The organism is Streptomyces mabaensis (genome assembly GCF_053763515.1).
The window spans coordinates 54819-100697 of record NZ_JBSOPZ010000027.1; the positions used below are offsets into that span (position 1 = coordinate 54819).

39 protein-coding genes and 1 pseudogene (1 of these 40 cut by a window edge) are annotated in these 45879 nt (G+C 70.3%); 25 read left to right on the forward strand and 15 right to left on the reverse strand.

From position 1 onward, the window contains the following. The 6 genes from ACWV17_RS23310 to ACWV17_RS23335 form a co-directional block, all read left to right on the forward strand. Positions 1-4, forward strand: the 3' portion of a protein-coding gene (locus ACWV17_RS23310) for a hypothetical protein (RefSeq protein ID WP_455361265.1). It extends 206 nt beyond the left edge of the window; 4 of the gene's 210 nt are visible here — the last part of the coding sequence; its start codon lies beyond the left edge, outside the window; its stop codon occupies positions 2-4. Between the two features lie 22 nt (positions 5-26). Beyond that, positions 27-614: a hypothetical protein gene (locus ACWV17_RS23315; protein ID WP_455361266.1), complete on the forward strand. Its 588-nt coding sequence runs from the start codon at positions 27-29 to the stop codon at positions 612-614. 4 nt (positions 615-618) lie between these two features. Then, positions 619-1251 carry an OmpA family protein gene (locus ACWV17_RS23320; protein ID WP_455361267.1) on the forward strand — a complete coding sequence of 211 codons (633 nt, stop codon included), beginning with the start codon at positions 619-621 and terminating at the stop codon, positions 1249-1251. Positions 1252-1569: 318 nt separating this feature from the next. Beyond that, the gene (locus ACWV17_RS23325; protein WP_455355884.1) at positions 1570-1899 is read left to right on the forward strand and encodes a hypothetical protein; all 330 of its coding nucleotides are present in this window, start codon (positions 1570-1572) and stop codon (positions 1897-1899) included. After that, complete coding sequence (locus ACWV17_RS23330; protein WP_455361268.1) at positions 1896-2180, forward strand: hypothetical protein; 285 nt, start codon at positions 1896-1898, stop codon at positions 2178-2180. Before ACWV17_RS23325 ends, ACWV17_RS23330 begins: the two co-directional genes overlap by 4 nt. A gap of 163 nt (positions 2181-2343) precedes the next feature. Continuing rightward, positions 2344-3021 (forward strand): hypothetical protein, encoded by a 678-nt coding sequence (locus ACWV17_RS23335; RefSeq protein WP_455355882.1) that lies wholly within the window; start codon positions 2344-2346, stop codon positions 3019-3021. A 242-nt stretch (positions 3022-3263) separates the two neighbouring features. Here the strand turns inward: ACWV17_RS23335 and ACWV17_RS23340 are convergent, their stop codons facing one another. After that, positions 3264-16982 (reverse strand): DEAD/DEAH box helicase family protein, encoded by a 13719-nt coding sequence (locus ACWV17_RS23340; RefSeq protein ID WP_455361269.1) that lies wholly within the window; start codon positions 16980-16982, stop codon positions 3264-3266. Positions 16983-17056: 74 nt separating this feature from the next. Continuing rightward, entirely contained in the window at positions 17057-17347 is a 291-nt protein-coding gene (locus ACWV17_RS23345) for a hypothetical protein (RefSeq protein WP_455355880.1), read from the reverse strand. A gap of 301 nt (positions 17348-17648) precedes the next feature. Between ACWV17_RS23345 and ACWV17_RS23350 the strand changes: the two genes are divergently transcribed. The 3 genes from ACWV17_RS23350 to ACWV17_RS23360 all read left to right on the forward strand — a co-directional run bounded on the left by ACWV17_RS23350 (position 17649) and on the right by ACWV17_RS23360 (position 20202). Further along, entirely contained in the window at positions 17649-18359 is a 711-nt protein-coding gene (locus ACWV17_RS23350; RefSeq protein ID WP_455361270.1) for a hypothetical protein, read from the forward strand. Between the two features lie 161 nt (positions 18360-18520). Continuing rightward, positions 18521-19309 carry a ParA family protein gene (locus ACWV17_RS23355; protein ID WP_455355978.1) on the forward strand — a complete coding sequence of 263 codons (789 nt, stop codon included), beginning with the start codon at positions 18521-18523 and terminating at the stop codon, positions 19307-19309. After that, positions 19309-20202: a hypothetical protein gene (locus ACWV17_RS23360; RefSeq protein ID WP_455361271.1), complete on the forward strand. Its 894-nt coding sequence runs from the start codon at positions 19309-19311 to the stop codon at positions 20200-20202. The genes ACWV17_RS23355 and ACWV17_RS23360 overlap by 1 nt, the downstream gene beginning before the upstream one ends. A gap of 58 nt (positions 20203-20260) precedes the next feature. Here the strand turns inward: ACWV17_RS23360 and ACWV17_RS23365 are convergent, their stop codons facing one another. From ACWV17_RS23365 to ACWV17_RS23425, 13 genes are all read right to left on the reverse strand, one after another. Next, positions 20261-20443: a hypothetical protein gene (locus tag ACWV17_RS23365; protein WP_455355976.1), complete on the reverse strand. Its 183-nt coding sequence runs from the start codon at positions 20441-20443 to the stop codon at positions 20261-20263. A gap of 73 nt (positions 20444-20516) precedes the next feature. Continuing rightward, complete coding sequence (locus ACWV17_RS23370) at positions 20517-20744, reverse strand: hypothetical protein (protein WP_455355975.1); 228 nt, start codon at positions 20742-20744, stop codon at positions 20517-20519. Then, the gene (locus tag ACWV17_RS23375) at positions 20741-21085 is read right to left on the reverse strand and encodes a DUF7739 domain-containing protein (RefSeq protein WP_455355974.1); all 345 of its coding nucleotides are present in this window, start codon (positions 21083-21085) and stop codon (positions 20741-20743) included. Before ACWV17_RS23375 ends, ACWV17_RS23370 begins: the two co-directional genes overlap by 4 nt. 18 nt (positions 21086-21103) lie before the next feature. Beyond that, positions 21104-21595: a hypothetical protein gene (locus ACWV17_RS23380; RefSeq protein WP_455355973.1), complete on the reverse strand. Its 492-nt coding sequence runs from the start codon at positions 21593-21595 to the stop codon at positions 21104-21106. 87 nt (positions 21596-21682) lie between these two features. Beyond that, complete coding sequence (locus tag ACWV17_RS23385; protein WP_455355972.1) at positions 21683-24001, reverse strand: hypothetical protein; 2319 nt, start codon at positions 23999-24001, stop codon at positions 21683-21685. Positions 24002-24111: 110 nt separating this feature from the next. After that, the gene (locus ACWV17_RS23390; protein ID WP_455355971.1) at positions 24112-24531 is read right to left on the reverse strand and encodes a conjugal transfer protein TraB; all 420 of its coding nucleotides are present in this window, start codon (positions 24529-24531) and stop codon (positions 24112-24114) included. Positions 24532-24539: 8 nt separating this feature from the next. Then, positions 24540-26735, reverse strand: coding sequence for a hypothetical protein (locus ACWV17_RS23395; protein ID WP_455355970.1), 2196 nt, complete (start codon positions 26733-26735; stop codon positions 24540-24542). A 298-nt stretch (positions 26736-27033) separates the two neighbouring features. Then, complete coding sequence (locus ACWV17_RS23400) at positions 27034-27249, reverse strand: hypothetical protein (protein WP_455355969.1); 216 nt, start codon at positions 27247-27249, stop codon at positions 27034-27036. An 11-nt stretch (positions 27250-27260) separates the two neighbouring features. Continuing rightward, positions 27261-27815, reverse strand: coding sequence for a hypothetical protein (locus ACWV17_RS23405; RefSeq protein WP_455355968.1), 555 nt, complete (start codon positions 27813-27815; stop codon positions 27261-27263). Positions 27816-27902: 87 nt separating this feature from the next. Beyond that, positions 27903-29672, reverse strand: a complete 1770-nt coding sequence (locus tag ACWV17_RS23410; protein ID WP_455361272.1) for a hypothetical protein — start codon at positions 29670-29672, stop codon at positions 27903-27905. Positions 29673-29730: 58 nt separating this feature from the next. Further along, positions 29731-30144 carry a hypothetical protein gene (locus ACWV17_RS23415; RefSeq protein WP_455361273.1) on the reverse strand — a complete coding sequence of 138 codons (414 nt, stop codon included), beginning with the start codon at positions 30142-30144 and terminating at the stop codon, positions 29731-29733. Continuing rightward, positions 30141-30266 carry a hypothetical protein gene (locus ACWV17_RS23420; protein WP_455355965.1) on the reverse strand — a complete coding sequence of 42 codons (126 nt, stop codon included), beginning with the start codon at positions 30264-30266 and terminating at the stop codon, positions 30141-30143. Before ACWV17_RS23420 ends, ACWV17_RS23415 begins: the two co-directional genes overlap by 4 nt. Continuing rightward, complete coding sequence (locus ACWV17_RS23425; protein ID WP_455355964.1) at positions 30263-30649, reverse strand: hypothetical protein; 387 nt, start codon at positions 30647-30649, stop codon at positions 30263-30265. Before ACWV17_RS23425 ends, ACWV17_RS23420 begins: the two co-directional genes overlap by 4 nt. Before the next feature lie 740 nt (positions 30650-31389). On the opposite strand from ACWV17_RS23425, the gene ACWV17_RS23430 reads away from it, so the two are divergent. From ACWV17_RS23430 to ACWV17_RS23505, 16 genes and pseudogenes are all read left to right on the forward strand, one after another. Next, the gene (locus tag ACWV17_RS23430) at positions 31390-32169 is read left to right on the forward strand and encodes a GntR family transcriptional regulator (RefSeq protein WP_455355963.1); all 780 of its coding nucleotides are present in this window, start codon (positions 31390-31392) and stop codon (positions 32167-32169) included. Positions 32170-32172: 3 nt separating this feature from the next. Continuing rightward, entirely contained in the window at positions 32173-32739 is a 567-nt protein-coding gene (locus ACWV17_RS23435; RefSeq protein ID WP_455355962.1) for a GNAT family N-acetyltransferase, read from the forward strand. Between the two features lie 689 nt (positions 32740-33428). Then, the gene (locus tag ACWV17_RS23440) at positions 33429-34721 is read left to right on the forward strand and encodes a hypothetical protein (RefSeq protein ID WP_455355961.1); all 1293 of its coding nucleotides are present in this window, start codon (positions 33429-33431) and stop codon (positions 34719-34721) included. An 87-nt stretch (positions 34722-34808) separates the two neighbouring features. After that, positions 34809-36206, forward strand: a complete 1398-nt coding sequence (gene dnaB, locus ACWV17_RS23445; RefSeq protein WP_455355960.1) for a replicative DNA helicase — start codon at positions 34809-34811, stop codon at positions 36204-36206. Between the two features lie 22 nt (positions 36207-36228). Continuing rightward, on the forward strand, positions 36229-36705 hold the full coding sequence (locus ACWV17_RS23450) for a hypothetical protein (protein ID WP_455355959.1): 477 nt from the start codon (positions 36229-36231) through the stop codon (positions 36703-36705). Then, on the forward strand, positions 36702-36992 hold the full coding sequence (locus ACWV17_RS23455; protein WP_455355958.1) for a hypothetical protein: 291 nt from the start codon (positions 36702-36704) through the stop codon (positions 36990-36992). Before ACWV17_RS23450 ends, ACWV17_RS23455 begins: the two co-directional genes overlap by 4 nt. Next, positions 36985-37281 carry a hypothetical protein gene (locus ACWV17_RS23460; protein WP_455355957.1) on the forward strand — a complete coding sequence of 99 codons (297 nt, stop codon included), beginning with the start codon at positions 36985-36987 and terminating at the stop codon, positions 37279-37281. Before ACWV17_RS23455 ends, ACWV17_RS23460 begins: the two co-directional genes overlap by 8 nt. Positions 37282-37410: 129 nt before the next feature. Continuing rightward, positions 37411-37593, forward strand: a pseudogene (locus ACWV17_RS23465) (IS5/IS1182 family transposase); the annotation flags it as partial. A gap of 584 nt (positions 37594-38177) precedes the next feature. After that, positions 38178-38672, forward strand: coding sequence for a hypothetical protein (locus ACWV17_RS23470; protein WP_455361274.1), 495 nt, complete (start codon positions 38178-38180; stop codon positions 38670-38672). 87 nt (positions 38673-38759) lie between these two features. Further along, on the forward strand, positions 38760-39146 hold the full coding sequence (locus ACWV17_RS23475; RefSeq protein ID WP_455361275.1) for a hypothetical protein: 387 nt from the start codon (positions 38760-38762) through the stop codon (positions 39144-39146). Positions 39147-39232: 86 nt separating this feature from the next. After that, positions 39233-39802: a hypothetical protein gene (locus ACWV17_RS23480; RefSeq protein WP_455355954.1), complete on the forward strand. Its 570-nt coding sequence runs from the start codon at positions 39233-39235 to the stop codon at positions 39800-39802. A 77-nt stretch (positions 39803-39879) separates the two neighbouring features. Beyond that, a complete protein-coding gene (locus tag ACWV17_RS23485; RefSeq protein ID WP_455355953.1) occupies positions 39880-40596 on the forward strand; it encodes a hypothetical protein in 717 nt (238 codons plus the stop codon). A 97-nt stretch (positions 40597-40693) separates the two neighbouring features. Beyond that, a complete protein-coding gene (locus ACWV17_RS23490) occupies positions 40694-41320 on the forward strand; it encodes a DUF6248 family natural product biosynthesis protein (protein ID WP_455361276.1) in 627 nt (208 codons plus the stop codon). A 171-nt stretch (positions 41321-41491) separates the two neighbouring features. Further along, a complete protein-coding gene (locus ACWV17_RS23495; protein ID WP_455355951.1) occupies positions 41492-42124 on the forward strand; it encodes a hypothetical protein in 633 nt (210 codons plus the stop codon). Positions 42125-42458: 334 nt separating this feature from the next. Then, positions 42459-44066 carry a hypothetical protein gene (locus ACWV17_RS23500; RefSeq protein WP_455361277.1) on the forward strand — a complete coding sequence of 536 codons (1608 nt, stop codon included), beginning with the start codon at positions 42459-42461 and terminating at the stop codon, positions 44064-44066. Between the two features lie 166 nt (positions 44067-44232). Continuing rightward, a complete protein-coding gene (locus ACWV17_RS23505; RefSeq protein ID WP_455355949.1) occupies positions 44233-45456 on the forward strand; it encodes a helix-turn-helix domain-containing protein in 1224 nt (407 codons plus the stop codon). The last annotated feature ends 423 nt before the right edge of the window (positions 45457-45879 follow it).

Consider the following 45879-nt stretch of genomic DNA (forward strand, 5'->3'; position numbering starts at 1 on the left):
CTAGCAGAGGAACAACAGTGATGAGAATGCGGCAGATTTCTCAGGTGCGTCGGACGGCTGCGGCCGTCACGGCGGCCGTAGCGTTGACTTTCACCCTGGCAGCCTGCGGCGGAGGCGACGACGAGACAGAAATGGCTTCAACGTCCAAGTCCTCCTCGCCCAAGGCCGACGCGAGAAGCAACGGCAGCGCCAAGCAGCAGCCCAACCAGGTCATTGCCACTCTGAAGGGGAAGAGTCACATCACCCTCGACCTCACCTCTGCGGTTCGTGACTCCGGTGGCTTCGTCACGGTGACCGGCGTGCTCAAGAACAACGGCAGCAAGGACTTCTACGGGACTTCGTTCTGGTCCGGCCCCGATCTGGCGATCCTGAAGGGCGCCGGCGGCAGTTCCATGGGTGGGGCCACCTTGGTCGACTCCAAGGAGAAGAAGCGTTACTACATTCTTCGGGACACCGAGAACCGCCCGCTGGCCACCACCGGCATTCCCGTGACCAAGGGAAACTCCGAGACACCCGTCTACATGCAGTTCCCGGCCCCGCCGCAAGGCACGACCAGGGTCACCTTTGAGCTGCCGACCTTCCAGTCCGTCATCCTTGAGCTGGGGAGTGAGTGACGGAATGCGAACCAAGACCCCACCCCGCTTCCGGCGGGCACCATTCGTGGTCTCCATCAGCCTCGCCCTGACCGGTATCGCAGCTCCCGCTGCTTCCGTCGAGGACCCGACTCCGACCGCCACCTCGGTCTTCGAGGGTGACATCGACGTCAACGACCCCGACCTCAGAATGCCGGTGGAGGGCGTAGCTCTTGCTCCCGGCAAGGTACTGGAGGTCAAGCAAGTGGTCGGTGACGTGAGCGGTGACGAACAGCGCGAGGACTCCAACTCGGAAGTCAAGTTCAATCTGCCGGCCGAGGTCCTGTTCGGCAAGGACAGTGCCAAGCTCAGCAGCGCTGCCCACGCCCGTATCGAGGCCATCGCGGCGGAGATCAAGAAGCAGGACGCCAAGAAGGTCCGCGTCTTCGGCTTCACCGACAACCTCGGCTCCTCCGCGCACGGCGACGTGCTCTCCAAGCAGCGCGCTGATGCCGTACAGAATGTGCTGTCCAGGGAGCTTGCTGCCGCAGGTATCACGTATGAAGTCCGCGGGTACGGCGAGCGGCGCCCGATCGCCTCGAACGACACCGAGGAGAACCGCAGAAAAAATCGTCGGGTGGAGGTCTCCTTCCTTCGCGGCGAAGGCTCCCAGAGCTGATCCGCACGTAACGGGTAGCCGAAGGAGGCGAAGCTGCCCGTCCGCCGGCAGCTCGCCGTCAGCCGCGCCCAGCCGTCCGGGTGAGGTGAGCTCCCGCCGGTCCATGCCCCCGTCGCGGATTGGCAGTGACAGCAGAGCCCGGGGTATCGACGGATACCCCGGGCTCTGCCACGTCGGAGGGCGGCCGCGGTGAGGTCCGCCCCAGCAAGAGTGAGGGGTGCGGCCGCCGCGGGCAGGCTACCGGGATCTGCCAGGACCCTGCCCGACCGGTGGCCCGACCGCGTACCGTGGGACACAGGATTGACGGAGGTCATCAGGATGAGCGCACAGCCGTACGAGACGCCTACCGCGGCATACGCCGACCCGCACCGGCTTGAGGCCGGCGAAGGTCCGCAGACGCTCGCCGAGCTGCGGGCCGCGCTCGCCGTCATCGACCCGGCCGAGCTGACCGCGTTCAACGCGAGGCTCGATGCCGCCCGGTTCGGCGCCGAGCAGGCCGCCATCATCACCGAGGCCCGCCACCTGGTCGCACTCCGGACCCGCCCCGAGGTCCAGGCCGCCATCACCGCGATGATCACCGGCGCGACCGAGGTCGCGCCGGTCGCCGACCTCTACGCCTTCCTGGACGGCAAGGGCTCAGCTGCGTGACCAACTGGACCGTTGACGTACCGCCCCGGCTTTACGAAGAGTTCGCGCGCCTCACTCCCGGCGGCCGCCGCGTCGTCCACAAGGTACTCGATCAGCTCGCCCAGGACCCGCGGGACCCACGGAGCTCCACCGAGCCGATCGTGGGCGCCGAGCTCCGCCGGATCACCACGACGCCGGCGCCGGACACCGGTGACCGCATCACCGTGCTCTACCGCGTCCAGGAGCCGCCCGGTAGCGGCGGGGGCACGGTCTCTGTGATCTTCATCCTGTCTGGCCCCTGACCTGCGGAGTTCTGGAGTCGGTCATGGCTGCGGCCATCTCCTCGGCGCCCGGGGCAGCGGCTCGGGTGGTGTTCGGCGCCCGGGTCCCTGCAGCCCGGGCACCGGCGCGGCACGTCAGGCTGCGCCTGACGACTCTGGAATCGTCAGGTATAGCCTGACGCGCATGGCAGAAGCTGAGTACGCCCCTGACAGCGAGCGGTATGCGTACAGCCGCACCGCCCTGGCCCGCCTCGTCCTCTCTTACGAGCTGCGCGACCTGGCCGCCCGGGCCGCCGCCGGCGTGCCGACGACCATCGACGCATGGTCCGTGCCCGGGGAAGAGGTCGGCGACGCGCTGGCTCTGGTGCACCAGGCACAGGAGGTGCTGGCCCGTGCCGTGATCTATGAGCGGGAGAGGGGCACCAGCTGGGAGGCCATCGCCGCACAGCTGGACATCAAGAAGCAGTCCGCGCACGAGCGGTACCGCGAGGCAGAGCGGGAGTGGAAGCAGGCCCTTCAGGAGCCGTTCTACCCGGCCCGGCCGGGTGCCGCGTCCCGCAGTCGGCGCCTGCATGAGGCCGCTTATGGGCCCACCGCCACCGGGCGGAGCCTCGATGAGTGGGCGCGTGAGCACGTTCCGGCTCACCGTGAGACGGACCATCCCGTCACCGGTCATCTGCCCGTCTTGTCCACGCAGGAGGAGACGGTCCAGGTCCTCGACGCCGTCAACCACTTGTACCGCGACGTGCACACGCCTCCGGACCCGGCAGCTCGTGCGCGCCTGATCGAACGCAAGGCGGCGCTGCTGGACCGCATCGCCGTTGAGGAGGGCCGAACGGAGGCCGCTGAGCAGGGCAACTGAAGCCCCCAGGGCTGCGCGATGGACACGAGCCACCGCCAACTCACCCCCCATGACTCACCTCTTAAGAGGTGAGTCATGGGGGGTGAGGCGTCAACGCCCGTGCCACGCTCCCTGCTGCCGGCCTCACGGCTTTGCCGGGGGACCGCAGGGCCGTGCGGGTTATCTGGCCAGAATGACCAAACAAACGGTGTCCGACCGGGCGCAGGGCGACTGGTCGTCACCGGCGCCCGGCCAGAGCCGGGTCAGCGCTGCTGGTTGGGCTTGGTCGCCTGCTGCTGCTCGCCGCTGCGGCGGAGGTGTTCGGCCTGCTCGCTGCCGTTGGCCGACTTCTTCGCCCCCTTCGCTCCCCGCTTGGCGGTCGTGGTCGACCGGCCCCGGGCGGCCGCCGTGGAGACACGCTTGGTGTCGCCGGGCATGGGCCGGTTCAGGGCCTCCCCCATCCTGCGCATCGCCGGGATGTCGACCGCGTCCGGCGCTCCGCTCGCGGGCGGGGGCGGTGTGCCGCCGCGTCGGGGACCGCTGTACTCGAGGGCCGCATCTCCCAGCCGCAGCAGTGCATCGGTGCTCGGCAGGTCCTCGCGCTGCTCCGTACCGCGTTCGTCGTCCCGCCGGAGCCGGTCCGCACCAGCCTGTGCCCATCCGGCGACCTTCTCGCACGCGCGGAGTGAGACCCGGCGGAAGAAGTCGGCGACGCGGCCGTCGCCCATGAGCTTGTCGAGGTGCTCCCCCGCTCGTTCCTTGATGACGCGCATCAGGTTGCCGAAGGCGCCCCGGACCGTCTGGATGCGCTGCCACTCCGGCAAGTCCTGGAGAGCGGGCGCGTGCTCGTCAGCCTGTCGCAGCGCCGTGTTCACCGCGCCCGCTTCCTTCTGCGGGTCGCGGTCTGCCTTCGGCGCTTCCTGCTCGCCGGAGGGCGGTGCGGTCGCAGGCGCGGGTGCGGACTCCGCGGCCGCAGCGGGCTGCACGGTGGTGACCGGCGGCGCCTCGGGAGCGGGCGCGGTCTCGGCGACGGCGTCGGCGAGCATCTGCTGGAGCTTGAGCAGGTCTGCCTGCACGTCGGCGAACAGGTCCTCGCTCGTGCCCTTGTCGGCGGGAACGTGCTCGTCCCACGCCTCCTGGACGCCGGCGAACTCCGCGACGACGTCGACCGGACGGTCCTCCGTCTGCTCAGAGGTCTCCTCTGGGCCGGTCCACAGCGGCAGTTCCCCGGTCGGCGCCGGGGCGGCGGGCTCCGCAATCTCGGTGAGCTCGGGCTTCTGGTCGCCCGGCTCGGCGGCCGCGCCCGTGTCGGCGGACGTCGGGGCGGCGGGCTCCGAACTCTCGGGTTTCGCGGGACGGGCGGGTGCGGCCATCTCGGGGTCCTCCGGTGCTTCGGGGCTCGGGGCAGGCGGTTCGTTCTCGATCGGAGTCGGGGCCCGCTCCGGGCCAGGAGCGTCCGCAGGTGCGGGCAGGACGCGCAGCTGCTCATACGCGCTCTGTGTGGCCAGGGCCAGCACCTGGATTCGGCGGGCCCCCTCGTCTCCCAGGTAGGTCCATAGCAGGAACTCGGAGCCGCCGGTGTTGGCCACGAGGGCGTCGGCGGCCCGCGCGAACTGTGGCGCGAAGTCCTCAACGGTGGCGGCGGCTTGGGCGGCCTGGAGCAAGCCGTCCTGTTCGGCGGCCGTGGTCACCAGCCAGGCGGCGACCTCGTCCACGCTGGGCGCCATGCCCTCCCGCAGGACGTCGCGCACCACGACGACGAGCGTCGCGCGCACCGCGTCGCTGCTCCAGGCCTGAGCGAGCGGGCCGCCCGGCAGGTGCTCGGCGAGCCATGCCTGCGTCTCTTCGTCAGACACCAGGTGCTCGGCCTGCTGCGCCGTGCGCATCAGCATGGGCACCTCCACCCGGACCGGCATGGGCATCCCCGGCAGGTCTGCGGACGTGACGCCGGGCAGGACCAGGGCCTGCGAGGCGTCCTCGGTGTTGACCATGGCCACGAGTTGTCCCTCGCTGGCCTCCCGCAGCCCGAGCACGACCACCGGGCCGCGTACCGGCTCAGGCGCCGCAGGGGGCGGAGGTGTCTGCTGCACGCTCTCCTCGCGGGCGGGTTCCGCCGGCGCCGCTGCGGCGGCGGCCTCCTGTTCGCGCTGGAGGGCCGTCCGCTCCGCCTGGACCGCGTCCAGGGTGGCCTGGAGGCGGGCGTGCAGACGCGTGGTGTCGTGCAACAGGTGCGCGAGGGGGAACGCCAGGTGCTGACGCTCATCGAGGGCGGGGTCCACGGGCAGCGTGCCGCCCCAGGCGTTGACCGCCTGCTGAACGGCGTCAAGGTTGGCGGCCATCTGCCGGGAGTTGTGGGCGTCGATCTCCGCTGCGGCCAGGTCGTTGAGTCGGGCGCTTAGTTCCTGGAACTGCGGGATCTGCGTGTAGTCCGCGCTCACCCGGGCGACCGCGACGGTGATGGTGTCGAGGTGTCCCAGTGCGGCGGCTCGCAGCTCGCCGCGCAGCACGTCCGCCCGCGTCAGCGATCCGTAGTCGGCGGCCGCGCCGGGCTGCACGCCGTACGGCGTTCCGGAGAAGGCCGCGAACATCACGGCGCCCTGGCCCGCCGCGTCCTGCGGTGAGCCGTTCAGGGCCGTCACGTCGGCGGGCAGGCCGTCGACCGTCAGGCGCGCGAACCAGCGCCCGGAGGCGGACAGGCGTACGGCGGCGATCGTGGTCTCGCCGTACCGCAGCTCACCCTCGTTGGGACCCTGCCCCTCCAGGCCGGTCAGGTGGAGCTGGTAGGCGGCGTCAGCGGGGAGCGGGAACACCTCCGTGTAGCTGCGAGGCGCAGGCGGGTCCTCAACATCCAGGACGGGGCTGTCGCCCACCGCTACGGCCGACGGCGGATCGGCGGCCGGGACGTCCGTCGTGACGGATGCGGGGTCCGGCTCGTCTGCCACTGCGTCCTCCTGGTCTGGTTCCCCGTCCGGCTCGCGGTCCGGTACGGGAGCGTCGTCCTGCGCCGCCGCTTCGGCGATCGGCTCGTTGACGGGCACGGTGTCGGGGGCCGGTTCCTCCACGGCGGCGTCCGCGCCCGGGCCCCCGGCCGCAGGGGCTGGCGCGGGAGGGGCATCGGCGGGTTCGACCAGCGAGAGCTGCCCGTCGTCGGCGGCCGTCTCGCCCTCCGCCAACGCCTCTTGCTCGGCGGGGGCCGGAGCTTCGATCGGCGCTGCGGTCAGCGTGCTCGACCGCCCTGCCTCGGCACCACGGGCGTGCTCGCGGGCCCATTCCAGTACGCCGTCCCACTGCACATACCGTGCGCTGGTCTGGTCCGGGCCCGTCACGACCAGGCGATGGCCGTCGTCGCCGGGCTGCCCCTGCTGGTAGACCATCTCCACCACGTACGCGAACCCGGCGACGGTCAGGTCCCAGCGCGGGCCGTGCTCGTACGGGCCGCGCAGGCGCCGCCCGTCAATGCGGACCGTGATGGTCTCGCCCTCGTACAGCGGTGCCGCTTTGCAGTCCTGGCGGTAGCCGAAGTACACCCAGTTGTCGCCGGCGTTGGGATGAGTCTCCGCTGTGTGGCCCAGCGCCGCCCGCGTGGCGATCTCCCTGGCGACGCTGACATCGGGGCCCACGCCGTACGAGACGCCATGCAGGTCGCGGGTCACGTAGCCCCGGTAGCCGCTCTCCGACTCCTGCGCCGAGCGGTAGCGCTTCCCGGTGGGCAGGTGGACGGAGGTCCACTCGTTGTCTGCCGTGCGGGCCACGGTGACGTCACGCTCGGGGTACGGGCCGGGCTGGATGCGGCGACCGCCGCGCCGGACTTCAGCCGCGTCGGCGAGTCGGGCGATCTCCTGGTAAGCCAGGCCCGTGGTCAGCTCGACACAGGGCGCGCACTCGGCGGCCATGTCGCCGCTGATCTCGTCCCGGCCGTACCAGTGCCACACCACGGTGTACCGGGCGGTGTCGGGGGTGCCGCAGCGCTCGCACTCGCCATGGTCGGCGTGCCCGTACACGCCCAGACGCCCCTTCTCCGGGCCCCCGTCGGTGCCGGGCGGGATCGCGGGCTCCGTCCTCTTTCCGCCGCGCCGACGGGCGGGGCGACGGGGGGCCGGGGCGTCCGGCGTTTCGGTGGGGAAGAGATCGAGCTGCCCCTCCTCCTCCGCCGCTCCGGTGGTTTCGGACGCGGAGTCGGCGGCCGCCGTACGGTCGGGCACGGCAGTGTCCGGCGGGTCGCTCACCCGGTTCTGTGCGGCCCGCGGGTCCTCGGGACGGAAGTAGTTCAGGTAGGTGCTGATCGTGTCGGCCCGGGTCTCCAGGTCGTCCCGCACGTCGGCATCGGGCTGTGTGGCCGACAGCCACAGCAGGCTGTCGTGCGCGACGGCCAGGTCCTCGGCGATGCTCCCGCTGTTGCTGCTGCCCTGCTCGAAGGCGGCCAGGATGTCCGCCAGTTCGGCGTGCCGGGCGGCGGCCGCCGCGTCGCCGCTCATCGCATCGGGCAGGGACGGGATGCCCGTGTTCGGGCGCACGAGGTGCCTGGTGAACGAGGCGGTCATGTCCTCGTCCAGCCGGTCAGGGATGGGCGGGCCGGTACGCAGGGCCCGTACCGCCAGTTCGGCAAGGGCCGCCTCCTGGCTGCGGAAGCGGGCCAGACCGGACAGACGGCGCTCAATGGTGCCGAAGATCGGCTCCGCGCTCCACAGCGGCTGAGCGCCCGATCCGGTGGGTTCGCCGACGTCGTTGAGGTCCGAGATCCGGCCGATCATGCGGCCGTCCATCCACACGTCGGCGCTGGTCTCTGTGAGGGCCGACGGGGCGGGCACGACCTGCACGCGGGCGGCGAAGGCACGCAGGCGTTCGGGCCCGCCGAACCGGACCGTGGCCTGGTCGTCGGTCTCCGCGCCGACGATCCGCCAGTACGGGGCGGGGCCGACCAGGTGCGCGGCCGCTTCGAGATCCGGCTCGTCGGTCGGTGCCGGGCCGGGCTCTGCCGCCGCGGCGGTGGGCTCCAGCTCGCCCCCGTCCGCCGGGGCGTCGGCAGCGGCCTCGGTCACGGCCGGTGCGGGCTCCGCGCTGGGGGCAGGGGTGTCCGGCGCCGCCTGCTGCTCCTCGGCAACCTCCGTCCGGGGACGGGGCTGGTAGGGCCCGGCGTACGGGTCGCTCTCGCCGATCGGGGGGATGGTGGCCCGCCACCGGGCGGTGTCGTACACCTCGAACTCGAAGCGCTCGGCGGCGTTGCGCAGCACCTTCGCGGTGCGGCGTTCTTCCGCCGTGATGCCCGGGAAGGCGTCCGCAGCGGCTTGGGCGGCCTCGCCGAGGGCCTGCATCTGCGCGACGTTGAGGTGGTACTTGCGGTGCGCGGCCACCCACTCCGGCGGCTCGACCGGCGTGCCGTCCGAGTAGCTGCTGTCGAGGGTGAGCTGCCGCAGCTCCCGGACCTGAGCTGTGGTCAGGCGCACCTCGCGGAAGGCGTATTCGGCAGAGATCGGGCCGCGATGCGCCGGTTCCTTGACCGCGTTCTTGTCGGTACGCACATTCCCGGCGGCACGGATCGCCGGGACGCCGGCGGAAGGGGGCAGTGCCTCATGGAAGGGCATGTCGTCGGGGGCGCCGCCACGGGCGTCCTGGCCCCACCAGTAGCGGCGGCCGTCGTCGCCGAGGCGGGCGCGCACCCAGCCGACGACCGCGCCGTCGGCGTCGACCACCGTGCCGTGCCCGGCCTCCACGTCCAGGTCGACCAGCCGGTTGCCGTCGCCGTAGCGCAGCTCGATGCCTTCGGCGGTCGAGGCCTGCGCAAGGTCCGCCGCGTTCTGCCGCCTCCTGGCCGCCCACTCGCCGTCCTCGGGCCGGGCGGTGCCGTCTGGCCACTGCACCTCGGCACCCTCGTAGACCCGGGTGCCGGACTGAGTGGAGACCAGCACCAGGTCTCCGTCCGTCCCGATCACCCTGCCGGGTCCGTCCGGCGTCTGGACGATCACGGTGTTCTCGGCGTCGGTCTCGCCGTCGGCGGCCGCTTCGTCGGGGTCGTCCGCCTCTTCGTCGGCATCGCTGTCCGCCGCGTCGTCGGCGGCGGCCGGGGCGGGCACGTCGGTCTCGGCGTCGGCCGGCGGGACGGGCTGCGGTTCGTCGGTGCCCGGCCCGGGCCCGGGCACGGCGACGCCCGGGGAGGTGTCCGTCTCCGTTCCGGGATCGCTCCCGGGCTCTGCGGTCGTCTCGGAGGCCTCCACAGCGGCCGGGAGGGAGGGTTCGGCCGGTTCCGTGCCGGTCGCGGCCGCGGGCGTCGTCTCCTGCGGGGCCTTGGTGGACTCTTCGGTGTCCTGCGGTGCGGGTTCGGGACCGTTGTAGGTGTAGGCGGTGCCCATCCGGTCGAGGAAGTCCCGAAGGCCGCGTACGGCGTCCTCCCGGGCATCCAGGGGCGTGTCGCGCCGCTGGTACCACACACTCTGTCGGCGCGACCAGCGGAAGCCCTGTTCCTTGAGCGCGTTGCGCACCGGCTGGTCGTCCCCGCGGGTGCCCTTCACCGTGGTGCCCTCGGCATCGTGGTTGATCACGATGGCGGACGGCGCTTGCTCCCGGGCGGTCTCCTCGGGCAGGTCGATCACGGCGCCGGGCGGTGCGGCGAGGATCGACTCCAGGTCCACCTCGAACAGCGGCTCCGTCTCGCCGCCGTAGAGCGTGTACAGGTCGAGGCTCAGGTTGGTCAGTTGCTCGCTCTGCGCGGCGCGCTTGTCTCCGACCTGGTAGTTGACCCACTCGTTGTAGCTGATGCGGAAGCTGCCGCCGACGCGCTCACCGACCTTGCCGATCTCGTGCACGAGGTCGAGGAGCGGGTTGTCCGGGTCGTAGGTGTAGCCGACGCCGGGCCGGTCGATGTAGGCCACGACGTCCTTGCCGGACAGCTTGTGGCGCTTCAGCAGCGGCTCGTAGTACCGCAGGACCGCCGCGCTGCGGGCCATCTCCGGGGAGGGCTCGGTGTGCTCCTCCGCCTCCGTCGGCACCGGAGCGGCCGGTTCCTCGGCGGGTTCGGCGTCGGGCTGCGGGCCACCGATGTGCGTGAGCGAGACACGGTCGCCCAGCGCGTCGATCAGGCCCTGGTGGGGCGCCGCCTCGGTGGTCTGCGCTTCCGCCGGCGCGGGGGCCGGGGTCTCTTCCGGCGCAGGGGCGTTGCCCGGCAGCAGGCGTGAGCCGTCGGGGACGGCGACGATGTTGCGGGGGTGGAGGCGACGGCGGAGGCCGTCCTCGTTGCGGCCGACGTAGTAGCCGTCCCTCGGATCGGGCCCCTCTTCGATCGTGACAGTGTGGTAGTGGAGTTGCCGGTCCTCCATGTACATGCGCCAGCCCGCGCGGACCGTGTCGCCTGGCACCAGCTGCACCGAGCTGTCCGTGAAGGGCTGGTGCCCGTCGGGGACCGCTTCGTCGCTGGAGGCCTCCCACCACGGGTCCAGCTGCTCGGGATCGGCGTTCGGGCCGCGGGTCTCTGTGGTGGGCGCGTCGTCCGTCCTCGTGCCCTGTTGCCCCTGTGCCCCAGCGGCAAGGAGGTCTTGGACCGCTGCCAGTTCGCGGTCCCGGACCGTGCCCAGGGCGTCGAGGGCGAGCTTGCCGTCGAGGCGGTCGATCAGCTGCGTCGGGGTCATCGCCTCCAGTTCGGCGGCGGTGATGCTGTCGCGGTCCAGCAGCGGAAGCAGATCGAACCCCAGCACGGCCTGAGCTTCGGGCGTGCCGATGCCGCTCCATCCGACGTACAGCGGGATGCCTCGGATGCTGGCGTACATGAGGCGGAAGTCGGGGTTGATGTTCTGCCTCTCGGGAGGCAGGTCGGCGAACTCGCTCATGGTCCGAAGGAGGTCGTCCCGCAGCTGCGTACCGGCGGCCTCGCGGTCGGTGATGGTGGCATTGCGCCGGTCCATGCGGAAGTCGGCGCCCTGGTCGCCGAGGTACTCCATAACGCTCTCCAGCGCCCGTACCTCGATCATGTGCACTTCGGCCTGGCTCTCCTGGCGTTCGCCTGCCCGCTGCTGCGCCAGGACGTCCAGGGTGGCGGACAGCCGCTGCGCGTACCGGCCGGCGACGTCCGCCACCCGGAGCAGCAGCGCCCGATCCCGCTCGGTGGCATACGCGTCGCGTTCGGCCAAGTACGTGTCCGCGCGGCGGGCCGCTTGGGCCAGGCCCTCGAACTGCTCAACCACCATCCGCCCGCCAGTCGGGCCCGCGGTCTCAGCCGCGACCCGGCTGCGGTGCTGCCATGAGGCGACGAGGCCGGCGGGGTTGGTGATCCGGGAGTCTTCGTCGGTCAGCTCCCCCTCGGCGTCGACCAGCATCGGCAGTGCCGTTTGTGTCGCCGCCCACCCCTCGTAGACGGCCTGAACGTGTTCTCGCTCGACCATGGCCTCCGACTGGCTCGCGAAGGGCTGCACCACCTCTGTCCAGCCCGCTCCGGCCATCGCCGCCATGTCCTGGGCGATCATCTGATCGATGATGGGGTCGTCGTCCCCTGCGGCAGGTTCCTCGTCCTGCGAGCCGGGCTCTCCCGGCCCCGGCGCGGTGCCCGAGAAGAGGTCCTCCACGGCTTCACGGAACCGCTGTTCCCTGGACTCCTCTGGGGCGGGTACTTCCTGGCTCTCGGCCGAGGTGCCGACGTCCGTGCCGGGTTGTTCGGTGCCCGGCTGCTCCTGCGGTTCGCCGGGGACCTCCTGACGGTCGGCGGTGTTCGCCGGGGCCGAGGTGTCGGCGGCCGCCTCGGGTTGCGCGGTCTCCTCGCTGGAGGCCGGTTCGGATGCGGTGTCGTCGCGGTCCGGCTGCACGAGGCCTTGGGCTCGCGCCTGTAGCTCGTCCTCGTCGGTGATGACCTTGCGCAGGGCGGCGATCTGCTCGCGCAGGGCGGTCAGTTCCTCATTGCCCTCTTCGGCCGCCTCCTCGCTGACGCTCCCGGCGCGCTCGACGCGTTCGGCGAGGGCGGCCTCCTTCTCGTTGGCGACGACGAGCTTGCCGAGGGCCCGCTCCTGGCGCTCCTTGGAACGGGCCTGGATCCGGTAGGGGTTGTCATCCTTGAGCCGCAGGTTCGCGGCGATCTCCTCGCGGCGGCCGCGCTGGGAGGCCGCCGACGCGTCGAGCTTTTCGAGATCGCCGTCCAGGTGGTTGAGGAAGTGCTCCAGGGACTGGATGGCGCCGCGCCCGTTGGACGGGGTGACGGTAGAGGCCTGCCATTGGGCGCGGTCCTCGCGCTGCCCCATGGGGACGACGTGCCCCCAGGCGAAGCGCAGGCGCAGTTGGCGGCGGCCGCTGGAGCCGTAGGCGATCTCCGCGTGGAAGTCCTGCCGGCCCAGGGTGCCGACGGGGATCCGCTGCCCGGGCCTGATCGACTGGTCTCCTGCGATGGCGGCCATGCGGGCACCGAGGGCGTTGGCGGCCGTGTCGCGGGACCGGTAGGTCGCATCGTCCACGGTCATGGCGAAGGCGTCGCCATTGGTGGGGCGGCGGTTCGGTGCCGCCTCCCGCATCCGTTCCAGGGCGAAGTCCGCCCGGCCGAGGAAGTCGTCGATGTCCTTCAGCTGCTGGCTGCGGCTGTCCTGCGCGCGGTCCCAGCTGCGGGCCAGCCCCTGGAGCCGGGACCGCTCCGCGGTGGCCTCGGCGAGTTGCAGGATCGCCGGGTCACCGGAGGCAAGAGCGGCGAGCATGCCGATGTTGAGGGCGTCGGCGCCGATGTCCTCGATCTCGCGCATGCTGAAGTCGCGGCGCTGGATCTGGCCGATGAACCGCGCCTTGCGGGCGAGCGTCGTCAGCCGGAACTCATCGAAGGTCCGCTCGGTGATGTAGTACAGGACGCGGACGTCGTCGGGGGTGTTGTCGACCCACGGGGCGTTGAGGTTGCCGCGGCGCTCGATCCGGCCGTCGCGCTGGGCCATGTCCGCCGGCCGCCACGGATAGGACAGGTGGTGCAGGGCGACCGCCCTGTCCTGAATGTTGGTCCCGGTCCCCATTTTCTGCGTGCTTCCGATCAACACGCGGACGCGCCCGGCACGGCAGTCGGCGAACAGCTTCTCCTTCTTGCGGTCGGTGCCCGCCTCATGGATGAAGCGGATCGAGTCCCGCGGCATCCCCCGCGCGACCAGTTCGTCGCGCAGGTCCGCGTACAGGTTGGCGGAGTGCTTGGCGGTGCTGCCCGGGGTGCCCTCGTCCAGGAAGACGAGCTGGAGGCCGCCGGGGAGGTCCTGCGGGTTGGGGTTGTCCGAGGAGATCGGGTAGACGATGTCCTTCGTCTCGTGCCAGATCTCCGTGATCTTCTCGGCGGCGTAGGGGATCTTGCTGCCCATGTCCTTGCTGCCGCCGATGGAGCGCATGTCGGTGGCGGCGGCGTCGGCGAGTTCGGCGACCTTGGTGTAGTCGAGCACCGGTCCGCCGGTCATGGGGTCGGTGCTGGTGATCTGGTTCGGGTTGATCCCCAGGCCGCGCAGTGCGTCGGTGGCGTCGACCAGGTCCAGGTCGACGGAGGCCCGCAGGCCTTCACCGAGGGCCTTGAGCACGCCGCCCGGCTTGCGCACCCACGGCTTGTGGGGAAGCTGCTTGATGAACTCGCGCTGCGCCGGCGTGGGCGGGATGAGGACCGTCTCGCCCCGCTGTCCGTCCTCGTTCTCCCGTACGGGTGGGGTGGGCAGGTCCAGGTCTTCGGCCATCTGCACGTCGGCGAAGGTCCGGTACGCGCCCATCAGCTCCGGGACGTTGAAGAACCGGCTGAACCGCGCCTTGTACTTGTAGCCGTCGCCCTTCGGGTCGGGCTCCAGGTTGGAGACGACCTCACCGAACGTCGCCGCCCAGTTGTCGAAGGCGTCGAGCCCCATGTCTTCGAGCAGCTTCGGGGCCAGGTAGCGCTTGAGGACGTACGCCTCGGTCACCGAGTTGGCGATCGGGGTGCCGGTGGCCAGGGTCGCGACGCGTTCGGACTCGTTCGTCTCGCGCAGCCAGGACAGCACCATGTGCAGCTTGGTGGCCTTCGCCGAGCCCTGGATCGCGGCGCCGGGGATCGCCGAGACGGTGCGCAGGTTCTTGTACTCGTGCGCCTCGTCCAGGAACAGGTAGTCGACGCCGGTGTCTTCCAGGAAGACGCCGTTGTCGTCGCCCATGGACTCGATCTGCTGCTGGAGCTTGGCCTCGGCGTTGGCCAGGCTCTCTTCGATCTGCTTGACCGTGTTGCGGCCCATCCCCGATTCGGCGGCGATGTCCAGCTGGCTGCGCAGCGACCGCATCTCCTGATCGAGGTAGGTCCGCATGTTGTCGGGCCGCAGCGGCACCCGGTTGAACGCCTCGTGGGTGAGGATCACCGCGTCCCACTCGCCGCCCGCGATCCGGCCCATGAACTTCGCGCGGCGCTTCACGTTCAGGTCGGACGCCGAGATCGCCAGGATCTTGGCGTTGGGGTAGAGCTGCCTGAACTCGCGGGTCCACTGCTTGAGCATGTGGTTGGGGACGACCAGGGCGGGCTTCTTCGCCAGGCCGGTGCGGCGCAGCTCCATCGCGCCGGCGGCCATCGTCGCGGTCTTGCCCGCACCGACGACGTGCGCGAGGAGCGCGGTCGGCTCGTGCACGATCCGGCGGATCGCGGCGTTCTGGTGCTCCTTCATCGTCCAGTCGCTGATCAGACCGGGAAGGGTCAGCGCGGAGCCGGAGTAGTCCGGCAGCACCAGGTTGTTGAACATCTCGTTGTAGAGCTTCGCGAGCCGGGCCGCCCGGGACTTGTCGTTCCAGACCCAGTCCTCGAAGGCCTCGGCGATGAGCTTGGCCTTCTCCTGCGCCGCGTCGGTGGCGTCCTTGTCGACGTAGGTGCGGCCCTCGTTGTCGCGGTAGGTCACCTGGATGGTCGACTCGGTCTGCCGCAGCAGCGCGGTGAACAGGTCCTGTGTCGGCCGGGATCCGGTGCCCCACTCCGTGCGGGCCAGGTCGCCGCTTTTGGCGCCGCGGACCTCCCACACGGTGCCGCCCGCGTGCAGGACGCTGGCGTCCTCGAACCCGAGGTGGGCGAGGAAGTCGTTGTAGACGTCGACCGGGATCCACGGGGCGCCGATCTTGGCCTTGATCTCGGAAGGGGCAAGGTCGGAGGGCTGGACCCGCTCCAGGGCGGCAACGTTGCCCAGGAACGTCGGATCGCCGACAGCCTGCTTCTTGGCGGCCGCGAGCTTGGTGCGGACGTTGCCGGACAGGTAGCGGTGACTCGGCTCCCAGGCGTTGTTCTGCTCCGGGTCGCGGTAGGCCAGCCCGGCGTCGGCGACCTGCGCGGCCGCACTCTCCGCATCCGTGCCGAGCAGGCCGGCCACGCGCGCCATGTCCAGCCGGCCGCCGTCGTACTCCATCGCCAGGGCGATGGCGTCCTCGTGCGAGGTGGCCCGGACCGGCAGCCGGCGCGGCTCCAGGACGCGGGAGAGCAGCACCTGCTGCTCGGTGCCCTTGCCCGTCCGCTCGTCCCACTCCTCCAGGCCGAACAGCAGCGAGGCGTCGGGGTCGTCATCGATCCAGGCGAAGGCGGTGCGCGCCTTCCACCCCTCGGGAACGTCCTTCAGGCCCTGCGCCGTGGCGCGGGCCCGGGCCTCGGCAGGGGTGAACTTGTAGTGCTGGCGCGGCTTGGTCAGCGGCGGGTGGCCCTTGCGGTAGTCCCGCCACCCGACGCGCAGTTCCGCCCGCAGCCGGGCGAGCTGCGGGGTCTCGCCGGGCTCCGGGGTCGCCGCCTCCGCCTCATACAGGGCCAGTGTCAGGCTCTTGAGGCGGATGAGCTTGACCAGTTGCTCGCGCTGGTCGGGGTGGACCTCCAGCGGGACCGGGCGGCCGCCGTCGATGATGGTGGGGTTGCCCTCGGCGTCCAGCCCCAGGGCATCCTCCGTGCCGCCGGTGACGATCGTCTGCACCGGCTCCGTGCGCTGGTCCGCAACGGCGGTCAGCGCGGCGGCCTCCGCCTCCACGGCGATGGCGGCCGCGGCCGCCGCCAGGGATTCGGCCGGCGTCTGGTCCGTGCGCCCGACGACCGTGACGTCGGGGCCCCACTCCCTGGAGCCCGCGCGCAGCTCGCCGAGCACGTACTCGGGGTGTGCGTCGAAGTAGGTGTTGACCGCGAGTTCGTCGTCGTGGCCGGGCAGGGCCCGCTTGGTGGCGGTCAGCCAGGTCGCGTCTCCCGGTTCCTCGCCGTCCATGCGGCGCCGCAGGAACAGCACGTCCGTGACCACGTCGGTCCCGGCGGCCGCCATGTGCGCCCGGGCCGGCAGGCGGACCGCGCCGACCAGGTCGCCGAGCTGATACATGCGCTCGCGCGCCTCGGGGGACTCCGCGTCCAGGGTGTAGCGGGAGGTGATGAGCGCGACGATGCCGCCGGGGCGGGTGGCGTACAGCGACTTCAGCACGAAGTGGTCGTGGATCGAGAGCTTCAGGTCGGCGTTGTGGACCTTGTCGAACCGCTTATACCGGCCGAAGGGCACGTTGCCGACCACGCCGTCGAAACCGCCGTCGGCGAGCGGGATCTCTTCGAGACCGCTGGTGATGATCTCGGCGTCCGGGTACAGGCGGCGGGCAATCGCCGCGGTGGTCGGCTCGACCTCCACGCCGGTCATCTGCACCGGGTCACGCATGAGGACTGGGGCGAAGCCGATGAAGTTGCCGCTGCCGCTGCCCGGTTCGAGGACGCGGCCGCCCTTGAAGCCCAGGCCGCGGACCGCGCCCCAGATCGAGCGCACCAGGTCGGCGTCGGTGTAGTGCGCGTTGATCGTGTTGCGGCGGGCCGCCGCCCACTCGTCTTCCGTGAGCAGGGTCTGGATCTGCTCGCGCATGTCACCGACGGCGTCCCAGCGCGCGGCGGCCCGCTCGTAGGCGTCGTCCGCGTCGAAGGCCTCACGCGCCGGCCGCGGGTTGAAAATGACCGGCAGCGCACCCCAGCCCGACCAGCGCGCCAGAACCCGCTGCTCCTGCTCGGACGCCGGGCGCCGCTCACCCTCCAGGACGCGCAGCGCCTCCAGGGCCGCCAAGTTGGCGCGGGCCCGCTCCCCCTGCCCGGACGGGGCAAGATCCTGCTGACCGTCCGGCCGGAAGCGGGGCGGGGCTACATCTCCCGGTGCTCCGTCCCCGGCTCCTTCTCCAGCCAGATCTCCTCCGCGTACACCAGCTCCTGCGCCTGCGACCGCGTCACCCGCCGCGCCGCCCCCCGCTGCTCCATCGGGAGCTTCTGGAGCAGTTCGGTCGTCCGCTGCCCGATCTCCTCCGTCACCCGAAGGTCCAGCGCCTGGAAGAACTCCTCCTGCTGCTCCGGGCCCCCCAGCTCCTCCAGCGCCTGCGGCCTGTACGTCTGCCAATACTCCCGAGCCGTCCGCCCGTGCCTGCTCAGCTGCGTCACTACGGTTCTCCTCGTCCTCGCGGAGCGGCGGCTCCACTCCTCCGATGCTCATGCGCGTTCTCCCCCGTGGTGCTGGTAGGGCACAGACTTTTGATCCGCCCGGCACGCCGTCACCACGGACGGGACCAGAGGCTTCACCCGGCCGCATCCGGATGCTCAGCAACGGCCGGACGTGATCCATCCTCTTTGACCCTACGACTCACCAACAGCGGTTTTCCTCTGCCGCACCAGCAACCGCCTTACGTCGCCCGCGACACGGCCGGAGCAGTACGTGGCTCAATTATCTGGCTACATTTCCACTATGGCGAGCATGGCGAAGGTGAAGTTCCACGTGGCCGTGACTGAGGCGTCCCTGAAGCGACTCAACGAGCACGCCAAGGACGAGCGGGATCGCGAGGAGGCCTGGATCAGCGAGCGCCGGCGGGAGCTGCTCGTCCCCGGCCTTTCCCGGCGCGCGGCCGCCGCCGTCCGCCGCAGCATCCGGGCGGAGGTCGCCAGAAAGCGCCGCAGCGTCGAGTTCGGCGGCAACCGGGACGACATCATCACCCGGGCCGTACGCGAGGAGCTGCGAGCCCGCGGCATGGGCCACAAGTGGCCGAAGTCGCCGGAGGGCGAGGTCGACGCCCCGGGCCGCCGGTGGGGCACTCCCCCGAGCCAGCCCATGGGCGAAGGGGGCTACACCCATCGCCTCTCGCTGAACCTGCCGTACACCCTCGGCGAGACCGTGCGCCGCGCCGCGTACTGGACCAGCAAGGACGCCGTGGAAGCCCTCCAGGAATGGGCCGACCGCTGGGGCGACGGTGTCGACGTGGCCCTACGCGAAGCCGCACGCGACGGCATCCCCGCCGAACTCGCCCTCGCGGCCGCCGCCGGGAACCTCTCCGCGCCACAGTCCGCACTGGAGATCAGAGACAGACTCCGCGCCCAGGTGCTCACCACCGGCGACCTACTCCGCGCCGCGGTCGACCGAGCAACCCAGGACAAGCAGCCCGAACTTCCCGGCCGGACCTGAGTGCAGAAACAACAGTTTCCAACTCGTTCTATTTCTCTCGAACGAGGCCCACGCATTCCATGGAGCGCGGTGCACGCCACGGCCGTCTTCGTCTGGCAAGCTTTGCGGCGATCCGAGTAGCCGCACCGCGCGGTGAAACCACGGAAACGGAAGGCCATCGAATGACCACATCCACAGCGCTCCGAGCGGCCACAGGCACAGCCGCCAGAGCTGTTGGCCGGACGGCGAAGGTAATCGTCGTCATTCAGCAGAAGGGCGGCGCGGGCAAGTCCACGATCGCGGTCAACACCGCCGCTTGCGCAGGCCGGTCGGCGGTGATGTCCAACGCGGACGAATCCGTAGGCTCCCCCGTCGTCGCGGCTGGCATCGACGTGCAGGGCACCCTGGAGAAGTGGTGCGCAGGGGTGCGCGAGGAGGCACTGCCGTTCGACTACGTCGTCACCAAGAGCAAGCTCGACATCCTCCCGAGCATCGTGGCCGATCCCGACCGGCGCCGCATCATCGTCGATACCCCTGGATTCATGGACATCGACCCTGACGCGGAATGGGGTGCCGACCCCCTGGGCAAGAGCCGGACGGCAGATGCCCTGCGTGAGGTCCTGGAAGTGGCAGACCTGGCGATCGTGCCGATCACTCCGTCCAAAATCACCTGGGACGAGTGCGAGTTCACCATCGAGCAGGTACTCAAGCCGAGGGGCATCCCGTTCCTGGTCGTCATCAACATGCACGACGCCGGCAAGGACAAGGGGGAGAAGCAGCTCAACAAGGTGAAGGCCTGGATCGATGAGCGGAACTACCCGCGCGTCGCCGACCCGATCCGCCGCTACACGATCCACGAGCACGCGTACGAGAACGGCACCTTGGTGACCGAGTACAAGATGTCCGGCACGGCTCTGAACGCGCGGGAGGACTTCATGCGCGTGGCCCTGACGATGGAGCAGATGCTCTGATGGGCAAGGCGATCAATGTGGGCGGGGCCCCCACGGCACCGGGACGTCCAGACAATGTCGTTGAGCTGGCGCGTGCGCTCGGCGACTCAAACAAGCTCCCCAGTAAGCAGCTCACCGACACTCCGGCGCTCATCGCGCAGGAGCAGGACCTGTACCTCAAGTGCGAGAGCGCGATCGAGAACCTGCGCTTCGCCTTCTGGGCCGCAGGCAAAGCGCTTCAGGTGGTGCGGGACGCCCGGCTGTACCGGGCAGAGTTCGACACCTTCGAGGAGTACACGCAGACCAAGTGGGACATCACACCGCAGTACGCGGGCAAGCTGATCCGTACCTGGCGCGTCGCCGAGGCGCTGTTCCACGCGAAGCCAGGCGGCGGCATGGAAACAATTGTTTCCAAGAAGCTCGGCTACGGACAGGCCTGGGCGCTGGTCCCCTTGGTCGAAACCCACAGCGTGCAAGCGGCGGTCTACCTCTACCTGGGACTGCTGAAGATCAAGGGTGCAGGCCTGACGGCCGCGATCGTCCAGGGTGCAGTGGAGGCACTCCCCAAGGAGGCCGCTGGCCACAAGGCGAAGACCGAGGACGCGGCCCTCACCTACCTGAGCACCTTGGAGGTGGAGACGAGCTCGGCTCTGCCAGCGATCGACCCCGCGAAGGTATCGAGGGCACTCACCAAGGCCGCCAGGACTTTCGACACCGGGGCTGTTCAGGCAGCCCTGGAGCACGACCCGGAACGCACCCGCACCGCCGTGAAGTCTCTGATCGAGGCACTATCGTCGGCCGCAGGCGTAACCGTCTCGTTCACTGGCGATGAAACTGAGGCAGCTGTCGAGGAGAAGTCCGAAGGCGCAGCCGGAGACACTGAGGTCGAGGCAGTCACGGCATCGGCCGCATAACCGCCCCCGAACGCAAAGAAGCGGGCCCCGTCCGAGGACGGGGCCCGCTTCGTGCTTGTCAGCTCAGGTAACGGGCGCAGGCCGTGATGAATAGCTTGGTGAACGGGTCGTCGCCGGGGCCCTGGAGGAGTTCCCACCAGGCGAGCGCGACCAGGTCGGCGAGTTCCTCCGCCCGGCTGGTGCCGTCGACCGGGGTCGGTGCGGCGCCTGTGGCGCAGCGGGGCCGGCGGCGGTCAGCCACTTGGGCAGGCCGCCGCCGGGGAAGCAGACTTGCAGGGCGCGCCGTACAGGTCGGCGGGGACGGCAGTCACCGCTCAGCCCGTCCGGGGGTGTTGGAGACGCGCCGCTGGTTGGACGAGGCGCCCCAGGAGGGGCGGTAAGGCCTGCCCGGGTACCGCCGCGACGAGCGCGGCGAGGGGGAGGGAGAAGCTGGTGAGCAGGACGCCGGACTTGGCGTCCGTGCGCAAGATCTCGGCGAGGACGGTGGCGTTGGCCGCGTCCAGACGCGCGTCGATGCTGTCGGGGCTGTCCGGGACGGTCATCGGGTTCCTTCCGTGCTGATGGTCCAGGTCCAGGGCTCGGGGTCGGCGGCGGCGTTGGCGGCCGCGATGCCCAGGCGGGTCGCAAGGTCGCGGACCGCCTTCTTGAGGCGGCGGTGGTCGGCGATGCGGCGCAGCAGGATCGCGAGGAGAGCCGCATGGTCGGCGTTGAGGCTGTGCTCGCGCTGTCCGGCGTCGTCCAGCAGCGCCGTGAGCGGCGGGTGGTCGTCAGCCGGTAGGTAGTTCCGGGCGTACTGGGCCAGTTCGCGAAGCTGACCGACGGGGATGGTGTCGACGCCGAAGAAGTCACTGCCGTGGCTGACGACGATGTGCGTGGTTGCCATGATCGGGGTTCCCTTCGGTCAGCGACGGCGGTTGTCGTTCTTGGTCTGCGCGATCAGCCCGTTGTTCTTGGTGCTGTGGGTGCTGTGGTCCTGGTGGACGGGGCCCTCGTAGTGGTGGTGGTTGATGGTGCGGATGCCGTGCGCGCGGCGCAGGAGGCCGCCGACGGCGAGGATCAGGGCGATGGGCCCGCCGACCCCGAGGGCGAGGTTCACCGGGTCGACGGTGCCGAGGGTGTAGAGGACGAGCGAGGTCATGCCCCCGATGGGGACGGACGCGGCGCCGGCGGCGAGCATGATGGCGCTGACGTCGGTGGCCTTCTGGCTCATGGGCGCCCGCCCGGCCTGCGGGACGGGCGGCGCGTCGCCGGTGAGCGGCGCGGTCGTCATGTCCTTGTAGTAGGTGGCGACGGGCGTTCTGTCGCTCAGTCCTTCGGCGATGAGCCGGGCTGCTTCGGCTTCCTCGTGGGCTTCGTTCAGCGCGAGGTCCGTGGGGCGGTCAGAGTGGTTCACTTGTTGGTGCTCCTTCGTAGCGTCGGGGGAGTGGCAGGGGACCGGCCGTTTCGTGACGGAGTAGCCGGTCCCCTGCGTTTCTGTGGGTCAGCGGAGGTGGTAGACGCCCTTGCCGATGCCGACGATCACGCCCTCGTTGGCGAGCGTGCTGACCTCGTTGTTCACGCTGCGGGTGGCGGGGCCGCCCTCGGTGCCGCAGCCGACGGCGGTGCGGATCTCCTTGAGCGCCATTCCGTCGGGGTGCCCTTCCAGTGCGGCGAGGATCCGCTCGCGGATCGTGGGGGCCTTCGCCTTGGTGGCCGCCATCGGCGACGGGGCTTCGGGCAGGTCCTCGTCCGCCTCCTTCGCCTTGTCGTCGGCCTCGTTCCGGCCGCCCCGCGTCCCGGAGGGCGCTGACGGGCCGTCTGTGGCCTTCCCTGCCTCCGCGGTGCCCCGGCGGGCGTACGCGGCGCCGGCGGCGCGGGCTTCGCCCGGGCTGAGGGTCGGCATCGGGCGACCGTCCATCAGCTTTTCGAGCTGCGGGTACAGGCCGTTGACCTTCGCCAGGACGAAGGTGCGGAAGAGGATCGCCTTGCCCTCGGTGATCAGCCATCCCATGCCCGGGGTCGGTACACCCTCGGTGGCTGCGGTGCCCTCGAACAGTTCCTTGGCGCCCCCTCCCTCGTAGATTCGCTCCGGAATCGGGGACACGTGAGCGCCGATCGGGGCAATGCCGTCCAGGCCCATGCCCTGGGTGGACGACGAGGCGGTGCGGAGGAGGAAAACGTGCCCCTCCTTACCCTTCTCGCGGATCTCGTGGTTGTCGCCGAGTTCCTTGAGGTGGAGGGACTGCACCGCGAGGTCGACGCCGATGCCCACCTTCTGGCCGGTCTTCTGGAGGTCGCCGATCATCCAGGCGGCTTCCTTGCGGACCTCCTGGTCCAGGGAGGAGAGCAGACGGTTGATCTCGTCGCCGGTCCACTGGATCAGGCGCCACGGGCCGTGGAAGTCGAAGTCTCCCCGGCCGCGGCTGTTGGCCTCGCGGTACTCCTTGACCGCGTGCAGCGCGCGCAGCTGCTGCATCGTCTCGGCGGGGCCCTTGGCCATCCAGTCGATGCGGCCTTCCATCTCCGGCATCGACATGCCGCCCTGGACGTCGGCCATCCAGGAGATGACGCCGGAGATCCGCTGAGCGGCGCCGAGGATGCGCATCAGGCCGGACTTGCCCGCGCCGGTGGTCCCGGCGGTGATGCCGTGCTGAGCCCGACCCGTGTCGAAGTTGAACAGCTGGATCCGGGCCACCGAACCGTCGTGGGCAACGCCGATGGAGATGCGACCTCGGTCGTCCATCGTCAGGTCCTCCACCGTGGGAGCCCGGACGTGGAGAAGGGGGTTGGCCCGGTAGATGTAGACGACCGCTTCGCGCGGGCCCGCGCCCTCCATGACGAGGCGGGAGATGTCGTCGATACCGAGCGCGGAGCACAGTGCCTCGTGGTTGACACGCAGGGTCTTTCCGCGCGGAGCGGCGATCCGCAGCCGGATCTGCTCCTCGCCGATGCTGTACGCGACCAGGTCGACGCTGGTGGCCGCGCCGCCGGTGCAGTTGACGTGTTCGGCCCAGATGCGTTCCAGGGCAGCACCGGGGTCCTCGGCTTCGGCCTCCAGCGCTTCCGCCGTACGCCGGGCCTCGGCGAGGCGGGGCGCGACCTGGATGGCGAGACGGCCGGGGCCGTAGCCGTCGACCGCCTTGGTGGCGACCGCGTCCACGGGCACGTCGAAGACGCCGGCGATGGCCCGCTCGTCCAGCGTGCGCGGGACGGCTTGGCCGACGGGGGCGAGGACGACCGCTTCGAAGTCGGGCTCATCCTGGTTGTACTGCCGGATGCCTTCCAGGGTGGTGTCCCCGGTGGCCTGCGCCTGGTTCCACAGGGCCCGCATGTGGTCCTCGAAGGTGACCGGCTCGCCCTGTACGACCTCCGGCTCACCGGCGAGGACCGGGAGGAGGTTGTCGACGGCTCGCGCGATGCCCTTGGACCGTGTCCAGGGCGCCATAGGGATCATCACGGCGGTCCAGGCGGCCGCCCCCAGCATCGGCCAGCCGTTGGGGTAGTCGAGGACGGGGGCGAGCAGGCCCGCCGTGTAGGCGCTCGACCAGCCGAGCACGGGCAGGGCCCGCATGGACGAAGTGAGTCGCCGCGTCCAGTCCTCGGTGTCGCTGCGCTTCCACAGCACGATGCCGGTGAGGGCGCCGGTGGCCAGGGACGCGCCGTGTGCCCACCACGGCACGTCCATCTGCGGGCCGATGGCGGCCCAGGTGCCGGCGGCGCCGTACGCAGTGCGTTCCGCCCAGGCCAGGCGGCGGGCGGTCTTGCGTGTCAGCCCCCGCTCACCGGCGGTGGTGTCGGCCTTCACGACGTCGGTCGTCATCGTCATATCCCCTCCGGGAGGAATAAGGGGAGGGGCCCCGGCGCGTTCGCCGGGGCCCCTCCCGTGGGGCTTTCCGCCCCCGCCGCTTTCACGGCCGGGCGGCTATTCGGTTACTTGACTTCGTTGAATCCGGGCTTGGGCTGCTGCACGCCCATGGACTGCGTGACCTCGTAGATCCCGCCGTATTCGCCCTGGTGGGCGTCGTTGAAGCCCTGCGCGTCCATCTGCATCTCGTCGGCGGCATTCACCAAATCGCCGGAGGCTTCGGCGACTTCCCGCAGCGAGGTGGAGCCGTCCATGATGAGCGCGGTGAACTGCGGCTCGACTTCCGCGGCGTCGCACATCTCCGACATGTTGCTCGCCTTGTCGGCGTTGCGCTGGAACCGACTCTGGAGGGCCCAGATCTTTTCCTTGAGCAGGAGGGCCCGCGCCGCCAGCAAGGTGACAGCGGCGGCGAGGCTGAGGAACCCCAGGTCGGCGTCGGGAACCGCGGGGAGCGTGTCCCCGCGGGGAACGATCTCTCCAGACATGGAGCCTCCTAGTTCTCGTTGTGGACTCGGGCGGACGGCGTCCGCAGGCCCGCGTCCGCGGTCGCCTGCGTGAGCGGCCGGTACGCGTCATCCATCTCGGTCTTCGCCGTCTCGCAGGCCTCGGCCGCGTGGAGCGACTTGACCGACATCTCCTCGGCCTTGCGGGAGAGGACCTCCATCGACTCGGCGAGCTTGCTCATCGCCCAGGCGGTGAGGCGGCCGATGATGTTGTGCTTGGCCGCCAGCCGAGCGGCGAGAGAGTCGAGCGCGTACATCAGCTCTTTGGCCTGTGCGGCAAGCAGGAGGCATTCGTCGTGCGCGGCGAAGGCCTCCGAGACCACCTCGTCCAGGAAGTCCACGACATCATCGAGCGTGACCTCGGTCGCGTGCTCGGGGTTCATCCCGTCGTCCATCGCGGTCTGCACAGCGGGCGCGGTGCCCACGGGCGCCTCCTTCGTGATCGTGGTGCTTGCACTTCCGGTACCGGCGGGAAGTCCCCGGGCCCCGGTGGTCACTGCCTCGCGGCCGGGGGAGTGGTAGCCAGCCGGGAAGACCTGCTCCGCCATCCACTCCTCTTGCTGCTGCGGGTCGGTGTCGCGCATGGAGTCGTACGCGCTGCGACGCCCCTCGCGCGGCCGCTCGTAGAACGTCCAGCCCGACCCGGGGCCGGTGGTGTCCTCGGTCGTGGTGTTCTTGCCCTTGGCTCGCTCGCTCGCCCGGTGAGCCCGTTCCTTGCGGCGGGCCTTTCGCCGGTCGGCCGGTCCGGTGGTGCCAGCAGCGGCGCCACCACGAGACTTCTTCGACTTCACCCGGGGCTTCCTCCTTCCGGGCCCGAACCCCTTCTTGCCGCCGGACTTCGGCTTCTTCGCGGCCGGCGGCGGAGTTCCGGTCCCGCCCGGCTTCGGCTTCTTGGTCAGGTCTACCTTCGGCGTGGTGCCGGATCCGGCAGCCGGTTTCGGCTTCTTGGTCAGGTCGACCTTCGGCCCGGCCGGTGCGGTGCTCTTGCTCCCCTTCTTCTCCTTGGACTTGACCTTGGTCAGCACGGGCGGGGCAAGGTTTTTCCGCCGCTTCTTCAACCGGCGCCGAGCCGCCTTCGCGACGGCCTGCCCCAACGTGGTGCGGTTCGCGACGGCGGCGGCCACCGTCTCCTTCTTCTTGCGACGGGCCTTGTTCCTGGCCTTACGAGCCTTCTGCTTGGCCTCGAACCGGTCCTCGCGCGCCTTCTTCTTCCTGGCCTCCTTCGCGTCGACCCTGGCGTTGCGGATCCGGTCCTTCGTGTCCTGCCGGGCGTCCTTCGCCCGGCCCGTACGGTCGCGGGCGGCGTCCCTGTCCTTCCCCTTGTTTTCCAGCCGGGCCGCCTGCCGGTCCGCGCGCCGCTGGACCTTGGCGCCCTGTCGGGCGGCGGCACGGTCCTGGCGGCCGCGGGCTCGCTCCAGCGCAGGGCTGGAGCCCTTCGAGCTGGGGGACTTGCCGCCGGAGGGGGACTTGATCCCCGATCCCCCGCCGTTCTTACCGGACGAGCCGTTCTTGCCGGAGCCGCCCAACGATTTGGGCGACTTCGGTGACTTCGAGCCGGTGCCTTTGCCGCCAGCCGAGCCGGACCCTGTCGACGTCTTCGGCGAGTTCTTCTTGCCGCCCGGCCCGGTGCCGCTGGAGCCGAGCCCGGATTTCGAGCGGCCGGGGCCGGTTCCGCCGGCGGGCTTCCCGCCGAGCCCGGATCCCTTGCCGCCGCCCGATCCGCCGCGGCCGCCGCCTATGGCCTTGCGGCCGTACTCCTGGCTGGAGGGGATCGACTTGCCGCGCTTCTGGGCCGCCTTGTCGCCGAGGCCCTGCATGGCGAGGTTGTGCTTGGCGACCGCTTCCTCTCCCGCGAGCTGGTGCTTGAGGCGGGCCTCCCGCAGCGGGGCGAGTTCCGTGGCCCGCTCCTGGCGCCGCTGGCGCCAGTCCGTCACGGCGTTGGCGGTGCCCCGGAGTGCAGCAAGCGCAATGGCCAGCGTCGCCGCCAGGCCGAGCGCCGCGATGCCGGGACCGTCTGCTTCGGCGTCGTCGCTGTCCCGGCGAGCAGGAGCGGTCCCTTCGGAGCGAAGGGCGACGGTGTCCGTCGATCCCGTCGAGCCGGGGACCGCGGGTAGCGTCGGTGTGAGGTCGGACAGGGAATCCGCCGCCGACCGGCGGCGCCGGGGGGAGGGGACTACGGCCCACACGTCGCCGCTCTCCGGCGGGGAGGCCGGGGGAGGCGGTTCGGCGGGAGGGGTCGGAGGTGCCGGGGGAGGGGCACCAGGCACCGGGGGAAGCCCCGGCGGGGCCCCGCCCCGGGAACGGAAGGAGACGACGTTGCCGTTCCGGTTGTCGTCCCGCGAGTCATCAGCCACACGCTCTCCAGGGTTGACAGAGGGTGACCGGATAGGGGATCCTCGCGCGCCCGCGCGCCCATGCGCCCGCGCGCCCGCCTTGGGCCCCCAAATCCGGTCCGCTCCTCGGTGATGATGATGGTGATGACGCTTACGCGCCGTCACCGCTGTCGTTGCGTCCGGCCCAGTTCTCCAGCGTCCGCGCGAGGTCATTCCACAATTCCGGATCGGCCTTGCAGATCGCCCGGGCCCGGTCCCACCAGGCGTCAGCCAGGCCCGCATCGCCCCGCGCCTCCACCTGGAGGCGCTGCCGCTCCGCCCAGTGGGCGGCCTGGCGGGCTTTGCGGGCCTGGCTGATCGTGGGCACTTGCCCCACCTTCAGGCTCCTCGGCGGTCGAACAGGTCGTTCACGCCTCGGACCGTGCGGCCCACGGCCGCCGAACCAGTGCCCTGACCTGCGGTTTCGGTGCTGGTGTCCTCGTCGCCGTCGCGTCGGGGCGCCATGACGGAGGCCGTCTTGTGTAGCGACTTCGCGGTGAAGTCGTTGACCTTGCTGCGCCGGTCGGCCTTCGCTGCGGCCCGCTCCGCCCGCTGAGCGGGCAGCGCGGCCACCTCCCGGACGTGGTCGGCGTATGCGGTGCGCAGCGCCTCCGACGCGCTCGCCGAGTCCCGCGCGGCCTTGACCAGCTTGTTCCACTGCTTCTCGACCCTCCGAGCCCTCATTCGGGCGGACCACTTGCGGTCGCCGTCGATGTGCTGGGAGCGAAGGACCGTCTGGAACACCGCGCGGCCTGCCTCGTACGCGGACAGGTCGGCGGTGTGCTCGCGCTGCCGGTCCAGCGTCCAGTTGGTCAGGTGGTCCAGGTTGAGCAGGGGCCGGAACTCTGCCGGCACCCGGTTCAGCACTTCGTTCATGTTCTCGATCTCGGACACGGGGTTGATCTCCTCTCAGGGGAAGCGGGCCCGCCGACTCTCGGGGGCAGTGGCGGGCCCGGCCTGCGACGTACGGCGCCGCGCGGGTCAGCGAGCGGCGAGGTGCTTGGCGCGGTCCGCGGGACTCAGGAGCCCCGCTTCGTCCAGCAGCCGTACGGCTCGGTCGCGGTTGCAGCCGACCGCCGTACGGGCGGCGTTGACGGTGACGTAGTCGCCGTCACGGTCCAGGCCCCGCAGGATCTGAACCGCCTCGGCGTCCGTACGGGCGGGGGCCGTATGGCCGCCCGTACGGGGTGCGGGCGTACGGGCCGCCGTACGGGTCGTACGGGGTGGAGCCGTACGGGCCGTACGGTCCTCGTCCGTACGGTCTGCCGTACGGGTCGTACGGGGTGGAGCCGTACGGGCCGGGTCGGGGGCGGCCGTACGGTCCGGCTCACCCCGTACGGTCGTCGGCTCGTCCGCCTCGGGAGCGGGGGTGGCCGACGGCTTCTCGTCCTCGTGGTCGTCCTCCAGCAGACGGTGGACGCGCCAGACGATGGCGACCACCACGAGCACCGCGACGATGATCAGGTAGACGCTCGGGTGCTGCTTGCCGTCGACCACCGTCACGCCGGTGCCCGTCATGTCGGCCACGTGGTACGTGATGTTGGTGGCGGCCATCAGGCCGAGCGCGTAGGGCACGTCCTTCTTCATGCGGAAGGCCGTGACCGCGTAGACGTCGAGACCGAGCGGAAGGGCCCACCCCGCGTCTCCTATCGGTGTGTCGCCCAGCCCGACCATCCGGGCGAACGCCCACTCACCGGAGGCTGTCAGGACGATCACGGCCGCCAGGGCGACCCAGATGCTGCCCTGCTTGACGTACTCGCCCCGGCTCCGGGTCCGCTTGAGGCTCGCCGCCCGCTTCTCGGCGAGGCGCCGAGCCGCGCGAGCGGCTTCCAGCTCCCGGTTCACCTCCGCACGCCTGTCGTCCGCTTCCTTGCGGACTCCGCCGGCGGCGGCCCGGGCCTCCCTCTCGGCCTGCTTGCGCAGGTCCTCCAACTCGACCGCGAGCCGTTCCTGCTGTGCCTGTCGCGCTCGTTCGTGTTGTTCGCCGAGCTTGCGGAACTCGGTCTCGATCTCTGCCCGGGCGGCGTCGACCTCCGCGCGGCGTGCCGCCAGTTCGGCGTCGATCTCCGCCCGGCGTTCGGTCAGCTCCTCGTCCAGGTCGAGCCGGGCCGACCGGCGGGCCAGCTCCAGCTCCGAGTCGAGTGCCGCCCGGGCCGTCTTGATCTCCACCGCTTGGTCCTGGGCTTCGCCGACGATGCGCGCGGCGTCGTCCAGGGCCTTGCGGTAGGCGGCCTCCGCCGAGGTTCGGCGCAGGTCCACCAGGGCGTTCGCCCGCTCCTCCGCCTCGGCGAGCACCGCGCTCACCTGCTTCTCGGCCTCGGCGAGCAGGCTCTTGGCCTGCTCCTCGGCGTCCGCCATGACCTCCTCGGTCTGGAGGTCCGCGTCGATCCGGGCCTGATTGAGGATCGTCTGCGCGTCATCCCGAGCACCGGCGCGGACCGTGTCCGCGTCGTCCTCGGCCCTGCGCAGCCGGTCCCCGGCCCCCTCCGCGGCTTCCACCAGGACGCGCTTGGCGTCGGCGGCCGCCGCGCGGCGGATCTGCCGTGCTTTGTCCTCTGCGGCCTGGACCAGCGCCGCCGCTTCCTGAGCCCCGGTCCACCGGGCGCCGTCGATCACGTCGGCGGCGCGGTCGCGGAGGTCAGCGGCCAAGGTCTCGGCCTCTTCTCTCACCCTGGGCTTCGGCGGCGCGACCGCCGCCTTGACCGGGCGGCGGGGCGCTGACTTCTTGCGGGTGGCTGTACGGGCCGCCACACCGACCTCCTTTCATGCGGGTGGCCGCCTCCCGGCGGCCACCACGGCGTGCGGTCCGTCAGCCCCGTACGAGGCGAGCGGCCTTGTGACCAAGGGAGTTGGCGACGTTCAAGACCAAGTCGAAGACCCGGCCGATGTGCTCGATCAGTGCGTGGTCACCGGCCCGCCTGCACGCGGACTCGATGTTCGAGCACCGGTCGTCCAGCCGGTCCATGACCGCGGTCAGGCGGCCGGAGGCCTTGCTCTGCGCCGCGCACAACAGCTCATCGAGGGCGTAGACCGGCAGTGCCGCGCTGGTCCACATCAGCAGCGTGAGCCGCAGTCGCAGCCGGGCCAGCGGCCCGGGGGTGTTCGCGACCATGAGCAGGTCGTAGAGGAGGTCGAAGTCCTCACCGGACCAGTTCTCCATCGGTCCGCGCTGTTCACGGAATTTCCTGACGGCCTTCTTCGGCCTGTTGAGCAGGGCGTTCATGCGGTGACCACCTCTCCGCCCCAGCTCAGGGCGACGAATCCGTTCTTGCCGTACTGGTGCTGGGATCGACGGTTGGCCTCGGCCGCCTTGCGGGCGAGTTCGGCCTGTTCGGCGGGGGTCACAGCAGGTTGGACGGGTCGGCGACGGCGGTGCCGGTCAGAACGGCCAGCTCCTCGGCGGTCACCCACTCCTGCGGGATCAGCACCCGCAGCGTGACCGTCCCCTGGCACATCGAGCCGGTGACGACGAGCTTGCCGTCGGGCAGCTGGCCCGGGCGGGCGTCGTCGATCTCCTCCAGCAGCGCCGGCAGGACCTGCACCGCGTCCGCGGCGACCTTGATCGTGGCGACGATGCGCGAGGGCGCCACCTCAAAGGCGACGCTCACACCGAGGCGGGCCAGCTTCTGGACCGACTCGAAGAGGGGGAAGACCTCGTTGACGGCCTCCTGGACGTCCTCGGCGATCCCGGTGGACGACAGGGGCATGTTGGCGGGCATGATGGTCATGCGGATCAGTTCCTTCGCTGGTAGATCCGTGGACCCCCGGCACATATGGCGTGTGGAGCGCCGTGTCGGGGGTCGCGCCGTACGGGGGACGGCGCGGTAGGCGAGCGGGGACTCGAACCCCTTCTCTGGAGAGCCCGAACCTGTCGGGCACGCCTTCCATGACCTGGAGCTTTGGAGTGTCGCCGGGCCACCCTCTTGCAGAGGGAGCCCGGCGACATCCAGCCCAAATACTCATCAGTTGGCACGCTGTTCAGTTCTCAAGTGACGTGCACTCCCCCCTCGGCCTGCCGCCATCTGACGGTGGTTCCGTGCTGGTCAGACCAGCTCTTCTCTGGAGAGCCCGAACCTGTCGGGCACGCCTTCCATGACCTGGAGCTTTGGAGTGTCGCCGGGCCACCCTCTTCAGTTCTCAAGTGACGTGCACTCCCCCCTCGGCCTGCCGCCATCTGACGGTGGTTCCGTGCTGGTCAGACCAGCTCTGGAGGTGCGCTTCACGCAGTTCACGCAGGTCAGGAGGTATGGCGAGCACACCTTTCCCAACCACTTCCCTAGTTAACTGGAGAAGCTGGGAAGACCGTAGCCTTCACCGGCTAAGTCGTCAACAACCAAGTCTGAAAAGGTCTCTGATGGCGTGTCATACGTACGCGGAAAGCAACTCCGACCTGCGGAAAAGGGATTGGCAACGAAAGAAGTCCCATCCCGGGGTAGCTTCACTAGACAAGCCGGGTACTCTGTTCCGCATGACAACCCGCCAGCCAAAGAAGCGGATGGGGTCGAAAGACATCGCCGCTGTCCTGCGTACGCGCATCGACAATGGCGAGATTGAGCGCCAGCTACCGCCAACTCGCATCCTGGTCGCGGAATTCGAGACGAGCCCCGAGACCTTGCGTCAGGCCATCGGGATCCTCCGAGCCGAGGGACGCGTCACTAGCCATCAGGGCAAGGGCGTCTTCGTCCGTCGCGTCGAGCCGATCGAGTTCGCCATGCACAGGTTCGAGCACGGGAGCCGCCGCGATGACGTCGAGAACGGCATTGACGACTGGAAGGCCGCGATCCTCGAACTGGGGCGCGTCCCCAGCCAGGACACACCGACGGTGAGCGTCGAACGCGCGCCGGCGAGCATCGCAGCGGAGCTTGGCGTGGAACCCGGATCGTTCGTCGTCGCTCGCCGACGGACCCGGCGCGTCGATGGGGAACCCTTCCAGCTCGCCGACAGCTGGTTCCCCACCGAGGTCGCATTCGACACGCCGCTGATGGACGAAGAGGACATCACCATGCCTGGGGGCATCCTGGCCAACATCAAGGACAGGCAGTACGCCCAGACACGCAAGGTGGACAAGCTGCGAGCCTGGGCCCTGACCGCCGATCAGGCCGAACGTCTCGGATTGCCGACCGGCAGCACGGTTCCCGTCCTGCGGCACGTTCGAGTCGGCTACAACGCGGCCGGAAAGGCCGTTCGCTGCATGGTCACCATCGCCCCAGGTGACCTTAATACGCTCGTCTACGAGATCGAGGACTGATCCTTGTCACAGCTCATCCGCCCGGCCACCCCGGCTGACTCCGACGCGCTCATGAAGCTGCGGATCCAGGCCGAAGAGTGGCTCGCCAGTGCGGGCATCGACCAATGGCGCTCGCCCGGCTTCCGGGACCGAGCCCTCTCCAAGTGGCAGATCGACATCGCCGAGGGGCGCACCTGGGTCGTGCCCGCCGATGGTGGCGAGCTGTTGGGAACCATCACCCTTGCGCGTCCGGACTCGGACTTCTGGACGAGGGTCGACTCCCCGGACTCCGCGGTCTACGTCGCCAAGCTCATCACGGCTCGCGCGTTGGCAGGACAGCGACTTGGAGGACGCATGCTCGACTGGGCCGGAGCGGTCGCGCGAGGTCAACAGCTCCCGTGGGTGCGCTTGGACGTGTGGCGCGACAACACCAAGTTGCAGCGGTACTACCTGAACGAGGGGTTCGAGCACGTTCGAACCGAGGCGCCCTCTCACCGCCTTTCGGGCTGGATGGCTCAACGCCCCGCGTCGGCCGCCATGCACACCGATGACCCCCTGCGCACAGTCGACACTCCGGATTTGGCACGCTGACCACACAGCGCGCCCTCAGGGAGGACAATGCGCGAGACGCAGACTCCCCTCCCGAGCCTCGAGAGGTACTGCGCGGAGCGGTAGCCGATTGTGGTGGTCGGCGCCGCGCTGATCCGAGTAGCCGCAACAGCGGTGAAACCAACGGAACCAGGAAGGGCACCACGCGTGACTCGTACTCAGAACGCCACCAGGCCGTCTCCTCCTCGGCGGCAGACCCCAGTCCCGAAAATGCGTTCGGGGCTTCGGGGTAAGCGATGCAAGATCGCAGGATGGCTAGTGCCCAGCGGCAAGACCATCAGCGGCTACGGATCCGGAACTTCGCGGCCGGCACGGGCCCCCTGAAACGCCGATGGCCGCCCTGCCTGCCAGCAGAGCGGCCACCTAAGTCGACTCGCAACGCCCTCACAGCCCGAGAGTCGTAGGTCGGCGATGACGCCGGTGCCCGAGCCCTGCCAGGCCCAAGGTCACCAATCCCAGGATAGAGCCAGCGATGATGAGCACGCAGCAGCGTGTCCCAGGTCACCGTCTCTTTTCCGTCACTTGCCGGTCTGCGGCTCCCCAAACCACCCGTAGGGGAGATCTCGCACCATGTTCCACACCCGCCCGACGACACGCAGCGTTGCGGCGCCGACCCGTTCGGTCGCGCTCGCTGCGGTCTTTACCACACAGGCCGCCGAGGAGGTGGCCCGTTGAAGCGCCCGCAGAAGGCGTTGGCGGCGGTCGCCGCCGCGCCGGACGGTGACGACCTGTACGAGTTCTCCGGCACGATCACGGACTACTGGTCGTACACCCAGATTCGCGACTACGTGATGCTGATGCCGGGGATGACGCACACGGCGTTCCGGCTCTACTGCCTGCTGCGGTCGATGATGGTCGAGGCCTCCCGCCGGCCGCGGAGCGGCATGCGGCGTATGACGATCGACCAGCTGTGCTGGCTGCTGCCGGGCCCGAACGACAAGCCCCTCAGCGTCTCCGCAATGTACGAGGTGCTGAAGACGCTGGAGAACCTCAACCTAGTCGTTCCCAAGGACACCTTGGAGCTTGCGGGCATCACCAAGCTCAAGGGCAAGGAGCGGGCCGCCAAGGGCATCGTCCGCGGATTCACCGTCAACGACCTGCCGCCCGACGCCGAGCACACCGGCTGGCGCAACGCGTGGGACAAGCTCGACGCCTACACGCCGGACTGGCGGGAGAACTCGCCGCAGCCGCCCACGCACCTCACCGAGATCGAGACCGCGCCGAACGGGCAGATCCAGGCCCGCGTGCGGCTGGTCGACGGCAAGGGGCGGCCGTTCCAGAAAACTGGAACGGCGCAGGTCACGGCCAATGAGGACCCCTCATTCCAGAAAACTGGAACGCCCTTCCAGAAATCTGGAACGCCATCCCAGATTCCTGGAACGGATCTCGCTCTGACCAGCGGAAATGATCACCCTCTAAGAAGCTCTCTCGAAGAAGCCTCTCTCTCTCCTGCCCCGGGTGCCCCATCGGACCCCACCGTCACGGCTGAGCCGGTGACGGGAGGAGAGGAGAGTTCGGCTTCGCCGGAGAACTACACCGCCCCCTCGGCTGCCGCCGAGGAGCCGGACACCCACGACGACGTGCGGGTGGCAGAGGCCTGGATCGCTGCTCGCCAGAAGCACGGGCACGCAGTTCCGGCCCGCGCCCGGGGCGCGATGGTCCGCGACGCCGCCCGGCTGCTGACCGAGGGTGTGGACGTGGAGCACCTGGTTGCCGCGGCCGCCGACATGGGCAGCCGGGAGAACTGGTTCAGTCTCGCGCGCCACTTGGAGTGCTTCGTCCTGCCGAAGGCCTCACTGCCCGGTCAGCGTCCCGCGCTGCCGGACTGGTGCGGGAAGTGCAACGACGGCATCGAGCCCGTTCAGCCCGGTCACCGCATGCGCGAGTCGGACGACGGTCGGCTGGTCAAGTGCGAGTGCCACCCGAGCCACCCCAGCAACGTCAAGACGCCGGTGCTGGTCTAAGACCCTCCGCAGCACGACGGCGGCAGGGGAGCCCCTGGTAAGGCCCCTGCCGCCGACCGAATCACCCAGATCAGAAGGGATTCACCCATGAGCGTACCCACGCAGCACGACGGAATCGAGGACGGCGGCCGCTCGCTGTTCGATGAGGCGCCCGAGGCGGTGTCCTTCGAGCGCGTCCCGCCACAGGACCTCAACGCGGAACAGTGCGCGCTCGGCGGCATGTTGCTCTCGAAGGACGCCATCGGCGAGGTCAACGAGACCGGGATCAACAACCTGGCCTACTACCGCCCGGCGCACGGCACGATCCACGAAGCGATCATGGACATGTACGGCAAGGGCGAGCCGGTCGACCCGATCACGCTCGGGGCGTACCTGACGAAGGCCGGTGACATCGAGCGGATCGGCGGCGTCTCCTACCTGCACACCCTGGTGCAGACAGTGCCGACGGCGGCGCACGCGGTGTACTACGCCGAGATCGTGGTCGAGCGGGCCAAGCTGCGGCGTCTGGTCGAGGCGGGCACCCGGATCGTGCAGATGGGCTACGGGGCCGAGGGTGAGGTGGCCGACATCGTCAACGCGGCCCAGGCCGAGATGCAGGCGGCGACCCAGCTCTCCGCCGGCGCCGGGCTCGAGCGGGTGCAGTGGGTGGACGACATGCTGGAGGAGTACCTCGTCAGCATGGACGCGCCGCCGCCCGCCCGCCTGCCGCTGCCATACATCGACCTGGAGGCCATGCTCCCGATGGAGCCCGGCGACCTGGTGGTGGTCGCGGCCCGCCCGGCTATCGGCAAGTCCGTGGTGCTGCTCGACATCGCCCGGAACGTCGCGATCAAGTACCGCATGACCGTACTGGTGTCGTCCATGGAGATGAGCCGCCCGCAGCTGATGGAGCGGCTGATGGCGGCCGAGGCCCGAGTCCCGCTGAACCGGATCAAGAACCGCACATACGAAAACGACGACCGCAAGCGCATCCACGACGCCGCCATGCGCATCGGCCAGGCGCCGCTGGTCGTGGACGACGGACCGGCCGCCTCCATCGTCCAGCTGCGTTCGCGCCTGCGCTGGCTCCAGGGGCAGGACAAGCTCCCGGCGGTGCTGTGCGTGGACTACCTCCAGATCATGAAGGGGTCCGGCAAGAGCGGACAGAACCGCACGGGCGAGGTGGACGAGGTCTCGCGCGGACTCAAGGAGCTGGCCGGCGAGTTCGGAATCATCGTCATCGCCGCGGCCCAACTGAACAGGGAGGTCGAGAAGCGCGAGGACAAGAAGCCGATGATGGCCGACCTGCGCGAGTCCGGATCGATCGAGGCCGACGCTAACGCCGTGATCCTGCTGCACCGGCCCGACGCGTACGACAAGGAGCACGCGCGGGCGGGAGAGATGGACTTGATCATCGGCAAGAACAGGCAGGGGCCGACGGGTACCGTCACCGTCGCCTTCCAGGGACACTATGCCCGCGCTCGCGACCTTGCATCCGGCTTCTGACCTGCGGAAAGAAGAATCCGACATGATCGCCACCGATGTACGGAACAGGTTCGTCACCGAGAGCCAGTGCCAGAGTATCGCGGAGCGCTGGAACGCTGTCTACCCCGCGATGCGGACCATCCTGGACACCGTCATCCGGGCCCAGCGCGGCGCCGACCGGCCGACGGTCGACGTCGCCAAGCTGGAGCAGGTCCGGCGGGAGCTGGGGCAACTGGACCGAGGGACCTTCAAGGCCTGCACCCGCAGTCCGGGCGCGTTCAGCGTCTTCGACGCGTTCAGCCAGGTGCGCGAGGTGGTGGCCGTGACGTCGATCGGCCACGCGGGCGCGGGCGCGATTCTCCGGCTGGCCGGCGCGCTGGCCGACGTGGTCGCCAGCGCGGCGGTCGCCCGTCGGTCCGAATGGGAGGCGGAGCGGGCCGGGACGGTTCCCGCGCAGCCGGTCGACGGCGGCCGCCGCGAGCGGGCAGACTCGGAGCAGACCGAAAGGGGCACGCGATGACCGCACAGCCGATCCACCCGCACGAGCCAGAGAGGGTGCCGCGCAACGCCGAGGGCATCGGGGCTGCGCTGGCCGGCGCGCGTCGCATGGAGTTCTACCGCGAGCTGCTGGCCGCCGCCCCCGAGGAGGCGGAGGGCGTTCTTCGGCGCTGGTGGTGCGAGGCGATGCTCGACACCGATCCGGCCGGGGACCTGCTCGTCGCGGCCGCGGTCGACGGCACGCTGTCGATCACCTCGGTGGCCGACGCCGTCCGTCGCCGCCGCGAAGCGGGCCTGCCCGTTGAGTGAGCCGCCCGGCGAGGAGCCGGAAGGCTGGCTGTGCATGCTGTCCGAGGAGGTCACCGAACTCCTCATGGATGTGGGTCTGTCCGGTGACGTGTTCGGCGCGATCGTGGCCGCCACGGTCGTGATCAACGAGCACCGCGGCGAGGTGCCGGGCAGTACCGCGTCGGCGAAGTGGCCGCAGCAGCGGCGCATGCCGATCGGCCCAGACGGCTCGCTCGGCATCGCCGAGTACGTCATCGTCGCCGACGCCGACCCGCCGCACATCGTCGTCACCCGCATCCAGCTCTACTGACCAGCCCGACCCGGGGCCCGGCGAGACACCCGTCTGACGCTGTTGGTTAATTCGGGCCCGAGCGTGACGTCGGCCTTCACGACCTGGTTGTGGTCGTGAAGGCCGACGTTCCCGGCCAGAACGGTCCGGGTGGCCAGGAGGGCGTTTCCCAGGGGCAGTCTGGCGATCCGGGTCAGGGACGAACTGGGTGTGTTGTTCCGGGACGAGGACTTCGCCTCGCTGTTCCCGGGCAGGGGAAGGCCTGCCTGGTCGCCGGGGCGGCTGGCGCGGGTGGTGGTGCTTCAGTTCGTGGAGGGGCTGACCGGCCGGCGTCGCCGCCCCCGAGTGGTTCGAGTGCACCGCCGGGCGGTCGAGCACCGGTTGGGCAGGTCACCCCTTAAGAGGTGACTTCGTGGCGGAGGTGGGTCGGAGCTGCGGGTTCGAGCAACGCGGGGGCTCTGCCCCCACACCCCTGGACCCTCCACAGAGGGGAGGGGGGGCGCCGTTTTGATCTTGCGGCCCGTGGGTGGTTGGTGAGTGGGCGGGGTCGGGGGGTTCCCTCCGCGCCCGGGCCCCCGAAGGGGACCACAGCCCGCGCCGGGCCGCAAGGCCGAGCCGCTTCGCGGCTAAGACCGGCCTTGCCCCCCGACGCGGCCCGCGGTCGGCTGCGCCTGCCCAGCCGCGGAGGGAACCCCCCGACCGGCCCGTCGTTCGGCGTCCGCCGCAGGGGGTTTCCGGGGGTCCGGACGCCCGGAATCTCCCTCGAAAGAAGGCCTCTGAACTGCGGTTTTCTGGCGTTTTGGAGTTGACCTACACCCTAAAACTTGAGAGTATTAGTTATGCCGGAAGGGGGCGGGAATCCCCTCCCGGCACCGGCCCCCGGGCCACACCAGAACACCTCAACGAAAGGTCACACCGTGGACTCCATCGCACTGAACTGGAGCGGCATGACGACGCCGGACCGCGCCGACCGTGCGCGCAAGGCGTGGGCGCTGTACAGCGGCGAGCGCGGCGACGGCGTCGAGAACCCGATCGAGGACCTGATCGCAGACCTGCTGCACCTCGCGGACACGGACAACCAGCCCGGCGGCGCTGCGGGAGTCGCGAGCCGCGCCGTGCGCAACTACGAGGCGGAACTCGCCACCTGGCCCGCCGCGCAGGCCGAGGCGGACGACGAGGCCGAGGTTGTCGGCGGCTACCTCGCGCAAGTGCGCGGGGCGGAATGCGCCTGGCTCACGGTCGGGCACGGGAATGACCGGCGCACCGTGGCGGGGCACCTGTGGAAGGCCATGCAGGTAGCCGGTTTCCGGTTCTCCGAGCTGGCCGCGCACACCGAGGACCTCGTCAAGGGATACGTCCTCACCTCGGAAGACGGCTTCGAGTTCCGCGTGGTCGAGCACGACGAGCACTGACTCGAAGCTCCCGGTGGGCGGACAGGGCGGGAATCCTCGTCCGCCCACCGGGCCCACACCGAACACCTCAGCGAAAGGCCCAGTGACATGAACCCCGAGATGGACCGAGTCGAGCCCCGCGTGGATCTCACCAAGCAGCCCGGAACCTACTTCGTCACCGCCGACGACCAGGGCGTCTACGACTGGCGCATCTGGCGGGAGGGCGAGGAGTTCCAGCGCCACGTGCTGGAGGTCCAGCGCGCCTCCAACCACCCGGTCGAGCAGCACACCCAGCGCGAGGACCTCGAAGCCACGTGCGACGACTCGCAGTCGCCGCTCGTGTTCCTCACCTACCAGGCCGTCAGCCAGGGGCACGCCGCCTACCTCGCCCGCCGCGAGTACACCGACCGGCAAACGTTCCAGGCGCTCGAAGACGTCTTCTACGCCGACGAACTCGCCTTCACCGGCGCCGGGTTCACCGACAGCCCGAGCTGACACCCATCGCCCCGTGGGGCGGACGGAATGGGAATCCGTTCGCCCCACGGTCCGGCCACCGAATCACCTCAACAAGGAGCACGTTCATGAGCACTGCCACCCTGCCGTTCCGCATCGGGGAGCCGGACATCGAGTGCCGCTACCCCGTGATCATCGGGGAAGACCGGGTCATCGGGCAGGCCTTCCGCTGGCACCGTGACTGGCTGGTCATCACCACCGAAGGCGAGCGCAACTTGCGCCGCCCGCCCACCGGCACCAAGGGCATCGACATGGCGGCCACCTTCCTCGCCGAGGAGTACGCCGCCGGTCGCGTCACGGCCGTCGCGCTGGACCAGATCCGCGCCGACGCTCCGAAGCCGCTGAACGGCCCAGTGCCCCTGCTGCACCCCCGGATGCCCGCCAGCCCGCGCAACCTCGCGGGTGCCCGAGTCGCGTTCGCCGGGCTCACCGAACACCACTGGCGGGTCGTCCTCCACGGCTTCCCCGGCTCGGACAACCCCTGGTACCTGCAATGCGAGCTGTGCCCCTGGTCCGGCGTCCGCTACTGGAGCCACCACCGCGGCCGCAACGGCAACCCGCCCTCCATCTACCGCCACGACGGCGGATGCATCGGCGAAGAGAAGGTCCGCGCCCTGATCCCCGCCTACCAGAAGTAGCGACGCCGCCCCGCGTACGACCGCCGGGTCCAGACCAGCGTCCGGGCCCGGCGCCCCAACCAGCGAAGGAGCCACCAGTGACCAGCACCCCGCGACTCGACAGCATCATGGCCGGCGAGACCGACCACCTCCCCGCCCGCATCCGCCTCGCGGACGGCCACATGCTCACCGTGAAGACCCGGCCCGGCGTGCACCTGGCCGAGGTCTTCTTGTTCCCCGACCCCACTGCCCCCGATACCGCGGCGTGGGAGAACGAGGACCGGCGGGAGCAGTTCCTGACCGGCGGCGGCTTCGGCGACGGCAGCCTGTTCCTGGACGTGGACGTGCCTGTGCAGGCCATCCGCGAACTGATCGAGCAGCACGGCGGCGAGCACGAGGACCAGGAGCCCGCACCGAGCACCGAGGCCGAGATCGGCGTGGAGGCTGCGGAGAACCTGCGGTTCCCGGGCCTGCTGGCCGACATCGCCGACCTGCACGGCCGGTTCGAGGACGGCTACAGCGCCGACGACATCCGGATCGTCTTCGGCCGCATTCACGACGAGGGTGGCCCGTATCTGGTCTGCGTGTGGGAGTACGCGGACGAGCACGGATTCGGCGGCAACTCGCAGTTCTACGCCGAGGAATGGGACGGCGGCCTCTTCGAGGTCCAGCCCGACATCCACCGGTGGCTCAGCGGCCAGAAGGAGACGCCCGGCCTGGTGGCCACCTGGGTGTGCGCACCCGCCGCCGAGCCGACCGGGTTCCCCGTCAGCGACGACTTCCACAACTACGCCCGGGTCGACCGGACCGAGTGACCGACGCCAGTCCGGCGGGGGAGCGGGGCGGGAATCCCGCTCCCCCCGCCGGATCCGGCGCGACCACACCGAACACCTCAACCGTCGAAGGAACCGCATGAAGAAGACCGCGGCCGGCCGCGAGCCGCAGACCGACGCCCGCAGCGTGATCCGTCGCCCGCAGCGCACGCTCACGCCGGAGGAGCGCGAGATCGTACGGGGCGTCTCCGCGCTTAACTTCCAGGGGGCCCTGATCATGGGCATCATCGACCCGGTGCCCAACGCGTCGCCGATGAGCGAGGACGAGGGGGCGTGGGTGCGCGAGCAGGTGTGGCCCGGGTACTTCCAGGAGATCGACCGCAAGTATCCGTTCGGGTTCCACCGGTGGGCCACCTGCGAGCGGGGCACCTGCTGGAACTGCCTCTCCGGTCGCTGTGAGCTGTGCGTCCACCGGCAGGAAGGGGGCCCGCACGTGGACGACAACACCGATTGGGTGCACGACACGCGGGGGCGGTGCGTCGCGAAGGTCATCCTCCGGCCCGACGACGAGCCGTGTGTGTGGTGGTGCCGGTGCCCCTGCCCCAGGGGCGGCTCGGTTCCCGCCGAGCCCGCGGCGCCGGTGGAGGCCGGAGCCGCACCGGTGAAGGCGGCCGTCGACCGGCTGGACGAGGCGGTTGCACGTCGAGGCCGCGGACGCGCCCGAGACGGTGAGGCTGTCGACGCGGCGCAGTACACCCTGTTCTGACGGCAGTCCGTCAGCCGGGCCGCCCGGCGCCAGACGTCGAGCGGCCCGGCGGGGCGCAAAAGCGTGGGAATCCCGCCGGGCCGTGCGGTCCGGCCACCGAGGGCCCTCAACAGACCCAAAACCGAACCAGTCACCATCGTATCCACGACCGAACCACCAGGAGCACACCCCGTGAAGACCATCGACGGCCGCCAGTGGGCGAACCGCGAGGACCTGATCGAGCACAGCGGCTACAGCCGGGGCACCCTCGCCTTGTTGTGGCGCGACCGCAAGACCAATGGCCACCCCGCGGACCGCACGGTCGACGGTGTCATGCACTGGGACCTGGAGGAGTGGAGCGCGTGGTTCGCCGAGCACTGCGCGCGGCCCCGCGACCTGTCCGGAGTGGACCGCAGCGGTGACCCGGACGAGCAGCTCCCGCCGGCGGGGCAGGCCCGCGTGCTCGGGGTCGACCCGAGCCGGATCACTCAGTACGCCAAGACGCCGCCGCCCGGGTGGCCGGACCCGATCCGTACCGAGCAGCTGCCGACGCGCACCCGCGAGTACCGCACCAGGGCCCAGCTCTGGGAGTTCGCCGACAACCCGGCCGGAGGGTTTGGGACCAGCGGTGGCCGCCCGGTCGGCTACTCCCCGACGAAGGGGAAGGCGCCCGACCCCCGCATCCAGCAGGCCGCCGAAGCGCTGGCCGCCATGCCCGGCCGGAGGGCCGGTGAGGTGGCCGTCGCGCTCGCCAAGAGCCACGGCCAGTCCGTGGACACCTGGAAGCGGATCATCACCCAGGCCCGCAAGTTGGGCCAGCAGTAGGTGGCCCCCGGGCCGAACGATGGCCAGCGTGACCCCGGTTCGGGGCGCGCTGGCCATCGCCGTTTCACCGGCCCGACTCACCCTCACCTCTTAAGAGGTGAGTTGGTGGCGCAGTCCGGCGGGCACCGCGCGGGCGCGGACAGCGGAGGGTGTGAGCGGCGCCTGAATGGCCCTCAAAAAGGTCTCTGACCTGGTGATTTGTAGGGCTTGGGGGGTTGACTCGCACCCTAAAACTTGAGAGTATTGGTTATGTCGAAAGGGGGCGGGAATCCCCGATCGGCACCGGCCCCCGGGCCCACCGCGAAGACCTCAACGAGACCCAAGGACGTGGATCATGGGCGACACCCATGGCTTCTCCGCCGACGCCGCCGCACAGGAAGCCGAGGACGCGGCCGCCATCGCTGCGGCCGGCGGGCACCCCGCGCTCGCCGAGTGCCAGAAGGCCGCAGAACTCCTCACCGAGCTTGCCGACCAGCACCCCGGCGACCCGGAGGCTGAGGAATGGGCGTTCAACGCGGTCGAGCGGGTCGCCGAGTGCGCGTACGCCGTGGTCGAGGGCTACGACGAGCGGGTTGAGGAGCTTTTCCGCGAGGCCCGCGGCGAGCGCGCTGCGATGGCCCTGGGGCGGTTTGAGGACGAGGGCCGGGTCACCGCCGAGCGGATCGCCGCCCTGGACGACGAGACCCGCCGACTCCTGGAGTGGTACGCGCGCCCGTTCCCGATCGAGTGGCTATGGGCCCCGGAGCGCGACACCTTCGGCCGCATCCTCCGCAAGCGCGTGATCGTGCTGTTCCACGGCCCCGGAGGCCTCTCCCTCGGGCTGCGCGACATTCTCGGCGCGGACGTCGACATCATCGGCATCGACTTGGACGGCGGCGCCGTCGCCACCGCCACCGCCGCTGGGTTCCGCGTCATCCACGCCGACGTCACCGCACTGGACCCGGAGAACCCGGCGCTTCAGCACGTCAGCATCATCGCCCTCACCCCGCCGTGCCAGGCCTTCACCCCGAGCGGACTGGGCAAGGGCCGGTACACCGTCGCCATCGACGTCATCTGCCGTGTCATCTGGGAGGCGGGCGCGGCCGCCGGCTTCCTGCCGTGGGAGCACTCGCCCACCGGCTACGCGCCCCGCTCCGGCGACACCTGGGACGAAGTCCGCGCTCCGCTCGCGCAGCTGGAGGACCCGCGCGCCGGACTTATGGCGGAGGTCATCATCTGGCCGCTCGGGATGCTCGCCCGGCCGGGCAGCATCCTCGAGTGCGTCATGGTCGAGCAGTCGAGCGCGCTGCCCCGGCAGATCGAGGAAGCGCTGTTCGCCGAGCTGACGCAGGCCGGATGGCACACCACGGAGGCCTGGACGCTGGACGCGGCCAACTACGGCGCCTCCCACCGCAAGCGGAGGTTCATGGCCGCCTACCGTGGAGCCGAGAAGCCGTTCGTGGACGTCGCCCCGGTCGAGCCGATCCCCGCCCCGACCTTCGCTCAGGTCGTCGGGTGGCCCACTGGCCGGACCTACCTGACGCGCGGTCACCGACCCGTCGACCCCGAGACCGGCCGGGCCAAGGGCGGCGGTTCGCGCAGCGCCGACCTCCCGTCCACCTGCGTCACCGCGACCGCGTACGGATGGACGGACGCCGAGACCGGCGAGCGCATCACCCAGGCCGACATCGGCAGGCTCGTGGGCTTCCCCGCGGACTACCCGTGGACCCACGTCGGGCGCGGCCGCGGAGTGCGCAACGTCGCCCAGCAGGCGGCGGACGCGGTCTGCCCGATGGTCGCGGCCGCCGTCTTCGGGCGGATCCTCGGAGTCGAGGACTGGGAGGCCCGGACGCGGGCGTACGTGACCGAGCTGTACGCCATCCCCACCGGCGCGAGCATCGTCAAGCCCGAGCAGCTGCACCTGTTCGCCGAGGAGCCCGCACCGACGTCCACGGCGGCGTAGGGGAGCGCCGCCCCCGCCAACACCAAAGCCCTGGTGGGCCGCTGGAGATCAGCGGCTCACCGGGGCTTTCCGGTCTCCCTTCGGGTACTCGACCCGAAGGGACCGGTGTTCCCGGACGCTCGCGCACCGGTACCGTCCTGAGTGCGACGTCAGAACGGAGTCCATCATGGCGCACGACGCTGAGAATGGCCCGCGTACGTTCGGCCAACGGGTCCGACACGAGCGCGAGCGGAAGGGCCAGACGCGACCGGTGCTCGCCGGCCTCGTCGGCCGCAGCACGGAATGGGTCAAGGCCATCGAGAACGACCGACTCGACATGCCACGCCTGCCGCTCCTCCTGCGCCTGGCTGAGGCGCTCGGCGTGGACGACCTTGCCGCTCTCACCGGCGACGAGCGACTGGCAGCCGCCACCTACAGCAAGGCCGCACATCCTTCACTGTTGCGGGTGAAGGAGGCCCTGACGACCTACGACCTACTCGCACGAGATGAGGAGCCCGCGCCGGCCGCAGCGCTCGCCACCCGGGTGGAACGCGCGTGGCAGGCCTGGCACGGATTCGGCGACCACCGCAGCCGCGTCGCCAACGTGCTGCCCGCCCTGCTCGCCGACCTCCAGCACGCCGCCCGCATGCACGAAGGCGTCGAGCGGCGCCGGGTCCAGGTGCAGCTCGCGCAGGCCTACCACCTCGCCCAGCTCTACCTGAGCTACCAGCCCGCGCCGGAGCTTGTGATGCTCACCGGCGACCGCTCCATGACCATGGCCCAGGACGCTGACAGCCCGCGCGCCATCGCGGCCTCCGCGTGGTACCTCAACCACGTCTTCCGCGACGCCGGAGAGCGCCACGAGGCGCGTGTGGAGTTGGCGATGAAGTCCATTCGACTACTCGACCCGGAGCGCGGCCCGGAGGACATCGCGCTCGGCGGCCTGCTGCACCTGGCCGCCGCGCTGTCGTACGCGAAGGTCGGCCAGAAGGGCAACGCCGAACGGCACTGGGACCGCGCCAACGAGGCCGCCCGCCGACTCGGCGACGGGTACGCGCACCCGTGGCTGGTGTTCGGCCGGGGCATGGTCGATGCGTACGCGATCACCATGAACAACGACCTCGTCCGCTCCGGCGCGGCGGTCGACGCGGCCACGCACATCGACCTCGGCGCCATGCAGAGCGCCACCCGCCGTTCGTTCCACATCATCGAGACGGCCCGGGCATACAGCCTGGCGGGGGAGTCGGTGGCGGTCGTGCACCTGTTGAAGAAGGCCTACGAGGCCAGCCCCGAGACGGCGTGCTTCAACCTGTTCGCCAGGGGCACGGCGGCGCAGCTGGCGGAGAACGGCAGCGCGATCATCCGCGACGATGCCCGAGGCCTTGCGCGTCAACTCGGCGTGGCCGCGTAGGGGTACAACTTGTACCCCTCGAAGAGGGGGTAGCGACTGTACCTGTCGCTACCCCCTCTGGCTTTTACGGTCGTGTCTCGACCAATCCGCTACCCGAGGTCTGGCGATGCCCGGCATGACCACCACACCACGCGGGTCGGGATACCCCGGCTACAGCGAGACGATGACGCGCACCCCGGAGACAGCAGAGAAAGCACGACGCTTAGCGCGTGTGGCTCTGTGCGCGTGGAACATGGATGACGCGGGAGACAGCGCAGCACTGCTGTTGACCGAGCTGTTCGCGAACGCTGTCCGACACGCCCGCGGGGAGTGCGTCCGAGTCATCATCGACCGCCCCGACGACGACCGGTGTCGGCGTACACGTGAACGTCCCCACCCGCGTACGGATGAACGTCCCCAGTTCTTGATGCCTTGAAGGGACAC

What these genes read in the sequence shown, in the direction of transcription:
- ACWV17_RS23315 (WP_455361266.1), top strand. Translation starts at nt 27, where the DNA reads ATGCGGCAGATTTCTCAGGTGCGTCGGACGGCTGCGGCCGTCACGGCG.
- ACWV17_RS23320 (WP_455361267.1), top strand. Translation starts at nt 619, where the DNA reads ATGCGAACCAAGACCCCACCCCGCTTCCGGCGGGCACCATTCGTGGTC.
- ACWV17_RS23325 (WP_455355884.1), top strand. Translation starts at nt 1,570, where the DNA reads ATGAGCGCACAGCCGTACGAGACGCCTACCGCGGCATACGCCGACCCG.
- ACWV17_RS23335 (WP_455355882.1), top strand. Translation starts at nt 2,344, where the DNA reads ATGGCAGAAGCTGAGTACGCCCCTGACAGCGAGCGGTATGCGTACAGC.
- ACWV17_RS23350 (WP_455361270.1), top strand. Translation starts at nt 17,649, where the DNA reads ATGGCGAGCATGGCGAAGGTGAAGTTCCACGTGGCCGTGACTGAGGCG.
- ACWV17_RS23355 (WP_455355978.1), top strand. Translation starts at nt 18,521, where the DNA reads ATGACCACATCCACAGCGCTCCGAGCGGCCACAGGCACAGCCGCCAGA.
- ACWV17_RS23360 (WP_455361271.1), top strand. Translation starts at nt 19,309, where the DNA reads ATGGGCAAGGCGATCAATGTGGGCGGGGCCCCCACGGCACCGGGACGT.
- ACWV17_RS23370 (WP_455355975.1), bottom strand. Translation starts at nt 20,744, where the DNA reads ATGACCGTCCCGGACAGCCCCGACAGCATCGACGCGCGTCTGGACGCG.
- ACWV17_RS23375 (WP_455355974.1), bottom strand. Translation starts at nt 21,085, where the DNA reads ATGGCAACCACGCACATCGTCGTCAGCCACGGCAGTGACTTCTTCGGC.
- ACWV17_RS23385 (WP_455355972.1), bottom strand. Translation starts at nt 24,001, where the DNA reads ATGACGACCGACGTCGTGAAGGCCGACACCACCGCCGGTGAGCGGGGG.
- ACWV17_RS23390 (WP_455355971.1), bottom strand. Translation starts at nt 24,531, where the DNA reads ATGTCTGGAGAGATCGTTCCCCGCGGGGACACGCTCCCCGCGGTTCCC.
- ACWV17_RS23415 (WP_455361273.1), bottom strand. Translation starts at nt 30,144, where the DNA reads ATGAACGCCCTGCTCAACAGGCCGAAGAAGGCCGTCAGGAAATTCCGT.
- ACWV17_RS23425 (WP_455355964.1), bottom strand. Translation starts at nt 30,649, where the DNA reads ATGACCATCATGCCCGCCAACATGCCCCTGTCGTCCACCGGGATCGCC.
- ACWV17_RS23430 (WP_455355963.1), top strand. Translation starts at nt 31,390, where the DNA reads ATGACAACCCGCCAGCCAAAGAAGCGGATGGGGTCGAAAGACATCGCC.
- dnaB (WP_455355960.1), top strand. Translation starts at nt 34,809, where the DNA reads ATGAGCGTACCCACGCAGCACGACGGAATCGAGGACGGCGGCCGCTCG.
- ACWV17_RS23450 (WP_455355959.1), top strand. Translation starts at nt 36,229, where the DNA reads ATGATCGCCACCGATGTACGGAACAGGTTCGTCACCGAGAGCCAGTGC.
- ACWV17_RS23455 (WP_455355958.1), top strand. Translation starts at nt 36,702, where the DNA reads ATGACCGCACAGCCGATCCACCCGCACGAGCCAGAGAGGGTGCCGCGC.
- ACWV17_RS23475 (WP_455361275.1), top strand. Translation starts at nt 38,760, where the DNA reads ATGAACCCCGAGATGGACCGAGTCGAGCCCCGCGTGGATCTCACCAAG.
- ACWV17_RS23480 (WP_455355954.1), top strand. Translation starts at nt 39,233, where the DNA reads ATGAGCACTGCCACCCTGCCGTTCCGCATCGGGGAGCCGGACATCGAG.
- ACWV17_RS23490 (WP_455361276.1), top strand. Translation starts at nt 40,694, where the DNA reads ATGAAGAAGACCGCGGCCGGCCGCGAGCCGCAGACCGACGCCCGCAGC.
- ACWV17_RS23500 (WP_455361277.1), top strand. Translation starts at nt 42,459, where the DNA reads ATGGGCGACACCCATGGCTTCTCCGCCGACGCCGCCGCACAGGAAGCC.
- ACWV17_RS23505 (WP_455355949.1), top strand. Translation starts at nt 44,233, where the DNA reads ATGGCGCACGACGCTGAGAATGGCCCGCGTACGTTCGGCCAACGGGTC.